General features: G+C 39.2%; 52 protein-coding genes and 2 rRNA genes (2 of these 54 running past the window's edge). 51 read left to right on the forward strand and 3 right to left on the reverse strand.

The window, feature by feature from the left end:
• The 9 genes from VPHSUH08_RS06440 to VPHSUH08_RS06480 all read left to right on the forward strand — a co-directional run.
• A 23S ribosomal RNA gene (locus VPHSUH08_RS06440) occupies positions 1–168 on the forward strand; its annotated part reaches 2,500 nt to the left of the window's first position; the annotation flags it as partial.
• Between the two features lie 79 nt (positions 169–247).
• A 5S ribosomal RNA gene (rrf, locus tag VPHSUH08_RS06445) occupies positions 248–364 on the forward strand.
• Between the two features lie 356 nt (positions 365–720).
• On the forward strand, positions 721–1,581 hold the full coding sequence (locus tag VPHSUH08_RS06450) for a polysaccharide deacetylase family protein (protein ID WP_105087033.1): 861 nt from the start codon (positions 721–723) through the stop codon (positions 1,579–1,581).
• Between the two features lie 8 nt (positions 1,582–1,589).
• On the forward strand, positions 1,590–2,084 hold the full coding sequence (locus VPHSUH08_RS06455; RefSeq protein ID WP_105087034.1) for a molybdenum cofactor biosynthesis protein B: 495 nt from the start codon (positions 1,590–1,592) through the stop codon (positions 2,082–2,084).
• Positions 2,085–2,302: 218 nt separating this feature from the next.
• Complete coding sequence (locus VPHSUH08_RS06460) at positions 2,303–2,734, forward strand: Rrf2 family transcriptional regulator (RefSeq protein ID WP_021147851.1); 432 nt, start codon at positions 2,303–2,305, stop codon at positions 2,732–2,734.
• Between the two features lie 84 nt (positions 2,735–2,818).
• Positions 2,819–4,207, forward strand: a complete 1,389-nt coding sequence (locus VPHSUH08_RS06465) for a cytochrome ubiquinol oxidase subunit I (protein WP_004695363.1) — start codon at positions 2,819–2,821, stop codon at positions 4,205–4,207.
• Positions 4,198–5,217, forward strand: a complete 1,020-nt coding sequence (gene cydB, locus VPHSUH08_RS06470; RefSeq protein WP_004695365.1) for a cytochrome d ubiquinol oxidase subunit II — start codon at positions 4,198–4,200, stop codon at positions 5,215–5,217. Before VPHSUH08_RS06465 ends, cydB begins: the two co-directional genes overlap by 10 nt.
• 200 nt (positions 5,218–5,417) lie before the next feature.
• Entirely contained in the window at positions 5,418–9,005 is a 3,588-nt protein-coding gene (gene cydD, locus VPHSUH08_RS06475; protein ID WP_105087035.1) for a thiol reductant ABC exporter subunit CydD, read from the forward strand.
• A gap of 272 nt (positions 9,006–9,277) precedes the next feature.
• Entirely contained in the window at positions 9,278–10,447 is a 1,170-nt protein-coding gene (locus VPHSUH08_RS06480; protein ID WP_004695368.1) for a hypothetical protein, read from the forward strand.
• 129 nt (positions 10,448–10,576) lie between these two features.
• Here the strand turns inward: VPHSUH08_RS06480 and VPHSUH08_RS06485 are convergent, their stop codons facing one another.
• A complete protein-coding gene (locus tag VPHSUH08_RS06485; RefSeq protein WP_004695370.1) occupies positions 10,577–11,161 on the reverse strand; it encodes a DUF805 domain-containing protein in 585 nt (194 codons plus the stop codon).
• A 21-nt stretch (positions 11,162–11,182) separates the two neighbouring features.
• Positions 11,183–12,016 carry a pyridoxamine kinase gene (locus VPHSUH08_RS06490; protein WP_105087036.1) on the reverse strand — a complete coding sequence of 278 codons (834 nt, stop codon included), beginning with the start codon at positions 12,014–12,016 and terminating at the stop codon, positions 11,183–11,185.
• A 135-nt stretch (positions 12,017–12,151) separates the two neighbouring features.
• On the opposite strand from VPHSUH08_RS06490, the gene VPHSUH08_RS06495 reads away from it, so the two are divergent.
• The 21 genes from VPHSUH08_RS06495 (at position 12,152) to ftsH (ending at position 32,014) form a co-directional block, all read left to right on the forward strand.
• On the forward strand, positions 12,152–13,084 hold the full coding sequence (locus VPHSUH08_RS06495) for an ABC transporter permease (RefSeq protein ID WP_004695374.1): 933 nt from the start codon (positions 12,152–12,154) through the stop codon (positions 13,082–13,084).
• Entirely contained in the window at positions 13,077–13,976 is a 900-nt protein-coding gene (locus VPHSUH08_RS06500; RefSeq protein ID WP_060919840.1) for an ABC transporter permease, read from the forward strand. The genes VPHSUH08_RS06495 and VPHSUH08_RS06500 overlap by 8 nt, the downstream gene beginning before the upstream one ends.
• Entirely contained in the window at positions 13,976–14,956 is a 981-nt protein-coding gene (locus VPHSUH08_RS06505; protein WP_058948494.1) for an ABC transporter ATP-binding protein, read from the forward strand. The genes VPHSUH08_RS06500 and VPHSUH08_RS06505 overlap by 1 nt, the downstream gene beginning before the upstream one ends.
• A complete protein-coding gene (locus VPHSUH08_RS06510; protein ID WP_004695381.1) occupies positions 14,956–15,903 on the forward strand; it encodes an ABC transporter ATP-binding protein in 948 nt (315 codons plus the stop codon). Before VPHSUH08_RS06505 ends, VPHSUH08_RS06510 begins: the two co-directional genes overlap by 1 nt.
• A gap of 12 nt (positions 15,904–15,915) precedes the next feature.
• The gene (locus tag VPHSUH08_RS06515; protein WP_105087037.1) at positions 15,916–16,734 is read left to right on the forward strand and encodes a serine hydrolase; all 819 of its coding nucleotides are present in this window, start codon (positions 15,916–15,918) and stop codon (positions 16,732–16,734) included.
• Positions 16,731–18,332 (forward strand): peptide ABC transporter substrate-binding protein, encoded by a 1,602-nt coding sequence (locus VPHSUH08_RS06520; RefSeq protein WP_004695386.1) that lies wholly within the window; start codon positions 16,731–16,733, stop codon positions 18,330–18,332. The genes VPHSUH08_RS06515 and VPHSUH08_RS06520 overlap by 4 nt, the downstream gene beginning before the upstream one ends.
• An 89-nt stretch (positions 18,333–18,421) precedes the next feature.
• Positions 18,422–19,360, forward strand: a complete 939-nt coding sequence (locus VPHSUH08_RS06525) for an LD-carboxypeptidase (protein ID WP_105087038.1) — start codon at positions 18,422–18,424, stop codon at positions 19,358–19,360.
• 126 nt (positions 19,361–19,486) lie between these two features.
• The gene (locus VPHSUH08_RS06530) at positions 19,487–20,626 is read left to right on the forward strand and encodes an amidohydrolase (protein ID WP_105087039.1); all 1,140 of its coding nucleotides are present in this window, start codon (positions 19,487–19,489) and stop codon (positions 20,624–20,626) included.
• Positions 20,627–20,736: 110 nt separating this feature from the next.
• Positions 20,737–22,293 (forward strand): ABC-F family ATP-binding cassette domain-containing protein, encoded by a 1,557-nt coding sequence (locus VPHSUH08_RS06535; RefSeq protein ID WP_004695392.1) that lies wholly within the window; start codon positions 20,737–20,739, stop codon positions 22,291–22,293.
• An 8-nt stretch (positions 22,294–22,301) separates the two neighbouring features.
• A complete protein-coding gene (gene folE / locus VPHSUH08_RS06540) occupies positions 22,302–22,871 on the forward strand; it encodes a GTP cyclohydrolase I (protein ID WP_060919845.1) in 570 nt (189 codons plus the stop codon).
• The gene (gene folP / locus VPHSUH08_RS06545) at positions 22,864–23,697 is read left to right on the forward strand and encodes a dihydropteroate synthase (protein WP_105087040.1); all 834 of its coding nucleotides are present in this window, start codon (positions 22,864–22,866) and stop codon (positions 23,695–23,697) included. The genes folE and folP overlap by 8 nt, the downstream gene beginning before the upstream one ends.
• Positions 23,697–24,059, forward strand: a complete 363-nt coding sequence (folB, locus tag VPHSUH08_RS06550; RefSeq protein WP_008603485.1) for a dihydroneopterin aldolase — start codon at positions 23,697–23,699, stop codon at positions 24,057–24,059. Before folP ends, folB begins: the two co-directional genes overlap by 1 nt.
• Entirely contained in the window at positions 24,059–24,529 is a 471-nt protein-coding gene (folK, locus tag VPHSUH08_RS06555; protein ID WP_105087041.1) for a 2-amino-4-hydroxy-6-hydroxymethyldihydropteridine diphosphokinase, read from the forward strand. Before folB ends, folK begins: the two co-directional genes overlap by 1 nt.
• Positions 24,530–24,630: 101 nt before the next feature.
• A complete protein-coding gene (locus tag VPHSUH08_RS06560; RefSeq protein WP_105087042.1) occupies positions 24,631–25,446 on the forward strand; it encodes a hypothetical protein in 816 nt (271 codons plus the stop codon).
• Between the two features lie 94 nt (positions 25,447–25,540).
• Positions 25,541–26,488 (forward strand): L-lactate dehydrogenase, encoded by a 948-nt coding sequence (locus tag VPHSUH08_RS06565; RefSeq protein ID WP_105087043.1) that lies wholly within the window; start codon positions 25,541–25,543, stop codon positions 26,486–26,488.
• A gap of 177 nt (positions 26,489–26,665) precedes the next feature.
• Positions 26,666–26,998, forward strand: coding sequence for a septum formation initiator family protein (locus VPHSUH08_RS06570; RefSeq protein WP_004698500.1), 333 nt, complete (start codon positions 26,666–26,668; stop codon positions 26,996–26,998).
• Positions 26,999–27,065: 67 nt separating this feature from the next.
• Positions 27,066–27,467 (forward strand): S1 RNA-binding domain-containing protein, encoded by a 402-nt coding sequence (locus tag VPHSUH08_RS06575; RefSeq protein WP_004695410.1) that lies wholly within the window; start codon positions 27,066–27,068, stop codon positions 27,465–27,467.
• 97 nt (positions 27,468–27,564) lie between these two features.
• Positions 27,565–28,461, forward strand: coding sequence for a phosphatase (locus VPHSUH08_RS06580; protein ID WP_105087044.1), 897 nt, complete (start codon positions 27,565–27,567; stop codon positions 28,459–28,461).
• The gene (gene tilS / locus VPHSUH08_RS06585) at positions 28,430–29,428 is read left to right on the forward strand and encodes a tRNA lysidine(34) synthetase TilS (RefSeq protein WP_105087045.1); all 999 of its coding nucleotides are present in this window, start codon (positions 28,430–28,432) and stop codon (positions 29,426–29,428) included. The genes VPHSUH08_RS06580 and tilS overlap by 32 nt, the downstream gene beginning before the upstream one ends.
• 23 nt (positions 29,429–29,451) lie before the next feature.
• The gene (gene hpt, locus VPHSUH08_RS06590) at positions 29,452–29,997 is read left to right on the forward strand and encodes a hypoxanthine phosphoribosyltransferase (protein WP_004698467.1); all 546 of its coding nucleotides are present in this window, start codon (positions 29,452–29,454) and stop codon (positions 29,995–29,997) included.
• An 88-nt stretch (positions 29,998–30,085) separates the two neighbouring features.
• Positions 30,086–32,014, forward strand: coding sequence for an ATP-dependent zinc metalloprotease FtsH (ftsH, locus tag VPHSUH08_RS06595; RefSeq protein ID WP_004695418.1), 1,929 nt, complete (start codon positions 30,086–30,088; stop codon positions 32,012–32,014).
• 53 nt (positions 32,015–32,067) lie between these two features.
• Here the strand turns inward: ftsH and VPHSUH08_RS06600 are convergent, their stop codons facing one another.
• Positions 32,068–33,411, reverse strand: a complete 1,344-nt coding sequence (locus VPHSUH08_RS06600) for a threonine/serine exporter ThrE family protein (protein WP_004695419.1) — start codon at positions 33,409–33,411, stop codon at positions 32,068–32,070.
• 171 nt (positions 33,412–33,582) lie between these two features.
• On the opposite strand from VPHSUH08_RS06600, the gene VPHSUH08_RS06605 reads away from it, so the two are divergent.
• The 21 genes from VPHSUH08_RS06605 to VPHSUH08_RS06705 all read left to right on the forward strand — a co-directional run.
• Positions 33,583–34,557, forward strand: a complete 975-nt coding sequence (locus VPHSUH08_RS06605) for a biotin--[acetyl-CoA-carboxylase] ligase (RefSeq protein WP_004695422.1) — start codon at positions 33,583–33,585, stop codon at positions 34,555–34,557.
• A 9-nt stretch (positions 34,558–34,566) separates the two neighbouring features.
• Complete coding sequence (locus tag VPHSUH08_RS06610; RefSeq protein ID WP_004695423.1) at positions 34,567–35,334, forward strand: type III pantothenate kinase; 768 nt, start codon at positions 34,567–34,569, stop codon at positions 35,332–35,334.
• A 94-nt stretch (positions 35,335–35,428) separates the two neighbouring features.
• Complete coding sequence (gene dusB, locus VPHSUH08_RS06615) at positions 35,429–36,415, forward strand: tRNA dihydrouridine synthase DusB (RefSeq protein ID WP_021147862.1); 987 nt, start codon at positions 35,429–35,431, stop codon at positions 36,413–36,415.
• A gap of 123 nt (positions 36,416–36,538) precedes the next feature.
• On the forward strand, positions 36,539–37,012 hold the full coding sequence (gene greA, locus VPHSUH08_RS06620) for a transcription elongation factor GreA (RefSeq protein ID WP_004695428.1): 474 nt from the start codon (positions 36,539–36,541) through the stop codon (positions 37,010–37,012).
• 29 nt (positions 37,013–37,041) lie between these two features.
• Positions 37,042–38,559 (forward strand): lysine--tRNA ligase, encoded by a 1,518-nt coding sequence (gene lysS, locus VPHSUH08_RS06625; protein ID WP_105087046.1) that lies wholly within the window; start codon positions 37,042–37,044, stop codon positions 38,557–38,559.
• A gap of 591 nt (positions 38,560–39,150) precedes the next feature.
• The gene (locus VPHSUH08_RS06630; protein WP_105087047.1) at positions 39,151–40,494 is read left to right on the forward strand and encodes an NCS2 family permease; all 1,344 of its coding nucleotides are present in this window, start codon (positions 39,151–39,153) and stop codon (positions 40,492–40,494) included.
• Between the two features lie 101 nt (positions 40,495–40,595).
• Positions 40,596–41,876, forward strand: a complete 1,281-nt coding sequence (gene guaD / locus VPHSUH08_RS06635; RefSeq protein ID WP_105087048.1) for a guanine deaminase — start codon at positions 40,596–40,598, stop codon at positions 41,874–41,876.
• Positions 41,877–42,118: 242 nt separating this feature from the next.
• Positions 42,119–43,072: a cation diffusion facilitator family transporter gene (locus tag VPHSUH08_RS06640; protein ID WP_105087049.1), complete on the forward strand. Its 954-nt coding sequence runs from the start codon at positions 42,119–42,121 to the stop codon at positions 43,070–43,072.
• Positions 43,073–43,197: 125 nt separating this feature from the next.
• Positions 43,198–44,478: a serine--tRNA ligase gene (serS, locus tag VPHSUH08_RS06645; RefSeq protein ID WP_105087050.1), complete on the forward strand. Its 1,281-nt coding sequence runs from the start codon at positions 43,198–43,200 to the stop codon at positions 44,476–44,478.
• A 13-nt stretch (positions 44,479–44,491) separates the two neighbouring features.
• The gene (gene fsa / locus VPHSUH08_RS06650; protein ID WP_008715804.1) at positions 44,492–45,136 is read left to right on the forward strand and encodes a fructose-6-phosphate aldolase; all 645 of its coding nucleotides are present in this window, start codon (positions 44,492–44,494) and stop codon (positions 45,134–45,136) included.
• Between the two features lie 59 nt (positions 45,137–45,195).
• The gene (glpX, locus tag VPHSUH08_RS06655) at positions 45,196–46,158 is read left to right on the forward strand and encodes a class II fructose-bisphosphatase (RefSeq protein WP_004695442.1); all 963 of its coding nucleotides are present in this window, start codon (positions 45,196–45,198) and stop codon (positions 46,156–46,158) included.
• Positions 46,159–46,359: 201 nt separating this feature from the next.
• Positions 46,360–47,625, forward strand: coding sequence for a UDP-N-acetylglucosamine 1-carboxyvinyltransferase (gene murA / locus VPHSUH08_RS06660; protein ID WP_004695444.1), 1,266 nt, complete (start codon positions 46,360–46,362; stop codon positions 47,623–47,625).
• The gene (locus VPHSUH08_RS06665; protein ID WP_038125913.1) at positions 47,606–48,991 is read left to right on the forward strand and encodes a rod shape-determining protein; all 1,386 of its coding nucleotides are present in this window, start codon (positions 47,606–47,608) and stop codon (positions 48,989–48,991) included. The genes murA and VPHSUH08_RS06665 overlap by 20 nt, the downstream gene beginning before the upstream one ends.
• A 228-nt stretch (positions 48,992–49,219) precedes the next feature.
• On the forward strand, positions 49,220–50,560 hold the full coding sequence (locus VPHSUH08_RS06670) for a phosphodiester glycosidase family protein (RefSeq protein ID WP_105087051.1): 1,341 nt from the start codon (positions 49,220–49,222) through the stop codon (positions 50,558–50,560).
• An 88-nt stretch (positions 50,561–50,648) separates the two neighbouring features.
• On the forward strand, positions 50,649–50,933 hold the full coding sequence (locus tag VPHSUH08_RS06675; protein WP_004695449.1) for a biotin/lipoyl-containing protein: 285 nt from the start codon (positions 50,649–50,651) through the stop codon (positions 50,931–50,933).
• A 12-nt stretch (positions 50,934–50,945) separates the two neighbouring features.
• Entirely contained in the window at positions 50,946–52,928 is a 1,983-nt protein-coding gene (locus tag VPHSUH08_RS06680) for a SpoIVB peptidase S55 domain-containing protein (RefSeq protein ID WP_004695451.1), read from the forward strand.
• Between the two features lie 30 nt (positions 52,929–52,958).
• On the forward strand, positions 52,959–53,720 hold the full coding sequence (locus VPHSUH08_RS06685) for an ABC transporter permease (RefSeq protein WP_004695453.1): 762 nt from the start codon (positions 52,959–52,961) through the stop codon (positions 53,718–53,720).
• A gap of 21 nt (positions 53,721–53,741) precedes the next feature.
• Positions 53,742–54,500 carry an ABC transporter ATP-binding protein gene (locus VPHSUH08_RS06690; RefSeq protein ID WP_004695454.1) on the forward strand — a complete coding sequence of 253 codons (759 nt, stop codon included), beginning with the start codon at positions 53,742–53,744 and terminating at the stop codon, positions 54,498–54,500.
• On the forward strand, positions 54,500–55,759 hold the full coding sequence (locus VPHSUH08_RS06695; protein WP_004695456.1) for an MlaD family protein: 1,260 nt from the start codon (positions 54,500–54,502) through the stop codon (positions 55,757–55,759). The genes VPHSUH08_RS06690 and VPHSUH08_RS06695 overlap by 1 nt, the downstream gene beginning before the upstream one ends.
• Before the next feature lie 42 nt (positions 55,760–55,801).
• The gene (locus tag VPHSUH08_RS06700) at positions 55,802–57,262 is read left to right on the forward strand and encodes a TolC family protein (protein WP_105087052.1); all 1,461 of its coding nucleotides are present in this window, start codon (positions 55,802–55,804) and stop codon (positions 57,260–57,262) included.
• 292 nt (positions 57,263–57,554) lie between these two features.
• A protein-coding gene (locus VPHSUH08_RS06705) for a translocation/assembly module TamB domain-containing protein (RefSeq protein WP_105087053.1) crosses the window boundary here: on the forward strand, positions 57,555–57,671 show its beginning. Its footprint extends 4,173 nt past the window's final position; 117 of the gene's 4,290 nt are visible here — the first part of the coding sequence; its start codon is at positions 57,555–57,557; its stop codon lies beyond the right edge, outside the window.

Below are 57,671 nucleotides of genomic sequence, written 5' to 3' on the forward strand. Positions count from 1 at the left end.
GGACGGATAAACGCTGAAAGCATCTAAGCGTGAAACCAGCCCTGAGATGAGGTTTCTCATAGCATAAGCTAGTAAGATCCCATGTAGACGACATGGTAGATAGGCCAGGTGTGGAAGAGCCGTGAGGTTTGGAGCTGACTGGTACTAATCGATCGAGGGCTTTACTTAAGCAGCGAAAAACATTAAGCAGAATGTGCAACAAATATATATACTTCTATGTGGTTTTCAGAGTACAAACTCTGATAGATTCAGTGGCGATGGCTATGAGGATCCACCTGTTCCCATCTCGAACACAGTAGTTAAGCTCATAAACGCCGAAAGTACTTGGCTGGAGACGGCCTGGGAGGATAGGAAGCTGCTGATTGAAGCAAAGGCACACCTGAGGGTGTGTCTTTTTTTGTATAGCTTCCTATCCTCCCAGGGGACCTAGTAAGCAGGACAGTAAAAGTAGGGCAGTAGAAGATGGAGGAGCAACGCGACGACAGATTCACTGCATCACTTTCTTCCAAACGTAAGCTTTACCAAACTGCGAAGCGGTAAAGGGAAATCCACAGTGAGGAAGCAAGTAGGGAAAGTTAAAGGTAATATAAGAATTAAGCGACGATAGATTCATTGCATCAACAGTTTTTATATTAATCTTATGAGGGTTTTTCTTGATAATAATCACTTATATATGGTATTCTCATTATGTATGTAAGTGGATGGGAGTGATTATTTTATATGTATAAATATGGCAAGAGTTGTATTAAAAAGTTGTTATATTGTATGGCAATATGTATTGCAATCTTAGCGGTTTCTATTGGGGTTATGTGGGGCCTGTCTTCAGATTACAAGTTATATGGTGTACCAGTACTTAATTACCATCAAATAAATGATGAGAAACACTCCGCTTTAACATTGCATGTGGATCAGTTTAAGGAGCAGATGGAATACCTCCATAATCATGGCTATAATACGATTACATTGAATCAGTTGTATGATTATTTACAAAATGGTTCGGATTTACCAGAGAAGCCTATAGTAATAACATTTGACGATGGTTATGTAGATAATTATGAACATGCATTGCCTATATTAAAAGAATATAATATGAAAGCTACTTTGTTCATGATTAGTGACGCAGCCAATACGCCTGGTTTTGTAAACACTGCACAAATGCACCAAATGGAGTCTGCTGGTTTTGATATTCAAGGGCATACAAATCATCATAAGATACTAACTCATATGGATCCTACGGAATTGCCTGATGCCATTCTCGGTGGTAAAACATCTATGGAAGGTATCTTAGGAGAACCTATTAGTTACTTGGCGTATCCTGGTGGTTTTAATGATATGCTCGTTCAATATGTTACTAAACAGTCTGGGTATAAAATGGCTTTCACAGTCCAACCAGGGACAGTAAAGCCAGGGGATAATTTATATGCTCTAAATCGACTAGCTGTATTCCAAGGAGATACACCGTATTTATCTTTCTGGTTGCGCCTACATTGTGCACCGCTTATTAAGTATACATGGGCATTGCGTGATACATTACGCGATAATGGATGGACGATATTGGCGTCTATTGTGCCTTTATTTTAGGAGGAATTATGTCTTACGAAGTTGTAGCAAGACCATTACGTGTTGCCGTATTAACTGTATCTGATACTCGTACATTAGAAACTGATAAAGGAGGCAACAAAGTTCAAGAATTTTTGGAAGCAGCAAATCATATTGTAGCAGATCGAAAAATTGTAATTGATGATTGTGAGGCTATAATAAATACTATTACTCCATGGTGTAATGATGAGTCTATTGATGTCATTATATCTACTGGGGGAACTGGTATTGCTATGAGAGATGTTACCATCGAGGCTGTAAATAGCTTATATGAAAAGCATATTCCAGGTTTTGGTGAAATCTTTAGATATTTATCCTATACGGAGGATATTGGAACAAAAGCAATGGCATCTCGTGCAGAAGCTGGTGTTAAGAATAACACTTTGATGTTTTCTATTCCTGGCTCTGTTGGGGCCGTCACCTTAGCGATGAGCAAACTCATCATTCCTGAAATGGGCCATTTGGTGCGAGAAATTACAAAATAATATATATGGAGACTGTTCTTTTGAGAGCAGTCTTTTTATATATGATGACAATCAATATTTGATGGATATAAAAGTAGGTAATTGATCTATAAATATGAGCATGAGAAGTAAGTGAATTAATTTATTCTGTTTAAAACAATACCATTGCAGTATTGTTTTATTTCATTTATACTAGATTTAGTAATACGTTTGTCCGAGTGCATGAGAAAGGAGACTTTATGAAGTTAAATCAGGCCACGGATTATGCATTTCGCATGGTCTTGCATATGGCGCTACTACCTTCGGGCTCGAAGATAACTGGTGCTGTATTGGCTGAGCAAGAGTTGATTCCAGAACGCTTTTTGCTCAAGATTATGCGTAGTCTCATTGCAGCAGGAATTATGAAATCTTTCCGAGGTGTAGATGGCGGGTTTGCTCTGAATCGAAGTCCTCAAGAGATCTCGTTGCTTGATGTAATTAGAGCAGTAGAAGGGGATGCGTATTTACAACGTTGTTTATATGATGTAGGTTCTTGCTCTAAGTCTTGTAAGGGGCATTGCGCTATAAATGAAGCAATGGGCGTGATTCAGCATCAATTGGTCAATCAGTTGGAAGCGGTTAATTTTAAGACCCTTGCCCAACGAGAACAGTTGATTATTGCTGAGGCTTGAGCTTTTTTACAGTCGCAATGATGCAAGGTTTTTTGTAAAAGCTCGTCAAGTGATGTTAGTATTTTATTCTAAGGAGGAAAACACATGTTTGAAGCTGTAGATTTAGCCCGATTGCAATTCGCGCTAACATCTATCTATCACTGGTTATTTGTGCCGTTCACACTAGGCATGACAGTGACTGTTGCTGCTTTAGAGTGGACCTATGTGTCGACTGGTAAAGAAGTATACAAAAAAATGGCTAAGTTCTGGGGTAAATTGTTCCTAATTAACTTTGCCATGGGTGTGGTGACTGGTATTGTTCAGGAATTCCATTTCGGGATGAACTGGGCAGAATATTCTCGTTTTATGGGTGACATTTTCGGTGCCCCATTGGCCCTTGAAGCATTAATGGCATTTTTCTTGGAATCTACATTCATGGGCGTTTGGATTTTCGGTTGGGACCGCTTACATAAATGTGTTCACGCTCTTGTAGCTACATTTGTAGCGTTAGGTACTAACTTATCTGCGTTTTGGATTCTCGTAGCAAACTCCTTTATGCAACATCCTGTAGGCTTTGTATTACGCAATGGCCGTGCAGAAATGGAAAATTTCCTGACCATCGTTCAAAATGGCTATGTACCTGGACAATTTTTCCATATCGTATTGAATGGTTTATTAACAGCTGGTGTAATTATTATGGCAATCAGTGCATGGCACTTATTGCGTAATAATGCGACAGAGTTCTACCGCCGCTCCGCTAAATGGGGCATGGTTATCGCACTTGTATTTGGTACTTTAGGTGCATTAGCTGGTCATCATCAAGGTCAATACATCACAAAAGTACAACCTATGAAAATGGCTGCTATGGAAGCGTTGTGGGAAACACAAGATCCAGCGCCATTCTCTTTGGTAGCTAATATTGATACTAAAGCACAAAAGAATACAGGTGCTCTTGAAATTCCTGGTGGTTTATCCTTCTTGACTCAAAACTCCTTTACGTCTGGTAAGGTAGAAGGTATCAAAGACCTTCAAGCAAAAGCGGAGGCTCAATATGGCCCTGGCAACTATATTCCAGATGTTCCAGCAATCTTCTGGACATTCCGTGTCATGGTAGCATCCGGTTCTCTTATGTTACTTGTTGCCTTTGTAGGTCTTATCCTAAATGCAAAAGACAAGCTTGTTGAAAATCGTACATTCTTAAAAATTATGTTCTGGATGTTGCCATTGCCATTCATCGCTCACTCCACTGGTTGGTTTGTAGCGGAAGCAGGTCGTCAACCATGGCTTGTATATGGTTTGCAATTGACTGCAGATGGTGCGTCTAAATCCGTAACGGCTCCAGAAATTATGACTACAATCATCGGCTTTACACTTGTGTATATCGTGGCTGCTATCGCGGCTATCTACCTTGCTGTAGAACACATTAAAAAAGGTCCAGATGGAAATCCATCTCATGATGTAGTTGAAAAAGAGGAGGCAAGATTATGGAATTAATTTTTAATAACCTTGAAGTGGTATGGTTTATCTTAATTACTGTACTATTCGCTGGCTTCTTCTTATTAGAAGGTTTTGACTATGGTACTGGTATTTTGTTACCATTCATTGGTAAAACTGACGTTGAACGTCGACAAATGATCAATGCCTTAGGTCCTGTGTGGGATGGTAATGAAGTTTGGATGATTACTGCCGGAGGGGCATTATTCGCATCCTTCCCTCACGTGTATGCTACATTATTTAGTGGATTCTACTTGGCTCTATTCTTGATGCTTGCAGCTCTTATTATTCGTGGTGTATCCTTTGAATTCCGTTCTAAGAGCCCTAATTTGTTATGGCGTAAAACATTCGACTACTGCATCTTCTTTGGTTCCTTGATTCCTGCACTATTGTGGGGTGTTACAGTAGGTAACTTGATTCAAGGTACTCCAATTGATGCAAGTATGACATATGTTGGTACTTTTTCTGATTTATTAAGTCCATACACCATACTTTGTGGTATTGCGTTCATTTTGGTATTTACATACCATGGTGGTTTATTTACTTCTATTAAAACAGCTGGTGCTGTTTCTGAGCGCGCTCGTGCGGCATCCTTGGTAGTAGGTGTTCCTACAGCTATCGGTGCATTGGCATTGGTAGGTGCAACTTACGTGTATACAGATTTGTTTAATTCTGTATTAGCTATAGTTTGCTTTGCATTAGCTATCGTATCCTTCCTCATTTCTTGGGGTGCAGCACGCACTCGAAATACAAAATGGGGTTTCTTATTCAGTTGTTTATCTGTTATTTCTGTAACAGCTGCATACTTTGCAGGTTTGTTCCCTCGCATCATGGTTTCTTCTTTGAATCCTGAGTGGAGCTTGACTATTACTAATGCAGCTAACTCTACTTATACGTTGACTTTGATGACTTGTGTAGCCTTCGTATTTGTGCCAATTATTTTGGTTTACCAATCTTGGGTATATTGGACATTCCGTCATCGTGTAACAGAAAAAGATTTACACTATTAATAGTATAGCTTTACAACTTATGTAAGTTGTAAAAATTAGGTCTTAATGTGAGGCGTGCCGTAGCGGCACGCCTCTTTTTTATGGTAAGATGAATATAATATTGATAAATTTAGATTCACTTGGACTCTTGTAGGCTTAGTAATAGGGATTTAAATTTGTTTGAGTTTATATATTTAAATAGATTTACCGTAGAGGATAGTATGATACAGCGTACCGCATTTAAAGCGCTGCTAGAACATAAAGGACAGCTTGTGCTACTCGGCTTAACCTGTTTAGTAGAAAGTCTGTCCATTGTTGGGCAAGCCTGGTTCTTTGGAACCTTAATAAATAATCTTATATTTTTGGAGCATACACTAGCTGACGAAACGAACACCATTATTTATTTGTTTATTGCTATTATTGTGAGATTGGTGGCTCATTATGTTCAAGAGGCGGTAGCAAATCATTTGGGAAGTGCTGTAAAAGCATCCTTTAGAGAACGCTCTTTGGCGCATATGTTTAAGCTCGGTGTACAGCATAAGGAACGTCATGGCGATGTCATCCATATGCTTACCGATGGTTTAGAACAAGTAGATGCTTACATAGCACGTTACATTCCGCAGATTTTATATGCTATTATGATTCCTCTTATTATGGGGATTGCCATTGTAAATACATTGCCAATAATTGGTATTATTTTGATTGTTACGGTGCCTTTAATTCCATTTTTTATGATCTTGATTGGAAAGCAAGCTGATCGATTAAATAAGGAACAATGGGAACGTATGAGCTTCCTATCGGGGCATTTTTTAGATGTACTACAAGGGATTACTACGCTAAAGCTCTTTGGCCGTGCAAAGGATCAAATCAAGGTTATTGGTCGATTATCTCAAGAGTTTAAAGATTCCACTTTACGCGTGTTGCGCGTAGCCTTTTTATCTGCATTAGTACTTGAATTAGTGAGTACAATTAGTACTGCTCTGATTGCGGTATATTTAGGTCTAACCTTATTAGATGGTGAAGTCACATTCTTTTCAGCCTTCTTTATTTTGTTGTTAGCACCAGAGTTCTATACTCCATTTAGACAATTGGGGGCAGCTTTCCACACAGGGATGGCAGGAAAAACATCTATTCTGAAGTATGAAGAATTCATGCAGCGTCCACCTTCTTTACCAGTAGGTGGTGAGTCTAAACTTGATAAGCCTATACAGGGAATTACAATTAAAGATTTAACTTTCACCTATAAAAATAGTGAGAATGGGGTACACCACATTACGCTGCAGGCTGAACGTAATGCACCTATTATGCTCGTTGGTGAAAGCGGAGCTGGTAAATCTACTATGGCCCATATTGTGGGAGGTTTTTTACAGGCTCCGAAAGGAACAGTTACTATCGATGGCATTGATATATGTGATTTAGATATCAACTGGTGGCGTCAGAAAATTATCTATGTATCTCAACATCCACACATTATGAAAGGGTCCTTGCGAGAGGTCTTATCCTTTGGTATGGATGTAAGTGATGCAGAGATTCTTGATGCGTGCAAAGAAGTTCAGCTATTAGATGTTATTAATCGAAAACAAGATGGGCTTGATGCGGTTATCGGTGAAGGCGGTTTAGGTCTTAGTGGCGGCGAGCGGCAACGTATTGCTTTAGCTCGTGCATTCCTCCGGAAGGGTCAAGTATTGATTCTTGATGAAGTGACAGCACATCTAGATGTAAAAACAGAAGCCATTATAAGTACAGCTATTCAGCGTTTGATGGAAAATAAGGTTGTCATCATTATTGGGCATCGATTACAAACTATGCATTGGGCATCTAAGCTATATGTCTTGAAAAATGGATCAATTCTTCAAGAAGGTTCTTATCATGACCTACTTGAAGAAGAGGGGTATTTTAAAGACCTTGTTACATCTGGCTTAGGTCAATTTTCAGCAACTCTTGAAGAACCATTGGATATTGGGAAACAATTTGATTCAGAGAATACATTGGTCATAGATAAACCTATCAATGGCACAGAGCATTTTGTTAAATCTGTTAAATATACTGAGGCCTTTAAAGATAATGCAAAAGGTTCTAATATGAGCTTACAAGGTTGGAAGTTGTTGTTTTCTGTATTGAGTCCCGCTAAGTGGTCATTAGTATTGGCCTTGCTATTTACGTTCTTAACAGTGTTCATGAATGTTGGGCTTTTAACAGTATCCTCTTGGCTATTGGCATCTGCCGCATTACAACCAGGGCTCACTTATTTAAGTCTTGCAATCGTAGGGGTTCGGTTCTTCGGTGTTAGTCGTGCTGTATGTCGTTATTTTGAGCGCTATACATCTCATCGCATGGCATTCCAAGGACTCTATGGCTTGCGCTTGTGGTTTTATGCTCATTTGGAACCGTTGGCACCTGCTATACTCAAACGGTTTGGGGCGGGTGATATGTTGGGACGCATCATGGGGGATATAGAGGTATTACAATTCTTCTACTTGCGCACTTTGATTCCACCCGTAGCAGCCGTTTTCCTGACTATATTGATTGCATATGGAGTTTCTACAATTGACAATAGTTTGATTATACCTATTCTTTTGTCGGCCTTTGTATTAGGTGTAATAGTACCTTTGGTTGTTTATTTGTATAATAAAGAATCTTTACGTACGATTGGGCCCCAACAAGGCGATTATAAAGCGCTTTTAAGTGATACTATGGATAGTCTGGAAGATGTGATTAGTTATGGCAATGAAGACATGGTATATAAGCGTATTCAGCATATGATGCGCAATGTAGATGCTCAAAAAGGTACTATTGAGCGGGGCATGAATATGGGTAATACACTATTCATAGGCGGCGTTCAGTTAACTGTAGTTATTGTAGCTATTATGGCTTCTAATGTGTTAACAGGCGCTTGGGCTAGTGTTATGGTAGCGGTGGCTGCCATTGGTACACAGGCTTGGTTTGAAGCGTTACAACCTATGATTGCTGCTGTTCATCATGGTGCAGAAAGTAAAGTTGCCACAAGTCGTCTCATGGCTCTCAGTAATGAACCGATATCTATTGTAGAACCTATATCACCAAAATCATTTAATCCTAATGATGATATTATTTTTACAGATGTATCCTTTGGTTATGATGAATTTCGCCATATTTATGAGAATCTCAGACTACATATTCAACAAGGGAAATCCATTGCTATCGTAGGTGCTAGTGGGTCTGGAAAGACGACATTGTTTAATATGCTTGAGAGGTTATATGATTATGGTGGATCCATTCGTATAGGCTCGGTGGAGTTGAAGGATATTTCAATTGATACTTGGCGTAATGCATTGGGGACTATAACTCAAGATACGTATATTTTTAATGCTTCCTTTAAGGATAATATACGCCTTGCAAGGCCAGAAGCTTCTATGGAGGATTTAGAGCTAGCCATTAATCGTGCATCATTGCGATCGGTAGTTGAAAAATTACCAGAAGGTATGAGTACGATTGTAGGGAGTGGAGGGCAAGGTTTGAGTGGTGGTGAACGTCAAAGAGTTGCATTAGCTAGATTGTTCTTGCGCAATCCTAAAATCGTTTTATTAGATGAACCTTTAGAGGGCTTAGATCAAGTCACAAGAAAAGCCTTACATCGTGACTTGATGCATTATGTAGAGGGTAGGACATGTTTATATATTACGCATCAATTGGAAGGTTTAGAACAAATGGACCGGATTTTATTTATGGATAAAGGGCAAATTGTTGAAGATGGAACGTATGAAGAGCTAATGGCGCTTAAAGGTCATTTCTATGAATACTGTTATTTATCTATGGCAAGTATTCAATAAAACTAAATATCATTTAAAGTATCTATTATTAATGCTTAATTATAGATTTGGACAATGTTTAATATTACGTTGCAATTTAAGATCTATTATGAATATTAAATTATAATACGACTAATGTTTAACTACATTAATAAGGCCCCTTTTACTATGCAAAAAGGGGCTTTAATTATATTTATATTTAATAGTATATGTAGTATACTTTTATCGATAAATCATGCAATATATGGTATAATTTTTGTGTTAAGAACTATTATTTCACCCTTGGAGGGGTTATGACTAAAATCTTCACCAAATTACGAGCTTTGGTGGATGAAGCATTATCTGATCGAGATGCGGTGGTGGATAAGGCGCCCGTATTAGAAAAAGCACCTTTAGAACAAGATTTGTTTGACCATCGCTTATTATATATAGAAGAAGATATGGTTAATCGCATGTTGCGTGCCGCTCTTCGTAATCATTGGTTCTTTTATGCTGTAACATTTGAATTTGAACCAAACAATCAAATATTCCTATCCATTATTACAAAATGGGGGAATGTGATTAATGTGGAATTCACCTTAGAGGATTTATGGTTCGATGATTATTCATCATCCTTTGCCATTCGTTTAGATACAAATAATATAGATACAGGTGGGTTTATTTTGAACTCTATTTTACACTTGTTGGGAAACTGGTGTCTAAGTCTCTTCGGTATTTTCTTTAACCCTATTGCATTAGGTGAAAAAGGATCTACTGTACGCTTTGAGAAGAAAGGTATCATTCAGTTTGACTTATTACCTAATACACAAGTGAAGAAATTCATACCCATGCCTGAGCGCCATATTGGTAGTAATGGACCTGTTCTCTTGGGTAACCCGCGTACCAGTCAATCTGTGTTACAGTTGGATTACTATGCATTCCATGATCCTGTAGATACTTTTACAGTACCTGATGTGCCAACTCGTACTAGCTGGCTTCGTTCTATCGATATTGCAGCAGTTCTTTTATTGCCAATAGGTGTATGGATTACATTTATTATCTTGCATCACTACTTACCAACAGAAACATTGGAATTTTCATTCTCTACATACTTTTTAATTTCCTTAGGGATTTTTATCATTTCCTTCTTGGTTATGAATATTCCTCGGTATTTGTACATGTATTTTGATTCTCGCAAACAGTGGCAAAGTGCATTTGTACATAACAATATTAAAATTCAAATGCGTAAACTACACCGACGCATCTTCATGCAACAAGCTACATTGACAGCTGATTGTGATGAGTATACTGCTAATGAAAGCCAAGAGCGAATTAAACACCTTTTGTTGCAAATTCGAGATAAACGATTCCTTGCAAATCGACTTAAAATTGCAGATGATGATAGAGCGCGTAAACAAAAGGTTAAGTTTATTATTGCATATATAGGTTGTACTTTGATTGAGTTGATGTTGTTAATGAACTAATGTTGTAAAAACAGAAGACATAATAAAAACGTATCTCTTTGATATGTACTCTTTTTACTGGTTGTCCAGTAAAGAAGGTATATATTACTTATAGAGATACGTTTTTTATTGTAGGGTGTTAATTTTTAATTATCGCTTTTTGCGTCGCTTACGAACTGTTTTTCGACCTTCTTGTTTTTTATTAGATATAGGAGTCTGTATTGGTTCATAAACTGTCCGATTTACAGTCATAAATGGAGGGTTGCCATATTGATTAGGCTCAGGTTGTCCTGGCAATACCCAGAATAGGAAGCCGATGAGCCATATAAAAAGCTCTAGCATGTAATTGAATGGAGATACGGCAGAGTAGGTATTGATGAAAATCATGATTACCGACCAGAGGATTCCTGCCCATGCATTGAAGCCGATGTCGTGAATACGACGGCCAAATAAGACACAAGATAAAGGAAAGAGGGTTGCCAATAAGAGCCAAATAATGACCCTAGTCAACCAATATGCTGGTAGTGATACAACAAAATCCAAGAATATGTTATCGATGTAGTGGACAATATGAAATAAAATCATTAAAGCGATGAAGCATATGATAAATTGTAGTCGATTTAACCGTCCCGTTAAGTTAAAAATTGATAAACCCATGCGACGTCCTTGGAATGCAATGAGCAAACCGATGGTACATATGAGCAGTGTTCGTAATACAACATAAAGTAAATCCATAAGTTCCCCTTTATTTATAGCTTATAGTTGAGTTAATTCTGGCAAAACTAACTCAAATGCGACTCCATGTTTTAGTGATTGTACTGTATCTAACGTTGCTTGAATCGCGTTGGTAGTAAAATTCATTGCCAGTTCTGCCGCATCATAAGGAGAATATCCCTTCATTACCGCACCAGATAATACAGCAGTAAAAATATCTCCTGTACCTGTAGCTTTTACAGGAACCAGAGGTATAGAGTATGTTTTTAAAAAGTTTGTAGGTCCATCATAGACCGCAATAACAGCATGTGTTTTCGATGGGACGCTGGTCATGATAACCATTTCAGGGCCCATGTGATGCAATTGTTTACATCGCTCACGTAATTCATCTTCGCTAATAGGGTCTGTCGAGAATGGAATATCTAATAAGAAGCAAGCCTCAGTATAATTTGGTTTTACGATGTGGGCCTTTGACACGAGTTGGCGCATAGCAACAACCATATCTGGAGTGTAGATAGAATAAAGGCGACCATCGTCAGCCATTGCAGGATCAACGATAACCATTTGGCCATTATTGGCAAATCGATTGATAGCTTCTTCGACGAGGTGAATTTGTTCTGGTGATGCCAAGAATCCACTTACAATAGCGTGAAAGTCAATTTCGTTTTTATCCCAACAGTTCATAAAGTCTCTCATATGAGCAGATAAATCTACGAATTCATAGTGTGGATACTCTAAGTGATTGCTTAGTACCGCTGTTGCTAAAGGAACCGCCTGGCAGCGCATGGCACTGATGATAGGAATCATAACGGTAAGGGCACAGCGTCCGATAGAGCTCATGTCTTGAATTGTTAAAACTCTAGGTACTGCTACCATAGACACCTCCAAATAATCATATATTTTATTGTACGTTATGTGAGCCTTTCTGTAAATGTAATGATGTTAATCATGAAATTAACTTCATAATGTAGTATAATAAAACGAATAGACTTTTTATGGAGGAAAGTGACAATGACGAGGTATGTATTTCGACGCCTAGGTGGCGCAATCATAATCTTATGGGTCATCATTACCGTAACATTTGCATTAATGCATGCGATACCTGGTGGGCCTTTTACAACAGAAAAGAAATTACCGCCTCAGGTGAAAGCGAGTATCGAGGCAAAGTATCATCTCGATGATCCTGTATGGAAACAGTATGGAGATTATTTAGGTGGCGTCATTACAGGTGACTTGGGCCCATCATTTAAATATGAAGGCCGTAGTGTAAACGATATAATTGGTGATGCATTCCCAATTTCCGCACAGCTTGGCTTATTATCTTTAATGGTAGCTATAGTTGGTGGTATTACAGCTGGTGCGATTAGTGCCATGAGACCTAATAGCATTGTAGATTATGCGGTAACTGTATTATCTACAATAGGGATTTCGGTACCAACTTTTATTATCGGTGCTGTTCTTGTGTACATAGTAGGCTTTGAATTGGGATGGTTCCCGGTAGCCTTATGGCGTGGCCCATCTTACATGGTGTTACCTGTGTTGACATTAGCAGCGCAACCGATGGCATTTATTGCTCGCTTAACGCGCAGTGGTTTACTTGACGTGTATCAACAAGAATACATTCGTACAGCTCGCGCAAAAGGTCTAGGTTCTTGGACCATTTTGACACGTCATGCCCTTGGCAATGCAATTTTGCCAGTTATTACGTACTTAGGTCCATTGGCAGCTAGTTTGTTAACAGGCAGCTTTATCGTAGAAACAATTTTTGCGATTCCTGGTCTAGGTCAGTATTTTGTAACATCTATTTATAACCGAGACTATACGGTTATTCTTGGTATTACGATTTTCTATAGTGCGCTTGTAGTATTTCTTAATATTTTGGTGGACATGATTTATCCATTAATCGATCCACGAGTTACAACGGAGGAGGGGACAGATGAATAAGGAAGACTTTTTACCTATTGAACGAGCCCCTCAAGAAGAGATTACTAGCTTTATAAAACGTCCTAGTAAATGGGAACGATTTAAGGTAAATCGTTTAGCTGTAGTTGGTGCAACCATCATTATTGTGATGATGGTGCTTGCTATTCTAGGTCCACTTATTTCACCTTATACCTATGCAGACCAATCCTTAATTGATGCGAACCAAAGTCCAAGCTTTAGCCATTGGTTTGGTACGGATACATTGGGCCGTGATATCTATACGCGTGTTATGTACGGCGCTCGTATTTCCTTAACCATTGGTTTTGTAGCAGCTTTTATTAATCTTGTGATTGGCGTTGCTTATGGCGGCATTGCGGGTTATATAGGTGGCAAGGTAGACCGTATCATGATGGGGATCGTAGATGTTTTGTATGGTATTCCACTTTTACTATACGTAATCTTATTGATGGTTGTACTTGGACCTGGGCTAACCTCTATTTTTGTAGCGTTGGGGATTGCGTATTGGCTTAATATGGCCCGTATCGTACGCAGTCAAATCTTAAAAGTTAAAAACGAAGAATACATCATTGCAGCAGAAGCTATGGGTATTCCTAAGCATCGAATTTTATTGCGTCATATTTTACCAAACTGTGTAGGACCGATTATTATTACTTTAACATTGGCCATTCCTGAGGCTATTTTTACAGAAGCATTTCTTAGTTTTATTGGCTTAGGTGTAAATGCACCTATGGCGAGCTGGGGCGTACTAGCTTCTGAAGGTATTAGTAGCATGCGCTCTTATCCGTTCCAATTGATTTTCCCAGCTGTTGCTATTAGTATTACCATGCTTGGTTTCGCATTTTTTGGCGACGGTTTACGCAATGTATTAGACCCTAAGGAAGGAGATAGATAATGAATAACGCTATTGTTGATGTACGTAATGTATCTATTACTATCAATACCTTCCAAGGTCCGTTGCGAGTTATTCGCAATCAAGATATTTCTTTATACCCTGGTGAGATTTTAGGTATAGTCGGAGAATCTGGGTGTGGTAAATCCGTTTTAGTTAACTCTTTAATGGGCTTATTGCCATATGGTAAAACTAAAATTAAAGCAGATACATTCATGATTGATGGACATGATTGTTTAGGATTTACTGAAGATGATTGGAATGAACTTCGTGGTACGACGGTTGCCATGGTGTTCCAAGATCCTATGACCTCCTTGAATCCTATCATGACCATTGGAGAGCAAATGTATGAGGTTATCCATCGTACAAATGCGTATGGTGAAGATTACGATGAAAGGGCTATTGCCATCGATTTATTGAAGAAGATGGGGCTGTCTACACCAGAACGACGGTTATCTCAATATCCTCATGAGTTGAGTGGCGGAATGCGTCAACGCGTATGTATTGCCATGGCAGTGGCCGGTCGTCCTAAGATTTTGATTTGTGATGAGCCCACAACAGCTCTTGATATTACTACAGAGGCACAAATTTTGCGCCTTATGCAAACATTAGCCGTAGAGGCTGGCATAGGGATTATCTTTATCTCTCATAACCTACGTGTTATTGCTCAAATTTGTGATCGGGTTATGGTTATGTACGCAGGTAAATGTGTTGAGTCTGCTACAGTAGATGGTATCTTTAGCGAGCCTCGTCACCCATATACTTTGGGGCTGTTACTTGCATTGCCTCAAGGTAAATGGCACGGCGAATTGAAGGCCGTTGAAGGTCAACCACCTGATCTATTTGATTTACCTCGTGGATGCGCATTTAATCCTCGTTGTAAATGGGCTATGCGAATCTGCGGTAGTCGGGTTCCGATGGTTACAAATGTTGGTGAAAGTCACCAGTTTACATGTTGGTTAGCTAAGTTGGAGGGACTTTAATGAGTTACGTATGGGAGACTGACAATCTCGTTAAAGAGTTCACCCTGTCAGGTGGCTTATTTAAGCCAAAACAAACGGTACACGCCGTACAAGGCGTGAGTCTATATCAATCACCAGGGGAAACCCTAGGTATCGTAGGTGAATCTGGATGTGGTAAATCTACATTTGGTTACACTTTGATGGGTTTATATCAAGCTACATCTGGTTCTATTTATATGAATGGTCGACATATCAACCCTTATGTGGATAGAGAGTCTGTTCACCCGGTGATGCAAATGGTATTTCAAAATCCTTATGCATCCCTTAATCCGCGGCTTACGGTTAATGCAATTTTAGAGGAGCCTTTAGAACTGGATCCAAAGTATACACCCCGAGATCGCGTGATTCGTGTAAAAGAGGTGCTTGACCAAGTTGGCTTAAATATGTCATTTGGTGAGCGTTATGCTCATGAACTATCTGGTGGGCAACGTCAACGTATCGGCATTGCACGGGCTCTTATTATGGAGCCTCAATGTATCATTTGTGATGAGCCGATTTCTGCATTAGATGTATCTATCCAAGTGCAAATTATGACATTATTAGAACGGTTACAAGAACAACATGGTATTTCGTACCTCTTTATTTCTCATGATTTAAATATGGTGCGCTACATTAGTCATCGCATGGTTGTTATGTATTTAGGTGCCGTCATGGAAGAAGGTCCTGCATTGGACTTATATGAATTCCCTCAGCATCCGTATACCCGTGCATTGACGGCCTTAAATGGTCCAGTTATGCCACATGCACCAATTGGGGCACCGCTTAAAGGGGATCCACCAAATCCACTAGATCCACCAAAAGGGTGTCTGTTTAGTGGTCGATGTCCAGAAGCGGAAGGGCGTTGTTTTACAGAACGTCCGCCACTTAGAGATTGGGCAGATCGCCGCATCGCATGCTGGCACATATAATGGGAGAATAGTATGGAAAAACTAATTGTTGGCAAGTCCTTGGAACATCAACTAGATACAGTCATTAAAGAATTGGCACCAGCAGGGAATATATCTTATGCGGTGCTACAATTTGATGATGAAGAGGAACCAACACTCATCGCAGCTAGAGGTGAAAATACTGTACATTCTAGTGCGAGTTTAATTAAGGTACTTATCATGGAATATGTCTTTCATTTAGCGCGTACTGAGCAATTGGACATTAATGATACAGTTCCTTTATCTAGAACTCCACGCGTTGAAGGTGGCGGCGCACTACAAGAGTTAGTTGGTAAACATAGTTTTACATATCTTGAGTTATGTCGTCTCATGATGGTTCTTAGTGATAATATCGCAACAAATCTACTCATCACAGTGCTCGGCATGGAAAATATCAATGCTCGTGCAGAAAAGCTTGGTGTGGATGAGATGGAGCTTAATCGTATGATGATGGACCTTAACGCCCTAGCTGAAGGTCATGATAATCACATTACAGCTATGTCGTTAGCTCGTTTGTATAAACACATTTTTGAATGTCGTGATAGAGATGCTTATGGCAGAGAAATGTGGAATATCTTAGGTCGCCAACAATTCCGTGATATCTTACCATTTTACTGGGGAGAAGGCATACGCTTTCACCATAAAACAGGATCCCTTGATCGTGTAGAACATGATGGGGGTGTAATAGAAACATTTAGGGGTCATTTTTGTTTTATCCTTTTAATGAGCGATATCGATAATGACCGAGGTAAAGAGTTAGGCGCTCGAGTTGGGCGCATCATGAAAGAATTTGTAGAGGAAGCATTGCCATGATGGATAAACGAAACTTGTTAAAACTCATGGTCCTCGCTCTAGGGGTGAGCGTACTCTTATTCGTATTTGGGTACCCTCGTGGTGTTCAACCAATCGATGAACACACAATCCGCTATGTTATTGAGCAGGAACCATCCACATTGGATCCCGCAAAGTCTACTACCTCTCCGGAGGCTACGGTTCAACTTCAATTATTCGATGGTCTAGTTCGTTTGAATGATGAAAGTGAACCTGAAGCAGCACTTGCTAAAAATTGGGACATCTCCGATGATGGTCGTGAGTATACCTTCCATTTACGACCTAATTTAAAATGGTCCAATGGAGAGCCTTTGACGGCTTATGACTTTGAATACGCTTGGAAGCGCGTATTAGACCCTGAAGTCCATGCGGACAATGCATATATGTTATATGTATTGGAAAATGGTGAAGCTTTTAATACGGGGAAAGCTGCAGCTGAAGATGTTGGGGTTAAAGCTATTGATGAGGATACATTGGTAGTTACCTTAGAAAATCCAACGGCTTATTTCTTGAAATTATTAGCGTCTCATAGCTATTATCCAGTGAGTAAAAAAGCAGTTGAAGCTCACGAAAACTGGGCGGCTAATGCGGAAACAATAGTATCTAATGGTCCATATCGTTTACTTTCTTGGAAGCATAATGGGGAAATGGACTTCATTAAGAATCCAAACTATTGGGATGCAGAATCTGTGAAGACAGAGAAGATGAATTGGCCTATTAGTGAGTCTCAAAGTACACGACTTACCTTAGTTGAAGGTGGCGAAGCTGATATGACGGTTGAGCCTCCTGTAGCGGATCAAAAACGTCTAGAAGAAGCCGGCCTATTACATATTGGCCCTATGCTTGGTAACTACTATTACGTATTCAATGTGAAAGCAGAACCTTTCACAGATCCAGATGTGCGTAAAGCCTTTTCTATGGTTATTAACCGTGCTAATATTGTTAATAATATTGTTAGAGGTGGTAAAGAACCAGCTTATGCATTCGTACCATATGGTATGCTTGAAAGCAATGGTCGTGAAGACTTCCGTGAAGCTGGTAGCTATCTCGTATACGAAGATGTAGAGCAAGCCAAGGAAATCCTGAAAAAGGCTGGCTATGGCAAGAATCGTCCATTGCCGCAAATTACAATTTTGTATAATACAAGTGAATTACACAAAGCTATTGCAGAAGCCATTCAAGATGCTTGGATAAATGCATTTGGCGCAGATGTACGCTTACAAAATCAAGAGACAAAGGTATTCTTGGCAGACCGTGAAGCTGGCAAGTACCAAGTAGCTCGCGCTTCTTGGGTTGCCGATTATAGCGATCCACAAAACTTTTTAGAGGTATTCTCTGCTGAAGATAACGATGGTCAGTATCATAGTGATGAGTATAATGAGTTGATTGCACGTATTCGTACAACTCCAAATGGGGCGGCTCGTGATGCGTTGATGCATGAAGCAGAAAAGATGATTTTTGATGAATCTCTTGTTATGCCGTTGTACTTTACAACACAACCATATGTGACAAATGGAACAATTCAAAATTATTTCTGGACCACATTGGGACTTGTTGACTTTAAAAAAGCATACAAATAAGATACACTTAAGACGTACACTTTGTGTACGTCTTTTGTTGTATGGGAATATTAATATATTATAAGTTAACAGGTATTTTCTGAGGATATATGGACTGGATTGAACCAAAACGTTTGGCACCGGGGATGACCATAGGTATTATGGCACCTGCTAGTGCTAGCGATGAAGATTTACATAGAATAGAAGAAATTTGTAAGGCTAAAGGCTATAAGGTGCTTGTAGGTGAAAGTGCAAGGAGAAAGGGGCTATATGGAGGCACGCCTGAGGAGCAAGCCGTAGAATTTCAATACATGATGACTGCGGCTCCTTGTGATGCGGTTCTTGCCTTGCGCGGTGGTTATGGCACGATGCGCTATTTAGACCTATTAGATTATAAAGCGATTCGCAAGTATCGGAAGGCTTTTATTGGATATAGTGATTGTACAGCACTTCATATGGCTATTAATCGATACAGCCGCCTCATTACGTATCATGGACCTATGGGGATAGATTTTAAATTAGACCGTAAGTCAGATATTGATACACTATTTAATACTTTAGAAGGCAAATTAAAAGTTATAGAACCCTTGCCAGAGCCTCCCCGAGGTGCGATTGGTACAGAACTTGGTGAGGGTATTTTACGAGGTGGTAATATGACGATGTTATCCATGCTATCGGGAACGCCTTATTTTTTAGAGAATGAATCGTGGGAAGATACCTTACTATTTATTGAAGATGTAGGGGAGGCTCCTTATAAGCTGGATCGTATGTTACAACAATTTCGACTCAGCGGTTTGTTGAGCCGTATTAAAGGCTTAGTCATTGGTACCTTTACAGATTGTGAAGGAGATGAAGATGAGCGTGATTACGATTTAGGTTATGAAGCATTGCGCTATATGGAGGAAAATAGAAATCCCAAATTACCAGATCCTTTTGTATGCTATGTGCCAACGGGACATGGGTCGCCACATCAAACATTACCGCTAGGAGCGACGATTAGCTTTAGATATATTTCTAATACCATCATCGTTCATCCTTATACAAAATAGTTAAGAGCTTTTGGATGAACGATATTACTTAATAGACAAATAGATATTAGATAAAAATAGTAGTTACCGTGATATTAGGTAATAAAATAATAGGTAATAAGATATTAGATAATAACAAGGGGAGTTATGACACTACAAGAACGAGAGGCTCGCGCCTGTGCCATCATAGATAGTATGGCACGGGAATTGCGTGCAGTTTCCATATATTTACACGATAATCCTGAATTGGGCTTGAATGAGCATAAAGCAGTAAAGGTAATTCACCAATTCTTAGAAACACATAATTTTATATCTCATGTAAGTCTAACTAATCGGCCAGAGTTACAAACAGCGTTACGGGGCGACTATAACGGTACTGCACGGCATAAAATAGCCTTCTTAGGTGAATATGATGCGTTACCGGAACTAGGCCACGGCTGTGGTCATAACCTTATTGCTATGATGAGCTTAGGTGCTGCTGTTGCTTTTAGTCAAAGTGCACCACAGGATTGGGGTACAACATTCTTTGGGTGCCCTGCAGAGGAAACTATCGGTGGTAAGGTATATATGGCAGAAGCCGGTCTTTTTAAAGGCTATGAGGCAGCACTTATCATTCATCCAGGTGGAGAAAATGAGGTGGGAGGTACATCCTTGGCGACACATCCTCTAGAGGTTACGTTCCATGGACGTTCTTGTCATATTGCATCCTTAACAGATTCAGGAATCAATGCCCTAGATTGTGCGGTAGACTTATATCAAAGGGTAAAAGATTTAAAAAAGACCTTTCCTAAAGGTGCTATTGTAGGTGCCATCTTTACAGAGGCAGGTACGGCACCAAATGTGGTTACACCAAAGGCTACGATTCGTATGACTGTTCGTGGTAGTACAGTGGATGATTTAGAAGGTATTATTTTGCCGGCTATTAAAGAGGCAGCCCAAGAAATCGGTTCATCCTATGGAGCTCAAGTTGAGATGCATCACTATGAGCCACTCTTTAAGGATATGCGTCAAGATAAACAGTTATTAAATCTCTTTAAAGATGTGATGACTGAATTTGGTGAAAGCCCACGTATATTGCCTGATGATGAGGCGGATGGTAGCACTGATGTAGGTAATGTGTCTTACGAAGTACCAACAGCACAGCCTGCCTTGCAGATTGGATTAGGTTTAGAAGCGCATACGCCAGAATTTACTTGTGCTGCTGGATCTGACTATGGGTTAGACCAAGCGATTAAGGGTGCTAAGATTATGGCTGTTGTAGCCTTGCGTTATGCGATGTGTAAGTAAGTTCAATTTTTGACATATAGAGGTCAAAAAGGTACAATAGATATAATATTTAAGTAAGTATGAAATAAGCCGTCTTCAACAAGACGGCTTTTATTCCGGTGGAGATAGATATGAGTGTTTTAACCGTTTCAAATGTAACTCATGGTTTTGGAGCGCGACAAATTTTAGATGATGCATCATTCCGTTTGCTAAAAGGTGAACATGTAGGCCTCATTGGTGCAAATGGTGAAGGTAAATCTACGTTTCTTAATATCATTACAGGTAAATTGCCACCTGATGAGGGGAAAATTGAATGGTCCAATCAGGTAACTGTCGGGTATTTGGATCAACATGCTGTTCTTGAAAAAGGTATGACCATCCGTGATGTATTACAACGTGCTTTTGATGATTTGTTCGTCATGGAGCAAAACATTAACGATGCGTATAATCGTATGGGTGATGTATCCGAAGATGAAATGAATAAGCTACTTGAACAGGTAGGGGAATGGCAAGAAATTCTTGAGCAACGTGGGTTCTATGAAATTGATGCGGTTATTGAGCGTACCGCTGCCGGATTGGGACTTATGGATATCGGCTTAGATAGAGATGTAACAGAGCTCAGCGGTGGTCAACGTACCAAGGTTTTGCTCACAAAACTATTACTAGAGAAACCGACTATTTTGCTCTTAGACGAACCGACAAACTATCTTGATGTGGAGCATATTCAGTGGTTGCAAAACTATTTGCAAAATTATGAAAATGCCTTTATCTTGATTTCTCATGATATGGAGTTTTTAAACTCCGTAGTCAATGTTATTTACCATATCGAACAAGCGGTGCTTACGCGTTATACTGGTGATTATCATCAGTTCCAAGCTGCTTACGAGGTGAAAAAAGCGCAAGCAGCTAAGGCGTATGAACGTCAACAGCAAGAGATTGAGCGTATGGAAGACTTTATTCAGCGCAATAAAGCGCGCGTTGCAACACGTGGTATGGCAAATTCTCGAGCAAAGCGCTTAGAAAAGATGGAAATTCTAGAAAAGCCAAAAGAGTATATCAAGCCTACTTTTGGCTTTAAAGAAGGCCGTACACCAAGTCGCTTTATCGTAGAGGCTTTCGGACTGCAATTAGGTTATGATGAACCATTAACAAGACCAGTAGACTTTCAAATTGAAAGAAACAAAAAAATTGCTATTCGCGGTGTCAATGGTTTAGGTAAAACAACGTTGTTGAAGACTATTTTAGGTCTATTAAAGCCTGTTAGTGGTGAGTTGGTAAAAGGTGAATTCTTACAAGTTGGCTATTTTGCCCAAGAGGATACGCCATCTAATTCCGAAACAGCGTTAGATTATATTTGGAATGAATATCCGGCGATGACAAATGCAGAGGTGCGTGCAGCATTAGCTCGTTGTGGCCTTACAAATGAACATATTACGTCTCAAATGCGCGTACTTTCAGGTGGTGAGAATGCGAAGGTTCGCCTATGTAAGCTCATGCAGAATAAGTACAATGTGTTGGTCCTAGACGAACCGACTAACCATTTAGACATATATGCAAAAGAAGAACTGAGCCGTGCACTACGTGATTTTAAAGGTACAATTATATTGGTAAGTCACGAGCCTGAATTCTATCAAGATTGGGTTACGGATATTTGGAATATTGAAGATTGGACGACAAAGATTGTTTAGGAGGACCGATGAATCAACGTGCAAATGACGGGATAAAGCAATTCTTAGAGGCTTTATCTGTTGATACAGAGGCACCAGAGTTAGAAAAGACACCAAGTCGTGTAACAGAATTATATAGTGAGTTATTTAGTGGCGTAGGAGTCGAAACAAAATCGGTATGGGGTGAAACGTTTAGCACTGATTACAAGGGACTTATAGCCGTTACAGGTATTCCCTTTTATTCTATGTGTGAGCACCACTTATTGCCATTCTTTGGGACTGTAGACATTGTGTATCAACCCAAGGATGGATGTGTGGCAGGGCTCAGTAAGTTTCAAGATGTTGTTAATATACTCAGTCGCAGACCGCAATTACAAGAGCGGTTAGCATCTGAATTAGCAGATGCGATAATGAATGATTTATCTGCTCATGGCGTTTTTGTACGCATTACATCGACTCAGTTGTGTATGCTTATTAAAGGAACTATGCAGCAAGATTCAAAGGTAATTACATTAGAAAGCCGAGGCGTATTAGCTGAAACAGGTACAGTAAGGGATGAAGCGTTGGCAATGTTAGGCGGAGGACAGGTAAATGTTTAAACGTAGAAATTATACATGGAATGATGGCAAAAGCTTATCTTTGTGTGATCGTACCCTTATCATGGGTATATTGAATGGTACACCTGACTCCTTCTCTGATGGGGGGCAATTTAATACACCAGAGACAGCTACTGCTCATGTGAAACAAATGATTGAAGATGGTGCAGATATTATCGATTTAGGCGTTGAGTCTACACGACCAGGTTCTACACCTTTGACTACGGACGAAGAAATAGAACGTCTTTCTTTATTGATAGAACCTGTGTTAAAGGCTTCTACCGTTCCTGTATCTATCGATACATATCATGCAAAAACCGCAGAATATGCATTCTCAAAAGGGGCACATATTCTAAATGATGTATGGGGCTTACATTATGACCCTGACATGGCCGCGGTGGTGGCTAAATATAAGGTACCTGTTATCATCATGCATAATAGTAATGATACAAACTATGGTGATATCATTGAAGATATGAAAGCTTTCTTCTTCTGCGCTATTGATAAAGCGTTAAAAGAGGGTGTAACGCCACAACAAATCTGGCTTGACCCAGGTATTGGCTTTGGTAAAACTGAAGAACAAAATATTGAAGTTATGCAACGCTTGGGTGAGTTAACCGCTTATGAATACCCTGTTTTGCTTGCTCCAAGCCGTAAGCGTTTCATCGGATCTATGTTAGGCGGATTGCCTCCAGAAGATCGCGATGAAGGTACGGTAGCTGCTTGTATTACAGGTGTATTCCAAGGCGTTGATATGGTGCGTGTTCACAATGTGAAAATGCACAAACGCGCCTTAGCTGTAGCAGACGGCTTGTTACGAGGTGAATAATGGATAGAATCGTTTTAAAAAATATGGCATTTTACGGATACCACGGAAATTTGGCATCTGAGCAAGAACAAGGGCAACGATTTTTTGTAGATGTAGAAATAATAACCGATCTTACAAAGGCCGGTCAAAGTGATCAATTAGAGGACTCCATCAATTATGTAGAGGTATATGAAATTGTAGAATCAATTATGACTGGTGAAAAGCATAATTTGTTAGAACGATTAGGGGCGCTTATCGCCGATTCCTTGTACCAACATTATCAAGGTATCGTAGGTCTCTCAGTAACGGTGCGTAAACCATCTGTACCGATTTCAGGTATTTTGGATTATGTTGAGGTTATCACCACAAGAGGACAAATTTGATGTATACCTATTACATCAGTGTAGGCTCGAATATGGGGGATAAGAGAGGCTACATCAGTTCTGCTTTTCGATCCTTACTACATCATGAGGCAATTTCCAGGCTAGTCACTTCTCCTCTGATTGAAACTGAGCCGTGGGGATATACGGAACAAGACACCTTTGTCAATGGCGTATGGTCTTGTGAAAGCAATCTAGAACCACATCAAATGCTCAGCCTTATTCAGCAATTAGAGCAGAAGGCTGGACGAAAACGATTGATTCATTGGGGCCCTCGCACATTAGATTTGGATATTATTTTAGTGTACGATATAGAGGGGAAGATGATTTCTTTGTGTGATGAGAGTCTTGTGATACCGCATCCTCATTTTTGGAATCGTAATTTTGTACTAGAACCGCTATCTCAGCTATTACCAACATTCACATATAAAGGGACTAAGATTGCTGATCGATTAGTTCAATTGGGTGCATAAACTAGAATCGTATATAATCTAATGTTAGATACACTGTAAACACGATACATATTGTACGCATGCTTTTACGTTTTATGATTGGAAAGTCATGGAGAGCGTAGATGAATATAAAACGTATTGGATTATTTGTACTGGCACTTATTATAATGGGGATATCTTACTGGCTTGCTGTAGGAGCAAATTATGATAGTAAAACAGTACGTATTGATCCAGAAGCGCATACACTGGTTAATTCTAGTGATGCCATTATTTCAAAACGAATATTAGCTATGAAGACTAGTGGATCACAAGTGTATTTCTTAGGTTATGAAGGACTAGGGATTTATAATTTATCTGATAATGCACTTCGTTTAATGCCAATAACCTTTAGGGGGCAACATATAGAGCCAACTAAATCGGATGATTACCAACGAGGTTTACGGAATATAACAAAGCTAAAATCTTTATCCGATTTCAGTGCTGAAGAGCAAAAAGAATTTAAAGGCTTGTTGGAGTCTACTGATGGAGGGGCCCATTATTATGGTGACTTTTACCATTCTGGTTATGAGTCGTCCCTCATTGATTTGAAGGACCAGTATTTTATTACGAATACAGTACGTGCATTAAAACGTGTTAATCATACATTATATGTGTATGATGGATCAGGTTTTATTATTATAGATTTAGATAATCGTCGTATCCAAGGGTTCTTTAATAACCGCATTAGTGGTGAAGGCTCTAAGGGTGTACCTGATAGCTTACGTGGGCACTATGGTTCTGACTTTACTATGATATATGCATTATCAAAATTGGATCCTACAGATTTGGATATTTTATGGTCCATGCGTAAACAATATTTAGAAAAATCTCCTCAAGCGATGGAAGAAAAAGATTTGTTCCCACTCAATTTGGATGAGATGAATTTAAATGAGTTATGATTCTATTAAGATAAATCATATACAGATATACGTGATTTAAATAATTGGCATTTGAGGATATGCTATCGTTTTATGCTAAGGTATGGAGGCTCTTATGAAGTTACGTAAGGTAGGTATTATTGGCACTGGCCATGTAGGATCTCATGTGGCATTTTCTTTAGCCTTGCAAGGAGAGGTTGATGAATTATATTTGATGGATATTGACGAGAAAAAAGCTCAGGCGCAAGCTATGGATATTAATGATGCCGTTAGCTATATTCCACATCAAGTAACTGCTACATCAGGTCCTATTGAAGAATGTGGAGATTGTGATATCCTCGTTTTTAGTGCGGGTCCTTTGCCGAATTTGTATCAGGATCGCCTTGAGAGCCTTGGTGAAACAGTGGCTGTACTAAAAGACGTTATTCCACGTATTAAGCAGTCTTCTTTTCAAGGTTTCATCATTTCAATTTCTAATCCTGCTGATGTGGTAGCTACCTATTTATGTAAACATCTTGAGTGGAATCCTAAGCGTATTATTTCAACGGGAACCGCTCTAGATTCAGCTAGATTGCAAAAAGAATTAGCTCATATCTTTACTATTAGTAATCGCTCTATTACGGCCTACTGTTTAGGTGAACATGGAGGTAGTGCCATGGTGCCGTGGTCCCATGTCTGTGTACAAGGTAAACCACTTTTAGAATTATATCGAGAGCTACCCCATAGATTTCCTAAACTTGACCATACAAAAGTACTAGATGATGTTAAAATTGGTGGCTATCATGTACTAGCTGGTAAAGGCTCTACGGAGTTTGGTATTGCGAGTGCTACCACAGAATTGATTCGCGCCGTATTCCATGATGAAAAGAAGGTATTGCCTTGCTCCTGTTATTTAAATGGACAATATGGAGAAGAAGGAATATTTGCATCTACTCCTGCTGTTATTGGTAAAGATGGCATCGAAGATGTTTTTGAACTGCAACTAACTAATGAAGAGCTAGCCTTATTTAAAGCTTCTTGTGCTGTCATTCGTGAACATGTTGCAAAGGCTGAGGCTATGTAAGTGGATGTTTACTTGTGGGGATAGAAAGTTTACATTGCATATGGAGTTTTAAATTTATACGGATTTATGTTGCCATTCTTAATGAGAAATATCTGTAATTTTCTTTAGTCCCAAGCTCTGTTATGTGGTATAATCTAGAAATGACAGTATACAGATGATGAATATTTGGGGGACATTATGACTCAGGACACTATGGATGTACAACGCCCAAAAAGGCCACGCAAACGGGTTCGTCCTAATCGCAAAGCACAGGATCAGCGTATTATCCTCATGTGGATCAAGCGAATTGGCATAGGGATTATGGTGCTGTTACTGTTAGGGCAGGCTTATCGCTTGGTGGCTGTATATCAAGAAAAACAACATATAGAGCAACAATTGCAAGAGTTACAGCAGCGAAATGAAGAGTTAGAACAGGAAAAGGCTAGGTTACAAGATCCAAAGACCATAGAAGGGGTTGCTCGTGAGGAGTTAGGATTGGTAAAACCTGGTGAAGTACCATATGTAAAATAGATTTTATTCTTTTATTTTTTTCGCATTAGTTTGTAGTTTAAGGTTTCCGCATTAATTAGGAGGTTGCATGGCAATCGAAGTTGGTAACATTATTGATGGTACCGTATCAGGTATTACAAAATTCGGCGTATTTGTTGATTTAGGAGAAAAGCAAACAGGGTTAGTTCATATTTCTGAAGTAGCTCATGGATATATTGAAGATATTAATACCCTTTTAAAGGTTGAGGATCCAGTAAAGGTTAAGGTTTTATCTATTGATGGTAATAAAATAGGACTTTCCATTCGTCAAACACAACCTAAAGAGGGGATGGACGAAGAAAAACGTCCTCATCGTGTTCAATCGAAACAAAGCATAGAGTCTTTCGAAGCGAAGATGAAATCATTCTTGCGCGATAGCAATGAACGATTACACGATTTAAAACGCAATACCGAAGGAAAACGCGGAGGCCGAGGTGGTCGTCGAGATTAATAGTGAGAGATGGCATCTAGCCATCTCTTTACTTATGTATAGAGTATTAACGCTATAATAGTATTAGGAAAAATCTATTTATATGTAAGGAGCAATTATGAAGTTAGCAATTATCGATATTGGCTCTAATTCGGTGCGCTTATTATTGGCTACCTATGAGAATAACGAGTGGCGTTATGAGCCTAAGCAGTTGTGGACTACTCGTTTAGGTCAACGAAATACAGATGGTACCTTGCGAGATGAATCCATGGAAGCATCCTATCAAGCCTTTACGGATATACAAAAAATAGCAAATGAATACGGTGCTGACTATTGCTTTGGTTTTGCGACGAGCGCTGTTCGTGAAGCGGCTAATGGACTTGCATTTATGGAACGTATTAATACATACTGTCCTATGGAGTGGCGAATTTTATCTGGTGCTGAAGAGGCCATGTATGGCTTTTATGGCGCTTTAGGAAATCAATTAGAGGATGGACGTCATTATACGACCATTGATATTGGTGGAGGTAGTACAGAACTTGCATTAGGTAACAAGGATGGAGTGTACTGGAGCCGTTCTTATCCTGGGGGAGCGGTACGCCTTCAATCTATATCTGACGAAGGGCCTCAACGAGTGTGGGAGGAAACCCGTTTTCTTTGGGATCCGATGATGATTGAAGGTGAATTTGGTGAATTTATCGGTATTGGAGGAACCCTAACAACCTTGGCTGCTATTGATTTAGGTTTAGACCATTATGATGGCACAAAGGTACAAGGTCATAAATTGAGCCGTGAAACGGTGGAAGGCATTATTATGAAATTGCGGTATATGAGTCGTGATGAGAGACTACAAGTAAAAGGTTTACCCGCTGGGCGTGCCGACATTATTGTTGCTGGGGCAGAGATTTTAACGTCCTTTATGGATTCCTATGAGGTCCCTCATGTATTTGTGAGCGACCAAGATGGTATGGAGGCGATGGCCCGTGAATGTGAAAGCACTCATTCGAACCGTTAATCACACTTTAAAATTACATGATATATTTCCTGAGAATTGTCGTATCTTGGTAGCTTGTTCTGGTGGTCCTGATTCGATGGCTTTATTGCATTTATTGCAAGATATTGCTACACATCGCCATACAGTATATGAGCTTGGAGTTGCTATAGTAGATCATTGTATTCGTCCTGAAAGTAAGGATGAGGTCCTATGGTTACGAAATCAAGCGGACGTACTAGGACTGCCATTTTATACGGCTGTCTTTGACGTGCCTAAATTGAGTCAAGCTCAAAAGCTATCAGAGGAAACTATAGGCCGCCAAGTTCGGTATCAATGGCTAACCGGTATAGCACAGTCTGAGGGGTATGACTATATTGCAGTAGCTCATCATAAAGATGACCAAGCAGAATCAATTTTAGCACATCTTATTAGAGGGACTGGACTTAATGGTTTGACAGGCATGGCCGTTGTTAGTAATGATTATACTGTTCCAGTAGTAAGACCTCTGTTAGATGTCACAAAAGAAGAATTACTTCTATATTTAAAAGAGAAAGATATTTCTTACTGTATAGATAGTACAAATGAGGATGTACGATATCAAAGAAATAGAATTCGTCATCGCATTATACCTGAGTTAAAAGCCATTAATCCTATCGTTAGCGATGCCATAGTAAGGCTAGGGGCTTCTGTACGCGAAGACATTTCTCTTATTTCTAATTTAACGGATATGGCGTTTGATGAGTTAGTAACTATCTCTGATGAGGGCGCGTTTATATCTCGTAGGGGGTTACGTAAGAAGCCGTTGTCTATCCAACGTCGATTGTGGCAAAGACTGGTGAGCATCTTTGATCCTGAAATCAAGCTTACCACTGCTCATCAAGAGCAATTACTCGATATTGTTAACACTGGGGAAGGGAAAACTTTCAATATTAAAAGTATAAAAGTAAGTGCTCAATGTGATACAATAAAGGTATATTGCAAACATTAATATGAATCGCGGAGGTCATATAGATGCATCAAGATGCAAAAGATATTTTATATACAGAGGAACAATTAAAGGCTCGTGTGGCTGAATTAGGTCGTCAAATCAGTGCTGACTATAAAGGGGAATCCGTAGTTCTCGTAGGTGTATTGAAAGGTGCTATCGTTTTCTTTACAGATTTAGCTCGCTCTATCGATGAGAATGTGGATGTAAGCTTCGATTTTATTTCTTGCTCTAGCTATGGCAGCGGTACAACAAGTACAGGGGTAGTTCGAATTTTAAAAGATTTGGATCGATCTGTAGAAGGAAAGCATGTACTCGTTGTAGAAGATATTGTAGATACGGGCACAACATTACATTACTTGCTAGAAAATTTACATGCTCGTGGAGCTAAAAGTGTACGCCTAGCAGCGTTATTAAATAAGCCTGAACGCCGTAAAATGGATGTAGAAGTAGACTATGTAGGCTTTGTCATTCCCGATTACTTTGTTATCGGCTATGGTTTAGACTATGCAGAAAAATATCGTCACTTACCTTATATAGGTATTTTAAAGGAAGAAATGTATCAAGATTAAAAATATGATATAATATATGAGTGCATCTCTCAACGAGATGTACTCAATTCGTTTATGCCACTAAACTATTATTGAAAGGGGTAATATTTTGGGTCGATTTACTAAAAATATCGTCCTTTATTTACTTATCATTGCCGCTTTCGTTATCGCCATTGACGCTTTCTCTGGTCAAAGTGCGAATAAATCTGAACTCAGTTATACAGGATTTATTCAACAAGTACAACAGAAAAAGGTTGAGTCCGTAACGATTACCAATGATCATGGTATTAAAGGTAAACTAAAAAATGGAACAGAATTCAATTCTTATGCGCCAACTGATGAAACATTAATCAAAACTTTACAAGATAATGGTGTAGAAATTACTGCAGCTCCACCTGAGCAACCTGCTTGGTGGATGAGCTTGTTAGGTTCTGCTATTCCGATTATCATCTTGGTAGTATTATTCTTCTTCATCATGCAACAAACGCAAGGTGGCGGTGGCCGAGTGATGAACTTTGGTAAAAGCCGTGCTAAATTGATGGGTGAAGGCAATGTAAAGGTTAGCTTCAAAGATGTAGCTGGCGCTGAAGAAGCAAAACAAGAATTAGAAGAAGTAGTAGAGTTCTTAAAGGATCCAGGCAAATTTACAACTATCGGTGCTAAAATTCCGAAAGGTGTATTATTGGCAGGACCTCCAGGTACAGGCAAAACATTACTTGCTAAAGCTGTTGCTGGTGAAGCAGGGGTACCATTCTTTACGATTTCTGGTTCTGACTTTGTAGAGATGTTCGTTGGTGTTGGTGCTTCTCGTGTGCGTGATCTTTTCACACAAGCGAAAAAGAACGCCCCATGTATCATCTTTATAGACGAAATTGATGCGGTTGGTCGCCAACGTGGTGCCGGCCTTGGTGGTGGTCACGATGAACGTGAACAAACATTAAACCAATTGCTCGTTGAAATGGATGGCTTTGGTGCCAACGAAGGTATTATTACTATCGCTGCAACAAACCGCCCAGATATTCTAGATCCTGCACTTTTACGTCCAGGTCGTTTTGACCGTCAAGTTATTGTAGGTCGTCCAGACCTACGCGGCCGTGAAGCAATTTTGAAAGTTCATGCTCGTAATAAGCCTTTGGCTGATGATGTAGACTTGAAAATAATTGCGAAGAAAACTCCAGGCTTTACTGGTGCAGACTTGAGCAATTTGTTAAATGAAGCAGCTCTTTTGGCGGCTCGTCTTAACAAAAAAGTAATTACTATGGCTGAAGTTGAAGAAGCCAGTGAAAAAGTTAGTATGGGACCTGAACGCCGCAGTCATATTGTGAGCGATAAGGATCGTAAATTGACAGCATACCATGAATCTGGTCATGCTATCGTGGCACATCTATTGCCTCATGCAGATCCTGTTCATAAAGTAACGATTATTCCTCGTGGTGCAGCTGGTGGCTACACTATGATGCTTCCTACTGAGGAACAAAACTACAAAACAAAATCTCAATTATTAGCAGATATTCGAGTTGCTCTTGGTGGTCGAATTGCAGAAGCCTTGATTTTAGATGAAATCAGTACAGGCGCTTCTGGGGACCTTCAAAGTGTAACTAATACTGCTCGCGCTATGGTAACGCGTTGGGGGATGAGCGATGAGCTTGGTCCTATCGTGTTTGGTGAACAACAAGAACAAATCTTCTTAGGAAAAAACCTAGGCCATGAGCGCAACTATAGTGAAGAAATCGCTGCGAAAATCGACTCTGAAATTCATCGTATCGTAGAAGAAGCTTATAAAGATGTAACAAAACTTCTTAGCGATAATGAAAAATTCTTACATGACATGGCAAATGCTTTGTTAGAAGAGGAAACAATCGATGCGAAAGCGGTAGATAATCTTTACAAATATGGTACAACAAAAGAACCTGAAGCTGAGGAGCCTAAAGTAGCTTCTGAAGTAGAAGGTAGCGTAGTACCAGAGAGTGTTGATGCTAAAGAAATAACTAGTACTGTAGCAGATCCTAGTGAAGCATCATCTAATGAAATTAAATAATGGATTTTGTCCAAATGAAAAAGAGCTAGCCTTTTTAGAAGGCTAGCTCTTTTTTACTGTCCATCGTTTATATGACGTGTGGCAAGAAGTTCTGTCATGCGTTGTTCTTTTAGTTTTTGCAAATATTTTTGTGCTAAAACATTTGGTATAGCTACACCGATTGCTATAGCTATAGTTGTAAATGTGCCAGTTACACCATTTTGTATCATAAGGATTAGACTAGCATCATTTAATGCATTGATGTGTAACATGTCGAAGAGAAATCGGTAGTACAGTATACCGGGCATTAATGCGATGGCAGACGGCACGATAATGATAGTGCTAGATGTTTTTAACCAAGTAGAAACTTTTACAAAAATAATACTCATAATGGCAGCACCAATAAAGGTAGCACCTGGTGTAGAAAATCCTAATTCTACGGATAGTATATTGCGAATACATACACATAGTACGCCACCAATACCAATGGATACTAATAGTCTGACAGGAGCATTAAAAAGTACCGCAAAAGCAGCTGCAGCTGTAAAAGAACCGATAACTTGCTCAATGGAAATAACATGAGGTTTAATATCAACAAAATTAAATGCTGGTGCAGGGCTAAAGTAGAGTGCCATGGCCATACCTAAAGTCATGCTACCCACGATGAGTAATGTTCTAATAGCGCGTGTCATACCCGATAAAATATGATTATTAATGATATCGATGACACAATTGATTAATGGTACCCCAGGAATCATGAACAAGGTACAGCAAACGAGTACATATAGTAAGGATTCATTATTTACATGACTATAAAAAGCGTAAGCCGATATCATGGCACCAAATCCGCCTAATGCGATTCCTACATATTCATTAAGCCCTAATCTGCCTGATAGGGTGCGCGTAAAATAACCAATACTAGAACATATGATGGTAACGATGAATGCGATAATATCGCCACTGTAAAGGTATGCAAGACCTGCCGAACCTAGTGCACAAGCTAGTCCTTTTATCCAGTTTGGATACGTTGGTATAGTTGTATCCAGTTTGGCAATTAGTCGTTCATAGGTCGTTAGTGAGTAATGTCGCTCAAAGGCGCGCCATGTGAGCTTTGATACGGCATTGATCATAGCCATATTCGGAATATGAACCGGTGTTTTTCTGAAGACTGTTATGGATCGTTCTTTGTGTAATAGATTGACCATAATAGTGGTATATGAAATATGGATATTTAAGTAATCATGAGGAATTCCCATAAATGTTGCGGCTTTTAGCATTTCCTCAATGATTCGATTTGTATTTGCCCCACATTCCATTAGTAACTTCCCTATATTGAGTAGTACATCCAGTTTTCGGTGAATATGGATAAAAGGGTTCTCTAAAACTTGATTTTTCTCTTCTAATGTAAACTGTTTCATATATCTCTCCGAAGGATAATAGATAGCATTATTGTTATCTATTTTTTTATGTATACCTTTATACTATATACATTATAACATTAATTATTTTAAATAATCCTTGCATTTTACAAGGTACACTTGTACAATCGAATTGTAAACCTAGGTTGACAAAGAAAGGGGCTCTAAACTATGCGTGATGAAGTGCTAGAATTCTTGAGACAAAACCAAGGTAGTTTCGTATCGGGACAAGATATGTCCGAAGCCTGCCATGTTTCGCGCACAGCTATTTGGAAACATATCAAGGCGTTACGTCAAAAAGGCTACAAAATTGAATCTTATACCAAGAGAGGGTATCGATTATTGGAAGAACCTGATTTGTTGAGCCCCTTGGCAATGAAACAAATCTTAAAAACAGATGTATTTGGTAAACGATATGTTTATATGGATACCACGGAGTCTACGAACTTAGAAGCTCGTCGTTTAGCTCAACAAGGTGCAGAAGAAGGTACGGTTGTGGTTACTGAGGAACAGGCTGCTGGTCGTGGGCGTTTATCTCGCGGTTGGTATTCTCCATTTGGCAAAGGCTTGTGGTTTAGCTTGATTTTACGGCCTGATTTTCCACCTGTAGAGGCTCCAAAGTGTACTTTGATGGCTGCTGTAGCTTTGACAAAGGCATTTCATAAGATGGGGCTCACCGATGCGGGGATAAAGTGGCCTAATGATATTCTTGTGAATGGTCGTAAGCTAGTAGGTATTTTGACAGAAATGTCTGGTTCTATGGAAGAAATTTCTCATATTGTAATGGGCATTGGGGTCAACGTAAAAACAAAACAAGAAGAATTACCAGAAGAGTTGAAATTAATTGCTACATCCCTTGCGATGGAAGATATTGATATTGAGCGCACAGAAGCATTTAGACTTATATTAGAAGAATTAGAACATCAATATTATGAAGTGCTCGATAGCGGCTTTGAAGAAACCCTTAATGAATGGCGGCAATTATCTGTTACGCTCGGTGAAGAAATTGAAGTGCGTGCTCCTGGCAATACCTATGAAGGGGTAGCTACAGATATTGATGAAGATGGTAATTTATTAGTAAGAATCTCAGATGGGACAATTAAACGTATTGTGGCAGGGGACGTATCAATTCGTCCGCGTAAATAGGAGGCATTAATGTTATTAGTAATTGATGTGGGAAACACCAATATTGTTCTCGGTGTATACGACAAGACAGAACTTGTGGGTCACTGGCGTATTTCCACAGATCGGGTCCGTACCACCGATGAATATGGCATGCTGATGATGAACTTATTCTTTCACGACCGTAAGGTTGATGTAAAAGATATTAATGCTATCATTATTTCCTCGGTTGTACCACCATTAATGCCTACATTAGAGCGCGTGTGTTTGCGCTACTTTAATGTAAATCCTCTTATTGTAGGTCCAGGTACTAAAACTGGCATCGCTATTAAGTATGATAATCCTCGTGAAGTAGGGGCTGACCGTATTGTAAATGCTGTAGCAGCACATGAGCTTTATAAGGGCGATTTAATTATCATCGATTTTGGTACGGCTACAACTTATTGTGCGGTACAAGGTAATGGCGATTATATGGGTGGGGTTATTACTCCAGGGGTAACAATTTCTGCAGAGGCTTTATTCCAACGGGCGGCCAAACTACCTCGTATCGATGTGAGAGACCCGGGGCAAGTCATTTGTCGAAATACGGTGTCCTCTATGCAATCTGGTATGTTCTACGGTTATGTAGGTCAAGTAGAAGGCCTCGTGTCTCGTATGAAAGCGGAAATGGGGAATCATGTAACTGTAGTGGCTACAGGTGGTTTGGCACAGCTTATTAGCAGTGCTACAGACTGCATTGACCATGTAGAACCTATGCTTACATTAGAAGGCTTACGCCTTATTTACGAAAGAAATAAATAATGCTACTATAATATAGTTACGTATAGGTAACGAAGTAGTGTACATTCGGGTACAGCTTATGCTGTACCTTTTTTATTAAGGGAAATAGAATTATATGAATAATAAACAGTGGCAAATTGGGGCTGTCAAAATTGATGGTCAAGCCATATTAGCGCCTATGGCAGGGGTTAGCGATATTGCGTATCGACTACTGGCCAAAGAACAAGGTGCAGCCTTGGTATGTACCGAAATGGTCAGTGCTATGGGTATTAAATATAAGAATGAACGTACTCATGAATTATTGCGCATTGAAGAGGCAGAACGTCCTGTATCCATGCAAATTTTTGGCTCTAATCCAGAAGCAATCGCTTTGGGGGCTAAGGTTGTGGCCGATGCGGGGGCCGATATTGTAGATATAAACATGGGCTGTCCTGTAAAAAAGGTAGTTACCTCTGGCGATGGTTCGGCACTTATGAAAAATCCTGATCTAGCGGCGCGTGTTGCAGAAGCCGCTGTTGAGGCTGTTGATGTACCTGTTACTGTAAAAATGCGTATCGGTTGGGATAGTGACTCTATTAATGTTGTGGATTTTGCAAAACGCATTGAGTCTACAGGTGTGGCTGCTATAGCCGTACATGGGCGTACAAAGGAGCAAATGTATAGTGGACATGCGGACTGGTTTTATATTAAGGCTGTGAAAGAAGCGGTATCTGTACCCGTACTTGGCAATGGTGATATTGTGAATCCTGAAGATGCTAAGCAAATGCTTGATGAAACCGGTTGTGATGCTGTAATGGTAGGCCGTGGTGCACAGGGGAATCCTTGGATCTTTGGTCGTATTCATCATTATTTAGCCACTGGTGAAGTATTGCCGGCTCCGACCGATATAGAGCGTCTAGATATGTTATTAAAGCATTTTGACTTGTTATGCCAATACAAAGGTGAAAGTATGGCCGTTAAGGAGATACGCACTCATGCGGGCTGGTATATGAAGGGACTTCCGGAATCTGCATATTGGCGCAATCGAGTGAATACAATTCATACTGTAACGAGCTTTCACAATGAGCTAGAATCATATCGCAAAATACTGTCCGAAGGGTAGTCAGATTGACAAATAAATAGTATTTTTATATAATGATTGAGATAATTTAGAAACAAGAGATAAGGTGTCATCTTATTATGACACTTTTTCTTATTATTTATATGTAGAAAGAGTGGGGTACCCATGGCAGACGTAAAAGAAACATTACTCACCGCCGAAGGTTTAAAGAAGTTAGAAGAAGAATTAGCGTACTATAAATCTGTACGCCGTATTGAAGTATCTGAACGTATTAAAACTGCTATTGAATATGGCGATATCAGTGAAAACTCTGAATATGATGATGCAAAAAATGAACAAGCTTTTATTGAAGGTCATATTGTAGAGTTAGAGAATAAGATTAACACTGCGAAGATCATCGATGAATCTGTAAAAGGTGACGTTGTATCTGTAGGTAGTAAAGTTACTGTACTTGACACTATGTACAACGATGAATTGGAATATGTTATCGTTGGTTCCTCTGAAGCGGATCCATTTAACAATCGTATCTCTAATGAATCTCCTGTAGGTAAAGCTATTTTGGGAAAACGTAAGGGCGATGAAGTAGAGGTTTCCACACCAGATGGTCCTGTAACATTCAAAGTGTTAGCAATCCAATAATTTACAATTACCGACAAAGAGGCGATAACATGAGTGAAGAAATTAAAAATATACAAGAAGAGCTGAATGAGCAAATGCAAATTCGCCGCGATAAATTAGCCGAATATGAAGCTGATGGTATTTACCCATTTGGCCAACGTTTTGTCGTAAAAGATTACGCAAAAGATATTAAAGAAGACTTCTTCTTGAAATATGATGGCCAGCCTGTAGTTATTGCAGGTCGTTTGATGACAATTCGTTCCCATGGTAAAACGGCATTTGCGAATATTCGTGATAAATCTGGTGATATTCAAGTATACTTCCGTAAAGATGTATTGGGCGAAGATGCTTATAAATACGTTAAAATGCTTGATATCGGCGATATCATCGGCGTAGAAGGTCACGTATTTAAAACGCATACCGGTGAAGTTACCATTAAAGTTAACAAATTAACATTGTTATCTAAGTCTTTACGTCCACTACCAGAAAAATGGCATGGATTAAAGGATACAGAACTTCGTTACCGTCAACGTTATGTTGATTTGATTGTAAATCCTGAAGTGCGTGATACATTTGTAAAACGCTCTCAAATCGTTGCTAAGATTCGCGAATACATGATGCGTGATGGCTTCATGGAAGTGGAAACACCGATGATGCATGCTATCCCTGGTGGGGCTGCTGCACGTCCATTTATCACTCACCATAATGCTCTTGATATCGATATTTACATGCGTATTGCACCAGAATTGTATCTCAAACGTTTAATCGTTGGTGGTATGGACCGGGTGTTCGAAATGAACCGTTGCTTCCGTAACGAAGGTATCGATAATCGTCATAATCCAGAATTTACTACTATCGAATCCTACCAAGCCTATGGTGATGTAGAGGATGCGATTCGCTTAACAGAAAATCTTGTGTCCTACTGTGCTCAAGAAGTACTTGGTACACAAGAAATTATATACCAAGGTACAGAAATTAATTTGACTCCTCCTTGGAATCGTATCACAATGGCTGAAGGTGTAAAAAAATACACTGGTGAAGATTTTGATGCAGTCACAACTATAGAAGAAGCTCGTGCTATTGCTGATCGCTTAAATGTAGAATACACAGAAAATGATGGTATTGGTAAAATCTTAAATCTTTGCTTTGAAGATTATGTAGAAGAAAACTTGATTCAGCCAACTATCGTATATGGTCATCCTAAAGAGATTTCTCCACTTGCTAAAGCAAGTCGTGAAAATCCATTGGCTACAGAACGTTTTGAAGCTTTCATCTATGGTCGTGAATTGGCAAATGGCTTCTCCGAGTTAAATGATCCAATCGACCAAAAACAACGTTTCTTGGATCAATTAAAAGAACGTGAAGCGGGCGATGATGAAGCTCACCGCATGGATGAAGACTTCGTTACAGCTCTTGAATACGGTTTACCTCCAACAGCAGGTTTAGGTGTTGGTATCGACCGTCTTGTTATGTTCTTAACAGACTCTGCATCCATTCGAGATGTATTATTGTTCCCGTTGATGAAACCAGAAGCTCCTAAGCATTTTGAAGCTGAAGAAGCAGAATAATAATCGACACTATTAAGGCTCCCTATTCTTTGAGTAGGGAGCTTTTTATATATTTATGAAATAGTTAGTATCATATAAATATCATTTTAAACCTGTTACTACGATACTGCCTTTAAATATGTATTGAAACATGAATACTATCTGTAATTTTATACGGTAGATTGATGGAATGGTTAATATGTTGAGGTCGTATTCCAGTACATAAGTATATAACGAAATTAACGATATAAAGTTTATAGAAAATAATTTCTAGGATAATAAAATAGTTTATGATTATTCATCAATTGTTATTGACAGTGTATAAAAATAATTTTATACTAAGTGTGAAATGTGGTATTTACATAATATATATGATAAAAAATCATGCATATAAAGCTTTTTCTTATTTATCTTCGCTTTATCGAATTTGAATGTGATGATATAGATTAACAGTATAGAACTACTACATGCCTTGTATAACCTTGACGGGATGGGTCAAGTCTCTCTAGCGTGAACCGAGATTTACGGCTACAAGAGCTTATTTATGATGCTCTTGTAGCCGTTTTTTATTTAACTAAATTTATATTTCTAAAAGTTTAGGAGGTAAGTGCGATGAGTTCAATGGATTATGAAAGAGGTAATCAAGCCAATGGTTGTCTTGATCGGTTTTTCAAGTTGACCAAACATGGAACATCAGTAAAGACTGAGATTTTTGCGGGTATTACAATGTTTATTGCATCAGTATACATTCTGGCAGTAATACCCAATCTATTATCTGTATCAGGAATGCCTCATGGTAGTGCTGTAGCGGCTGTAATTTTAACAACTGCCTTTGCGACAATGCTAATAGGTTTTGTTGCTAATGTTCCGGTTATCGTAGCACCTGGACTTGGCCTAAGTGCATTTTTCTCGTATACCATTTGTGGTGCTATGGGCCTTAGTTGGCAAACTGCATTAGGTGCCGTTTTTATTTCCGGTACAGTTTTTGTTATTTTAACAGTTACTAAAGTTCTTAATAAAATAGTAGATGGTATTCCACAAGTGCTGAAAACCTCTATTGGCGTAGGTATTGGTTTATTCGTTGCCTTCATTGGCTTTAAAAATGCTCATATAATTATTTCTGATAATGCTACATTTGTAACCCTTGGGAACATGAAAGATCCTGCAGTACTATTAACATTGTTAGGCTTGTTTATTACAAGTATTTTATTAGCTAAGCAGGTTAAGGGTGGATTGTTAATTGGTATGGCTTTCACTACGATTTTAGCTATGGTGTTAGGTTTGACTAAGGTTCCTATATCTAGTTCGGATATCTTTAACTTGGTACCACCATTTCCAGTAGACACATTTGGTCAACTTGATGTAATGAGTGCTATTGGGTATGGCTTTTTCTCCATTATCTTCTCCATTACTATTGTGGATATGTTCGATAATATCGGTACATTGATTGGTGTAACGAGAAAAGCAAACTTAGTAAATGAAGAAGGGAAATTTGAAGGTTTAAATCGTGCCTTGCTATGTACGTCTATTGGTGCCGCAGTAGGTGCCGTTGTAGGTACCTCTACAGTTACTTCTTATATTGAAAGTGCGGCAGCCGTTGCTGATGGTGGTCGCACAGGTCTTACGGCAGTAGTAACTGGCCTTTTATACTTGGTATCTTTATTCTTTGCACCATTGTTCTTATTGGTACCGGTACAAGCGACTGCACCTGTACTGATTACTATTGGCGTATTTATGATGAGTGAGGTAACGCATATTGATTTTACTGATTTCACGGAAGCATTGCCTGCGTTCTTAACAATTCTTCTTATGCCATTAACATTTAGTATTGCTCAAGGTTTATCCTTTGGTTTTATTTCTTATACATTAATTAAATTGGCCACAGGTCGTCATCATGAAATTCATCCTATTATGTACATCATGACTGTGGCGTTCATCATTCACTTTGCTATTTAAATAGCATATACTATGAATCATATAGCATAGTCTATTAAACGAAAATCTAGCGTAGTATATGGGCGCAGTACTTTAGGGCTCTAATCACGCGAGGAGGTTATATGAATTCAACGATTATTTTAAAAGGAAATATATTATATACACCGAATCCATCAGCACTTGTATCTATTCAACAGGGTTATGTTATTGCTGTAGATGGGGTGGTTGTTCATTGTGGTGAAAGTATTCCTACAGTTTATACAGAGTATGATGTTGTTGATTACGGTGATAATCTCATTATTCCTGGTTTTGTGGATACCCATGCGCATGCACCACAATATTGTAATCGTGGACTTGGTATGGATAAGGAACTGTTACCATGGCTTGAAACTTATACATTTCCTGAAGAGGCAAAATTTAGTGATCTAGACTATGCTCGTCTAGTATATGGTGCCTTTGTTCACGATTTATGGCGCAATGGTACGACGAGAAGTATTTTGTTTGGCACAATCCATAAAGACAGCACATTGGTGTTGATGGAGCTTTTACAAAAAGCAAGATTGTCAGCTTATGTGGGCAAGGTAAACATGGACCGTAATAGTCCGGAATTTTTGATTGAAGAAACGAATCAATCATTAGCTGATACTAAAGTATGGTTAGATGCATCAGCTCAATTTGGACCTTTAGTTAAACCTATTATTACACCGCGCTTTGTACCATCTTGTACGAGTGCACTCATGACAGGACTTGCTAAATTAGCGAAAGAATACGATGTTCCTGTTCAATCTCATTTGTCGGAAAATCACGGCGAAATTGATTGGGTCGCATCATTACATCCTGAGTCGTCAAACTATACAGATGTGTACTATGAACATCATTTGATGGGTACCGTGCCAACTGTAATGGCCCATTGCATTCATTTGAATGACGTAGAAATGGATCGCATGGCTGAAACGCAGACCATGGTATCTCATTGTCCATATTCGAATGTAAATCTTTCTAGCGGAATTGCACCGATTCGTAAGCTGATTGAGCGGAATATACCAATTGGTTTAGGCTCCGATATTTCTGGTGGACATATTGTATCGATGGCAAAGGTCCTTACTGAAGCTATTGGTTTATCGAAAATGAAATGGGCTGAAGTAGACCCAAACTATGCACCGCTCACGCTAAGTGAAGCCTTCTATATGGCTACCAAGGGTGGTGGACAATTTTTTGGACACGTTGGAAGCTTTGAAAAAGGCTATGAATTAGATGCCCTTATTATCGATGATACGTCCCTATTCGACCCAAATGAACGTTCTTTGGAAGAGCGTTTAGAGCGCTGGCTATATGTAGGGGATGATCGCCATATTATTGAACGCTATGTGGCTGGTCGCGTAGTTCCGAGTCCAAAAGGGTAAAGTTTATATCTTACAGAAAAAAATACTGATATATTTAAAGCAGCTAGTTTGTATACCCTTCAAACTAGCTGCTTTTCGGTGCTTCTTTTAGAAACTGACCGAGGTGTTAGATAAACTTTTGATTATGATTTATGGTAGGTTTTATAGCTTTCCTGTTTATATTACTGAACAGGGCGATTTTGCTCATCAATTCACTTGGTGTATAATAAAAAAATGTACAAATTAAGAAAGTGGGGGTCTTAATGGATATATTAGGAGCAAGACGCTCTATTGAACAAAAGCTATTAATGCAATCTGTTGCTTTGATGGCGCTAGTTGCGGTGAGCGGCACTGTGATGGGGATTGTAACGGGATCTAGTGCAGTGTTGTTAGATGGGGTATTTTCCTTCGTTGATGTTGTTATTAAGATTATGATGCTTATGACAGCTAAGTTAGTTGCTAGAGAAACGAGTAAGCGATTCCAATTCGGTTTTTGGCAATTTGAACCTCTGGTGCTCGCCGTGGAGGGCTTTTTTATTCTTCTCATAGTAATTTATGCCTTATCTAGTGGGATTACAGATCTTTTGTCTGGTGGACGTCACGTAGACTTCGGACCAGCTATTTTCTATGCTATATTCTTTACTGTTACAGATACTGCTTACTATCTTTATGTACGTCGTATTAATAAAAGTTTACAGTCTAACTTGATTAAATTTGATAATGTAAGCTGGTATGTCGATGCTTTGTTAGAAGCGGCTATCTTGATTAGTTTCGTTGTAGCTACTATGCTAGAAAGTACTGAATATGCTAGATGGGCTACTTATATTGACCCTATTGTATTAATTATTTTAGCGGTACAGATGATACCCTCTGCATTTCGTATCATTGTGCCATCCATGAAACAAATATTGGGATGGGCACCGACTTCATTGCATAATGAAGTGCAAGAAATTATGGATTGCTTTATGGAAAAGTATAATTTTAAAGATTATGTGACGAGCGTGCAAGTATACGGCAATACTCGAATCATTGAAATTGATATTTTAGTTCCTAAAAGTTTTCCATATCAAACCATTGCTGAAATTGATGCTATTCGCAATGAAATTGACCAAGAAATCGGCGGTAACCCAACGGAAAAATGGGTGACCATTTCTTTTACAGGCACGCGTAAATGGATGGCAAAAGATTATTTGCTAGATGAAGAAGAGGATGAATAATATAAAATATTGATGAGAAGTCTAGTATATAGCACATAATTTAATGATAAATACACCAATATATGGTATACTTAAATGTATTGAATATATTGTGCGTAACATAGTTGGAAAATGAGGTTTATAGTATGTTAGATTTAAAATTTGTCCGTGAAAATATTGATTTAGTACAACAAAATTTAGATAATCGTCATACAAAAGGCGATCTGAAAACCTTTGTATCCGCTTATGATGAACGTCGTCAATTGATCGGCCAAGTAGAAGAATTAAAAGCGCTTCGCAATTCTGTAACAGAAGAAATTAGCAAATTAAAACGCAACAAAGAAAATGCTGATGAAAAAATCAAAGAAATGAAAAAAGTAGGCGATGAGATTGCTGAACTTGATAACCGTATTCGCGAAGTGGAAACAAAATTGCGCGATGCGGCATTGATGTTGCCAAATATGTGTGATGCATCTGTTCCTGTAGGTGCCGATGAAGATGAAAATGTGGAGCAACGCAAATGGGGCGAACCACGTCAATTTAATTTTGATGTACAGGCTCATTGGGATTTAGGTGAAAGCCTCGATATCCTTGATTTCAACCGTGCAGGCAAAATGAGTGGAGCTCGCTTTACTGTGTATAAGGGGTTAGGGGCTCGTTTGGAACGCGCTCTTATCAACTTCATGGTGGATCTTCATGTAGACAAACATGGCTATACTGAAATGATGACTCCATATATGGTAACTCGTGAAACTTTGACGGGCACCGGACAATTGCCTAAATTTGCTGAAGATATGTACCATGTAGAAGGAACGGAATATTTCTTGATTCCAACTGCTGAGGTTACATTGACTAATTATCACGGTGGCGAAATTTTGAGCGAAGAGGAATTGCCTAAATACTATACTGCATTCACCGCATGTTTCCGTGCTGAAGCGGGTTCCGCGGGGCGTGATACTCGTGGCCTTATTCGACAACATCAATTTAACAAAGTTGAAATGGTTAAATTAGCTAAACCAGAAGATTCTTTCAAAGAATTAGAAACATTAACAGATAATGCAGAAGAAGTATTGCGCTTATTAGAATTACCGTTCCGTGTTATCACTCTGTGCACAGGTGATATGGGCTTTGGTTCTGCTAAAACCTATGATGTAGAGGTGTGGATGCCTGCACAAGGCAAGTATAGAGAAATTTCCTCTTGCTCTAATATGACTGATTTCCAAGCTCGTCGTGCTAATATTAAATTCCGTCGTGGACCTAAGGGTAAGCCGGAATTCGTTCATACATTAAATGGATCTGGCCTTGCAGTAGGGCGTACAGTAGCTGCTATCTTGGAAAACTATCAACAAGCCGATGGGTCCGTTGTAATTCCAAAAGTTCTCGTGCCATACATGGGTGGCGTTGAAGTGATTTCACCGGCTAAATAAGAGGGGGCATTTTATGAGATTCTTTATTGATACAGCAGAATTTGATGAGATTAAAGAGGCCTATGACTTTGGTTTTATTGATGGCGTAACTACAAACCCATCGCTTATCGTGAAAGCTAAACGCGATTTGAAACAAGTTATTTCTGAAATTGCAAACCTTGTTGATGGACCTGTTAGCGCAGAGGTTATTTCCTCTGATGCTGAAGGCATGGTGGCGGAAGCACATGACCTTGTGAAATTAGGCTCTAATGTGGTTATTAAAGTTCCTATGACTCCAGAAGGTCTTAAAGCCGTTGCTATTTTGAGCAAAGAAGGCATTAAAACGAATGTGACTTTGATTTTTTCTGCAAACCAAGCCTTATTAGCTGCTCGTGCAGGTGCAAGTTATGTGAGTCCATTTGTGGGTCGTATTGATGATATCAGCATGGATGGTCTTACATTGATTCAAGATATTACAGATATTTTCGCTATTCATGAAATTGAAACTGAAATTATTGCTGCAAGTGTGAGAACTCCGCTGCATATTATTCAATGTGCTAAAGCAGGTGCTCATATTGCAACTGTTCCATTTAAAGTACTCATGCAAGCTATGAAACATCCGTTGACTGATGCAGGACTTGCAAAATTTATGGAAGATTGGAAACAAGCTAATCAATAAGTTAGAGACTCTAGGTAAGAGTCATATCAATACATAGAGGACTTATAAGGAGGCCCATTATGGATCGTACATTATCTTTGGAATTTGCTCGTGTCGTTGAAGCCGCAGCTTTGCGTAGCGGTCGTTTGCTTGGCCGTGGGCAAAAGGATGCAGCCGATGGTCTTGCTGTAGATGCTATGCGTCAAGCGTTTGATTCTGTTCGCATTTCTGGTACTGTGGTTATCGGAGAAGGCGAAATTGATGAAGCTCCTATGCTTTATATCGGAGAACACGTAGGTGCTGGCGGACCAGAAGTAGATATCGCTGTTGATCCTATTGAAGGGACAAACTTGATTGCTAAAGGTCAAAATGGTGCTATTGCAGTTATGGCGATTGCAGAAAAAGGTGGCTTGTTACATGCACCGGATATGTACATGGAGAAACTTTGTGTTGGTCCTCGAGGTGCAGGTGCTATCGATATTACGAAATCTTTGACCGAAAATATCAAAAATGTAGCGGCTAAAATGGAACGTAATGTAGATGAAATCACGTTGGTTATGCTTGATCGTGAGCGTCATCAAGGCTTGATGAAAGAGGCTCGTGAAGTAGGGGCTCGTATTATGCTCATTTCTGATGGTGATGTTAATCCAGCTATGGAATGTTGTATCGAAGGTTCTGGGGTGCACATGGTTGTAGGTACTGGTGGTGCACCTGAAGGTGTATTAGCGGCTGCAGCCTTAAAATGTGTAGGCGGCGATATGCAAGCTCGCTTAAAACCAGAAACGGAAGAAGAAATTCGTCGTTGCCATGAAATGGGCATTGCCGATGTAAACCAAGTGCTCACATTAAATGATTTAGTTCGTACTGATGATGTTATTTTTGCGGCTACTGCCATTACACGTGGTAACTTATTAAATCCAATTCAATATTTCCCAGGTGGTGCGCGTACACATACTATTGTGATGCGGTCTAAAACTGGTACGGTTCGTTTCCTTGATACAGTGCATATGGATCATAAACTTAAAACATTAAAAGCTAAATAAGAATAAAGCCCTGAAATATACTCAAAAATTTGGCACAAATTTTTGAGATATATTCAGGGCTTTTTTTTCTTTGTATTTTCTCTCATTCTCTTGATGAGATATATCGAAAAATAGTATAATAACATTTAGTATATGACGTTATAAATACAAGGTCTTGTAGCTTATACAAGATGAACGATATAAAGTGTAGGAGGAATTCTGTTGGAAAAGTTAATCATTCAAGGTGGCAATCGATTGGAAGGACGTGTACGTGTTAGTAGTGCTAAAAATGCAGTACTCCCTATTATTGCCGGTACTTTGCTAGCATCAACGCCTAGTAAATTGCTTGAAATTCCAAATTTAGAAGATGTAGGCACGATTTGCCAAGTTATCGAGTCTTTGGGGGTTAAAATCACTCGTAATAATGCAGATGGTGAAATTGTTTTCGATGCTTCTACATTGACTGCTACGGAAGCTCCTTATGAACTTGTGCGTAAAATGCGTGCATCCTTTCTTGTCATGGGTCCACTTTTGGCTCGTAAAGGGGAGGCTAAAATCTCAATGCCTGGTGGATGTGCTATCGGTGCACGTCCCATTGATCTTCATTTAAAAGCATTTGAAGCATTAGGTGCAAAAATTGAAATTACTGAAGATTATGTATATGCTCATGCTCCGGAAGGACTTAAAGGGACTCAAATTTATTTGGATTTCCCAAGTGTGGGGGCTACAGAGAATGTAATTATGGCTGCTTCTATGGCGGAAGGTAAAACCGTTATCGAAAATGCTGCAGAAGAGCCTGAAATTGTTGATTTAGCTACATTCTTAAATGCTATGGGGGCTAATATTCGCGGAGCTGGTACAAATGTGATTCGTATTGAAGGTGTACCTCAATTACACGGTGCTATTCATACAGTTATTCCTGATCGCATTGAAGCTGGTACATATTTAATCGCTGCTGCTATGGCAGGTGGTGATGTATTCGTAGAAAATGCATTGCCAGAACATCTAAAACCAGTAGTGGCTAAATTAAAGGAAGCTGGTGTAACAGTAGAGGAAGAAATCGACGGCATTCGCGTTATCAGTAGTGGTAAAGGCATTAAAGCTGTCGATATTAAAACCTTGCCATACCCTGGATTCCCAACAGATATGCAAGCTCAATTCATGGCTCTTACCACGATTGCGGAAGGCACTAGTACAGTAACAGAAACTGTATTTGAAAATCGTTTTATGCATGTTGCTGAACTTCGTAAAATGGGGGCGCATATTGACATCGATAATCGTCAAGCTATTGTCGAAGGTATGCCAAGCTTACACGGGGCTATAGTGAATGCTACTGACCTGCGTGCTGGAGCGGCGCTGGTATGCGCTGCATTGACTGCGGAAGGTAGAACAGAAGTCGGTCGTTTACATCATATTGACCGAGGTTATGATGATTTTGTAGGTAAATTGCAAAGGTTAGGTGCTGATATTGTTCGGGTTGACGAATAAGAGTACACAGCCAAAACAAAATAAAAAGAAAAGAAGCCGGCGCTCTAAAGGGCCGGCTTTATACAACGAGCAACAGAACTTAGGTGCTGCAAAGGTTGAGAATTCGAAAGCGAGTACTACACGTAAACCATTGAGAAGGACAAAACGTAAGTCTACTAAGCTTTCAAATGGCGTGGCAAAGCAAGCTAATCATTTGGCCTCCAATATGCGCGAGACCATGATTAAAGTTACAAAAATGCGCCGTGCTGAACGACGTAGTCGTGAGACTGTAGCGATTGCTAAAACAACGCCAGCCATGACATTAAAACGTTTAGTTCGACCTGAGCAAGTTGGAGATTTTATGAGTCGTTTGAATCGATCCTTAAACTTCGATTTGGGAATTGATTTAGGGACTGCAAATATCCTCATTTTTGCGAAGGGTAAAGGCTTGGTATTAGATGAACCTGCGTATATTGCACGGGATGATAAAACCGGTGATATTCTTGCTTTAGGTGAGGCTGCACGTTCTATGGTAGGCCGTACTCCAAAAGGGATTTCCGTCATCCGTCCAGTTCAAGCGGGCGTTATTGCAGATTATGATATGACAGAATTCATGTTGAAGTACTTTATTCGCTCCGTTGTACCTGCTTCTAGATTGATGAAGACGCGTATTATCGTATGTGTGCCATCAGGCATTACACCTGTAGAGAAACGCGCCATTTTAGAGGCCTTACTCAGAACCGGTGCAAAAAAGACAGTCCTTATTGAAGAGCCATTGGCTGCTGCTATGGGGACTGGTCTCAATGATGCTAAGCACGTAGGGGCGATGGTTGTCGATGTTGGCGGTGGCACTACGGATATTGCCGTTCTTTGTGATACGGGTGTGGTTGTAAGTGAATCACTTCGCATCGGTGGAGATTCTTTTAACGAATCTATTATCCGTTATATCCGCCGTAAGAAGCGCCTCGTTATTGGTCCGCTAACGGCAGAGAAAATTAAAATTTCTGTAGGGACTGTGGATCGTCGTGCAAAGGAGCGTACGATTGAGGTACGAGGACGAGATGCAAGTTCTGGATTACCAAAGATGGTTGCGGTGAATTCTTTAGAGATTCAACGTGCTCTAGAAGCACAAGTGATGAATGTTTTGGAAGGCGTTAAGTCCATTCTAGAAAAAACTCCACCAGAACTTGTGGCCGCTATCAATGATCATGGTATCATTCTTACTGGTGGTGGCGCGCTCATCGATGGATTAGACCGTGTTATCACACGTTCTATTGGAATCGCGGCATACCTTGTAGAATCTCCAAGATATGCAGTAATTAAAGGTGTTGCAAAGGCTTTAGATGAAATGTCACAGCTTCGTGATACATTAGATGAGTTACAATAATATAGTTACAATAATATACCATGATGATGTAAGCTTAAATTGACGAGGTTATGGTCTACAGTTATTCTATTTTATGTATGGAGTATCTTTAGACTGTAACCTCGTTTTTCGTTTATTTTTTTGAATTTTTCATCTTTATGCTGTATACTATAGTAAAAGTATATTGCGTAAAATTGATGTAATGATATAAGGCCATTATTATGGTTTGTAGCTATAGAGGAATTAAAGATGAAACGATATCTGTATATGACTTTTGCTGTTTTAGGTCTACTGGGTAGTACCGTTCCTCATGCTGAGGCCGGTAATTTAACAGGGGTGCGCGTATCTAATCATGAAGGTACAAGCCGAATTGTTTTAGATGTATCTGAAATGCCTGTATCTTGGACTCAATCCTATAATGAAGAAACACATGCTCTTACATTGAACTTAGGGGGTACTACAAATGGTTTAACTGGCCCCATATCACAAAATGATAAAAAAACGGGAGTTCTTAAAGGCATTGGCTTACAACCGGTTAATGGGGCCTTACGAGTAACATTAACAGCGAATAAGGATGTACAACATCATGAGTTTGCATTAGAAAAGCCTTCGCGTATAGTAGTGGATTTATTTTCTGGCTATGCGCAACAGACTACAAAAGATGTAAATAAATCTGTAACGTATAGCAAAATTAATAACACCGTAGCTGAAGGGAAAATTCAAGCCTTTGCATTGACCGTAGATAATGATTCACCTATGGTGGTGGCGCATGTTCCAGAAGGTAAACCATTATCTTCTGTTACTCAAGCTCATACAGCTATCATTGGAGCAAAGGTAAAAGGGGGCAGTTTTGAACGACCTTACTCAGTGGCAAGTGATGGAGCCATTGATTTAGAGCGTATTTCTAATCGTGGTACGTTACGATATACGCCTAATAGAGGATACTTTATAGAAGAGAAAAAACCTTTACTTCAAGCTAAAACGAAGAATGAGAGTTTTGTAATCACCTCCGTTGATACGGTTCGTAAAGAGAATGCCTTGACCCTTTATACGTCAACTTATGGTCCTTCTACAAAGACCAATGAATATGGTTATGAAGTGACTGTAGCTAATGGCAAGGTTATTAGTAAACAAAAGGGAAATTCTAAAATTGGGGAAAACCAATATGTATTGTCTGGTCATGGCGAATCTGGAAATGCTTTACGTAAAATAAAAGTTGGAACACCTATTACGATTCAAAATAGAGAAGAACTTGCTCAAGTTAGTACTACCGGTGGGGCTAGTTTAGAAGTGGGCACTATGGTGATGAAAGGCGGTCGCTATGTAGGAGCTGATGAATCTAATAACAAAGGTCGTAGTTTCATTGGAACCACAAAGGAACATGATTTAGTTGTGCTAACAGTTGATAAATCCGAACTTCAATCTGTAGGTGTGACTCAAAAAGAAGGAGCTCAGTTATTGTCTAAATTAGGTGTTGTTGATGGCGCTGAATTATCAAATCAAGGTAGCATTGATATAGTTATCAATGATGATTATGTACACAAATCTTCTGCACCTATGAGTTATGAGGATATAGTAATCATAAAATAGATTCGTTGCATACAATTTTGTTTGAAATATTACTAATAATTTAGTATACTATAAATACATAACTAATTTTGTAAAAGGAGGGATCGTTATGAAAAGAGTAGTGTTAGCTTTAGCTGCATTAGGTATTTTAAGTGTTAGCTCTGTAATGGCGGCCCCTGTATCATACCAAAGTGTATTAACAGGTAAAGTTGCTTCTACAGTTTCTGTTGGTACTTCTGTAACAGAAGGCCAAACATTGGTGACTGTAGAGACATTGGCTGGTCCTATGGCTGCTGCTAAATCTACTGTAACTGGTACTGTAACGGCGGTTAATGTTACAGTGGGTTCAGACGTTTCTCGTGATCAAATCGTTGTCACTGTAGAAAGTAAATAAAGGAGAGAAGGAATGAAGTTTTCTCATTCTTGGCGTCGGTATAGAAAAGCGATACTGGCGCTTTTCTTCTGTACTTCACTTACAACTGCACAGGCTATTGATTTTATGCCTGTCAATGATGTAACAACAGGTATGGAAGGTATTGCAAAAACTGTAATCGTAGGGGATACTATTTCCACCTTTGATGTAAAGGTACTGGGTGTCATGAAGGATAAGGGACCATCTGGTCATCTTATTTTAGCCAAGTTTTCCGGCCCCGTTATGGATCAAACTGGTGGCATTGCGCATGGTATGAGTGGTAGCCCTGTATATATAAATGGTAAACTCGTTGGGGCTGTTGCTTATGGCTGGGGGTTTGCGGATGGTACGATAGGTATGATTACTCCTATTGAGGATATGGTCAAACTATGGAATATACCATATGAGAAAAACTTATCTAAACCTTGGGATGATACACAATTGATTCCTTTAGGTACTCCACTTATGGCATATGGCTTCGATGCGGCATCAATGGAATACTTTAAATCGAAGTTACCACAATATAAATATGAAACATATGACACCGCAAGTGCTAGTGGTGATGAAATTGCAAAACCTTTAGAAGCTGGTGGCTCAGTAGCGGCTTTGCTAGTTGATGGTGACCTTAAATTGGGCGCTATTGGTACTGTTACTCATGTAGATGGTGAAAAGGTTGTTGCCTTTGGTCATCCATTCTTAAAACATGGTTCTTCTAACTATTTTATGCACAATGCAAGTATCTTTACCGTTGTAAAAAGCTATAATGCTGCCTTTAAGCTTGGCTCTATGGGTAAAGAGATTGGCTCTGTTACCGAAGATAGAGGTGCCGGTATTGCAGGTGTATCAGGCGTGATTTCGCCAGGTATTCCATTGCGATTCCATTTAAAGGATATTGATATGGGCCGTGATAGAACTAGTTCCGTCAAGGTTATTGAAGATGGTGAAATGACACCAACTTTAGCAGCTACAGCCTTATACAATATGTTGAATAAAACATTGGATCGCAGTGGCTCTGGTACGGCTACAATTTCTTATACTATTACGCCAAAAGGGAAAGAACATAAGCCATTAACGCGGACAAATATGTTCTACAGCTCTGATTCTATTAGTGAAAAAGCAGTTGATGAATTTTATAATGTCATTGATGTTCTTATGAACAATCGATTCATCAACTATGAAATTTCGGATATTTCGGTTGAAACAAACGTAACGCAAGATAAGAAAACAGCAAAGCTTATCGATGCTTCTGCTTCGTCTACTGTAGTTTCTCCTGGGGATACTATCGTAGTAGATGTAACATTAGAGCCGTTCCGCGGTGAAAAGGTTATTAAACAAATTTTCTTTAAGGTACCTGAAGATCAAGCTATTGGTAAGTATACCTTAGAGGTGCGTGGCGGTGGCGAGATTCCATTACCATACGTATTGGAAAAACAGAAATATAATTTAACAGATGAAATTTTACGCCGTTTGAAAGTTCATAAAGATTTTGATGAGCTTTATGATGAAATTCAAAAGACAGATACAAATAATCAAATCGTTGTAGAATTTTTGGAAGATGGTATCAGCTTAGTTGATGAAGATGGCTCTCAATCTGTTAAAAAGGCTAAGCTTAAAGATGTGGAATCAAAACCTATGCCAGGGGATGTAAAGAAAAAAACAGGTCAAGAAGATTTGAGTTCTAGTAAGGATGATGAAAAGAAACCTGAAAAGACTGCTGTTGATACTGAGTACATTGTGCAAGGTGATGGTCAATTTACGATTCATGTAATGAAGCCTGCTGATCGGGATAAAGAATTAGCAAAACGTGTCAAAGAAGCGAAACATCAGATTAAGATGGAACGCAAGTTAGAATTGGAAGATCAATCTAAAAAAGATAAAACGGATAAAGCTGAGTCTAAAAAGGATTCTAAAAAAGAGTCGAAAGAAACCAATAAAAAAGATGAGGCTAATGCTGGTGGAACAAATACAGCTGAATAAGTTGAAACTGTAAGGGAAAGGGATAGACTGTTGAGTTGGCTAGAATCGATAGGTCGAGTCGTCATAAACGGCTTATCGCAGATGGGTAGTGCTACATTATTAGTGTGGCAAACAATAAAACAATTAAAAATGATTAATCTGTGGCATGTATTTCAACAGATGGCTCACTTAGGGGTAGACTCCTTGCCTATTATTAGCTTAACTCTACTCTTTGCTGGTGCCGTTATGACCTTACAGATTACAGATGTACTAATTACCTATGGTGCTCAAAGTACAGTAGGTGGCCTTATGGCTGTAGCTATGGGCCGTGAATTGGGTCCTATCTTAGTTGGTGTAGTATTAGCCGGCCGTGTTGGCGCAGCTATCACGGCTGAAATTGGTACAATGAAGGTAACAGAACAAATTGATGCCCTACGTGTTATGGCTGTTGATCCTGTTGGTTACCTCGTGGTACCACGTGTAGTAGCGTGTATGATTATGGTGCCAATTTTGGCATTTTATGGTGTTGTTATCGGTATTGCCGGTGGTTACTTTGTAGCCACTGTTATCAAGGGTTTGGCGCCTAGTACATATTTAGACTCTATTCAAATGTTTTCTACCATTTCAGATTTCACCTTAGGACTTATAAAGTCTAGTGTGTTTGGTGCTGTCATTGCATTGGTAGGTGCTTATAAGGGCATGGAAACTAAAATGGGCGCAGAAGCTGTTGGTTTTTCCACTACTAGTTCTGTAGTAACTAGTATTATTCTAGTATTTGTATTAAATTACTTTTTATCTACATTGTTATTTTAGTGGATATTTTTAGAGGGATTTATGATTGAACTACGCAATGTTGTAGTTGCCTACGAGTCACGTGTGATTTTAGACTCTGTTAATCTCACTATTAATGATGGGGAGACGTTAGTTATATTAGGCGGCAGTGGTAGTGGTAAAAGTACATTACTTCGCTTATTAATAGGTTTACAACGTCCTACATCAGGGCAGATTATCGTAGATGGCACAGATATAACTACATTATCTGAAGATGAATTTAATACGGTACGAAGAAAAATGGGGATGGTATTCCAATATTCAGCTTTGTTTGATTCTATGTCGGTAGGTGAGAACGTAGCTTTTGGTTTGCGTCAACATACGAAGTTAAAGGATGACGAAATCAAACGCATTGTGGCAGAAAGACTTGATTGGGTTGGTTTAAAGGGATATGAGTCCTATATGCCTAATGAGTTGTCTGGTGGTATGAAAAAGCGGGTTAGCTTAGCTCGTGCTATAGCACTAGATCCGAGTTTAATTCTTTATGATGAACCTTCATCAGGGTTAGATCCTATTACATCAGGTACGATTAGTATGCTAATTAAGGGGATGCAGAATCGGCTTGGTTGTACTTCTATCGTGGTAACACATGATATGCAGTCAGCATTTTATGTTGCTGACCGCATAGCTTTACTCGATCAGGGGCATTTTGTAGAAATTTCTGATACAATAGAATTTAAGAATTCTACAAATAAGAAGGTACAACAATTTATTCATGGTGAAGCAGAGCCGATTAACGAATCTGCGATGGGAGATATATAATGAAGTGGACGACGGAGGCCAAGGTAGGGGCTTTTACAATAATAGGTATAGTTCTATTTATTGCAGGCATACTATTTGTAGGCCGTATCGATATTTGGGCTAAACCGCAAATGACAATTACAGGTGATTTCACTCAAGTAAATGGCCTAAAAAATGGGAATCAGGTTAAATTTTCCGGCGTGGCCATCGGGACTGTTTCTGATATTGAAATTACACCGCGTGGCGTTGTGGTTAAGATGAAACTTGATGAAAAAACGCAGATTCCAAGTGACTCAATCTTTTCCTTGGGGTCAGATGGTTTTTTAGGTGATAAATTTATTCAAATTTCACCAGGACAGTCTAAAGTATATTTACAAGATGGTGACTCCGTTAAAGGTGAAGGCGTTGATGCTGTGGATAAGGCCATGCAGAGTGCACAAAAATTAATGGATGGTACTGAGAAGATGCTACAGTCTATTAATAGTATTATTGGTGATCCTGCAACTCAAAGTGCACTTAAATATTCTTTGCAATCTACAGCTGTGATGGCTGATAATGCGGTAGCTATTACACAAAATATGGCGGATGTAACGGCTCAGCTAAATCAAGCAGCACAACAGTTTAATGCTGATGGTAATGCAGGCAATGATATGCGTGCTATTTTAACTAATTTAAAACAAACTACTGATCGTGTAGATAATATGGCTCGTACCATGGAATCAACTGTAACAGATCCTAAAGCACAAGAAAATATTAAGGAGACTTTACATAATACGGCACAGATTTCAGCTCGCATCAATAAACTGATGGGCGGAAAGGCGTACCAAACGGATGTAAATGGAAATAGTGTAGAGGTTGGTATGACTGAAAAAAAGTCATCTACCAAGATTGAACCATCTGTAGATTTGTTGTATAACACAACGGATAATGAATTCCGTGTCAATGGTAGAGTACGTGCCTTTAACAATAAAGGAATGGCTGAAATTGGCCTTTCTAATATGGGTGATGATACTACTTTTGATCTGAATGCAGGTCGATTTATTAGTTCTAAATGGTTAGTGCGTGGTGGTATTTTTGAAAGTGAATTGGGTCTTGGGGTGGATTATAACTTCCGTGGTCCTGTGTCCTTATCAGCCGCGCTATATGACCTTAATCATCGTAAATATCGTATTCGTAGTGATATACGTTTGCATAAAGATACCTATGGCGTTATTCAAATGACCAGACCGTTCAGTTCTACGAATGGAGGTACCTATTTCGGTATTAAACAAGTATTCTAATGACTAACACATTTACTCTATATGAGTATGGAGGTACATATTATGAATAAAAAGGTTCTTTCCTTAGGTGTAATGCTTTCTTTAGTTACTACTGGTGCATTCGCCGCTGATGTAGTAACTACATCCGTTAACAACGGAGACCAATTAAGCAAATATCAAAAAGAAGCTATTCAATTAACACAAAAGCAATTAGCAGAAAAATCTGTTTTAGACAGTAAAACCTATGAACGTACATTAGCTTTAAACGAAGCCCGTACGGTTGATTTAGCATTAGCTAATAATCGTACAGCTAAGCAAACTAAATGGGGTTATGAAGCTGCTAAATCTGCAGTAAGCCAAGTAGCAGCTGGTAAGAATCCAAGTGTTAGTTATGGTTGGAGTGTTCAAAAAACGGGCGGTGACACAGGTAGTGGCAAATCTGGTAGTCATAACTTCTCCATTAGTGCGCCTGTATTCAATCCACAACTCGATGCAAGCATTGATTCTGCACGTTATACTCGTGAAGGTACTGGTGCTAGCTATGAAGAGGCTTTACAACAAGCAAAATATGATGCTCTTAACGGTTATTATACATTGATTATGAGCCGTAATATGGTAGATGTAGCACAACAAGCTGTTAAAGATTATCAAGGTCATGTAACTAATGTAGAGGCACAGTATAATGTTGGTTTAGTGGCGAGCTCCGATGTATTGGCAGCTAAAACAAATCTTGATGATTCTCAAACATCTCTTGTAAAAGCGCAAAATGCTGCAAATTTAGCAGAGGCGAACTTAAATCAAGTTATTGCATACCCTGCACAAACAGCTATTACTACAGCAGAGCATGATTTACAATATAAACCATATAATGTAACCTTGGAGCAAGCGAAAGCATATGCTATGCTTCATCGTTCCGCTCTTGTTAAATCAGCTCTTGATGTAAAATCTGCGGAAGAAGCTGTAAAATCTGCTAAGGCGGGTTATTTGCCTACGGTTGCTGTAAAAGCTGGTCGTGGCTATGGTGATCCAGATGGTTACTTTGGTACAAGTACAAAGTCCTGGAGTGTTGGTGCTAGTGCTACTTGGAACTTATGGGATGGTGGTGCAACACAAAATGCTATTAAAAAAGCAAATGCACAACTTGAACAAGCAAAAGAAGCTAACTTGGCCACTGTTGATGCTGTATTGTTAGCTGTACAAAAAGCATACTTGAATTTACGAGCTGCTGAACAAACAATCCAAAGTACACAAACTGCAGTCGCACAAGGTCAAGAAAGTTTCCGTATTGCTACGCTTCGTTACCGTGCAGGTGTTGGTACGAACCTTGATGTACTTGATGCAGAAACTAAGTTGACAACAGCTCGTAATAACTATGTAGAAGCTCTTTACAATTACAATATTAGCATTGCGGCTCTTGAACAATTAACAGGCGTTCCATTGTCTACACCTGTAGGTCAAGGGGCTGAAGTTATCGCTAATAGTGGCGCTGTTGAACAATTGGCAAAACTAGGCGGCAATCAATAATATGATCCTTAAAAAGACGACTTCGGTCGTCTTTTTTCTTGTAGTGGACAGTATAGACAATGAGTGCTCTTGATAGGGTTATATTTTATATGTATATTTCATGTAGTGTCGCAAAGTTTATGTTTATGTAGTGGTTAATAAAATTAAATATGTATTTATTCTAGAAACTGATTTCTGAGAAAATATATTAGTTTTATAAAATTTACCCTGAAAATACTATAGTTATTACTGTGTCTGTGGTAAGATTAGTATATATATTTATATTATTCATAATGTGTATGGGAGTATCATTATGACCCGTAAAAAGTGGCTCCTTATCGGTGCAGCGATTTTAGGTTTGTCTGGTATTGTTGGTGCCAGCATCAATCCTATGGCTCAAATTTACATTGCACCTATGGTTAAAGAACAA

The organism is Veillonella sp. S13054-11, from assembly GCF_002959795.1.
GTDB classification, from domain to species: domain Bacteria; phylum Bacillota; class Negativicutes; order Veillonellales; family Veillonellaceae; genus Veillonella; species Veillonella parvula_E.

Excerpts from the sequence above, each read along its gene's own strand:
- VPHSUH08_RS06610 (WP_004695423.1), top strand. The coding sequence starts at position 34,567 with ATGTTATTAGTAATTGATGTGGGAAACACCAATATTGTTCTCGGTGTA.
- VPHSUH08_RS06525 (WP_105087038.1), top strand. The coding sequence starts at position 18,422 with ATGGACTGGATTGAACCAAAACGTTTGGCACCGGGGATGACCATAGGT.
- VPHSUH08_RS06690 (WP_004695454.1), top strand. The coding sequence starts at position 53,742 with ATGATTGAACTACGCAATGTTGTAGTTGCCTACGAGTCACGTGTGATT.
- folE (WP_060919845.1), top strand. The coding sequence starts at position 22,302 with ATGAATCAACGTGCAAATGACGGGATAAAGCAATTCTTAGAGGCTTTA.
- VPHSUH08_RS06510 (WP_004695381.1), top strand. The coding sequence starts at position 14,956 with ATGAGTTACGTATGGGAGACTGACAATCTCGTTAAAGAGTTCACCCTG.
- VPHSUH08_RS06605 (WP_004695422.1), top strand. The coding sequence starts at position 33,583 with ATGCGTGATGAAGTGCTAGAATTCTTGAGACAAAACCAAGGTAGTTTC.
- VPHSUH08_RS06695 (WP_004695456.1), top strand. The coding sequence starts at position 54,500 with ATGAAGTGGACGACGGAGGCCAAGGTAGGGGCTTTTACAATAATAGGT.
- VPHSUH08_RS06600 (WP_004695419.1), bottom strand. The coding sequence starts at position 33,411 with ATGAAACAGTTTACATTAGAAGAGAAAAATCAAGTTTTAGAGAACCCT.
- VPHSUH08_RS06455 (WP_105087034.1), top strand. The coding sequence starts at position 1,590 with ATGTCTTACGAAGTTGTAGCAAGACCATTACGTGTTGCCGTATTAACT.
- VPHSUH08_RS06560 (WP_105087042.1), top strand. The coding sequence starts at position 24,631 with ATGAATATAAAACGTATTGGATTATTTGTACTGGCACTTATTATAATG.
- VPHSUH08_RS06520 (WP_004695386.1), top strand. The coding sequence starts at position 16,731 with ATGATGGATAAACGAAACTTGTTAAAACTCATGGTCCTCGCTCTAGGG.
- cydB (WP_004695365.1), top strand. The coding sequence starts at position 4,198 with ATGGAATTAATTTTTAATAACCTTGAAGTGGTATGGTTTATCTTAATT.
- VPHSUH08_RS06460 (WP_021147851.1), top strand. The coding sequence starts at position 2,303 with ATGAAGTTAAATCAGGCCACGGATTATGCATTTCGCATGGTCTTGCAT.
- glpX (WP_004695442.1), top strand. The coding sequence starts at position 45,196 with ATGGATCGTACATTATCTTTGGAATTTGCTCGTGTCGTTGAAGCCGCA.
- VPHSUH08_RS06505 (WP_058948494.1), top strand. The coding sequence starts at position 13,976 with ATGAATAACGCTATTGTTGATGTACGTAATGTATCTATTACTATCAAT.
- VPHSUH08_RS06480 (WP_004695368.1), top strand. The coding sequence starts at position 9,278 with ATGACTAAAATCTTCACCAAATTACGAGCTTTGGTGGATGAAGCATTA.
- greA (WP_004695428.1), top strand. The coding sequence starts at position 36,539 with ATGGCAGACGTAAAAGAAACATTACTCACCGCCGAAGGTTTAAAGAAG.
- VPHSUH08_RS06535 (WP_004695392.1), top strand. The coding sequence starts at position 20,737 with ATGAGTGTTTTAACCGTTTCAAATGTAACTCATGGTTTTGGAGCGCGA.
- VPHSUH08_RS06485 (WP_004695370.1), bottom strand. The coding sequence starts at position 11,161 with ATGGATTTACTTTATGTTGTATTACGAACACTGCTCATATGTACCATC.
- dusB (WP_021147862.1), top strand. The coding sequence starts at position 35,429 with ATGAATAATAAACAGTGGCAAATTGGGGCTGTCAAAATTGATGGTCAA.
- hpt (WP_004698467.1), top strand. The coding sequence starts at position 29,452 with ATGCATCAAGATGCAAAAGATATTTTATATACAGAGGAACAATTAAAG.
- VPHSUH08_RS06580 (WP_105087044.1), top strand. The coding sequence starts at position 27,565 with ATGAAGTTAGCAATTATCGATATTGGCTCTAATTCGGTGCGCTTATTA.
- VPHSUH08_RS06675 (WP_004695449.1), top strand. The coding sequence starts at position 50,649 with ATGAAAAGAGTAGTGTTAGCTTTAGCTGCATTAGGTATTTTAAGTGTT.
- lysS (WP_105087046.1), top strand. The coding sequence starts at position 37,042 with ATGAGTGAAGAAATTAAAAATATACAAGAAGAGCTGAATGAGCAAATG.
- VPHSUH08_RS06530 (WP_105087039.1), top strand. The coding sequence starts at position 19,487 with ATGACACTACAAGAACGAGAGGCTCGCGCCTGTGCCATCATAGATAGT.
- folB (WP_008603485.1), top strand. The coding sequence starts at position 23,697 with ATGGATAGAATCGTTTTAAAAAATATGGCATTTTACGGATACCACGGA.
- VPHSUH08_RS06495 (WP_004695374.1), top strand. The coding sequence starts at position 12,152 with ATGACGAGGTATGTATTTCGACGCCTAGGTGGCGCAATCATAATCTTA.
- VPHSUH08_RS06640 (WP_105087049.1), top strand. The coding sequence starts at position 42,119 with ATGGATATATTAGGAGCAAGACGCTCTATTGAACAAAAGCTATTAATG.
- guaD (WP_105087048.1), top strand. The coding sequence starts at position 40,596 with ATGAATTCAACGATTATTTTAAAAGGAAATATATTATATACACCGAAT.
- serS (WP_105087050.1), top strand. The coding sequence starts at position 43,198 with ATGTTAGATTTAAAATTTGTCCGTGAAAATATTGATTTAGTACAACAA.
- VPHSUH08_RS06680 (WP_004695451.1), top strand. The coding sequence starts at position 50,946 with ATGAAGTTTTCTCATTCTTGGCGTCGGTATAGAAAAGCGATACTGGCG.
- VPHSUH08_RS06490 (WP_105087036.1), bottom strand. The coding sequence starts at position 12,016 with ATGGTAGCAGTACCTAGAGTTTTAACAATTCAAGACATGAGCTCTATC.
- fsa (WP_008715804.1), top strand. The coding sequence starts at position 44,492 with ATGAGATTCTTTATTGATACAGCAGAATTTGATGAGATTAAAGAGGCC.
- VPHSUH08_RS06515 (WP_105087037.1), top strand. The coding sequence starts at position 15,916 with ATGGAAAAACTAATTGTTGGCAAGTCCTTGGAACATCAACTAGATACA.
- VPHSUH08_RS06565 (WP_105087043.1), top strand. The coding sequence starts at position 25,541 with ATGAAGTTACGTAAGGTAGGTATTATTGGCACTGGCCATGTAGGATCT.
- cydD (WP_105087035.1), top strand. The coding sequence starts at position 5,418 with ATGATACAGCGTACCGCATTTAAAGCGCTGCTAGAACATAAAGGACAG.
- VPHSUH08_RS06700 (WP_105087052.1), top strand. The coding sequence starts at position 55,802 with ATGAATAAAAAGGTTCTTTCCTTAGGTGTAATGCTTTCTTTAGTTACT.
- VPHSUH08_RS06450 (WP_105087033.1), top strand. The coding sequence starts at position 721 with ATGTATAAATATGGCAAGAGTTGTATTAAAAAGTTGTTATATTGTATG.
- VPHSUH08_RS06575 (WP_004695410.1), top strand. The coding sequence starts at position 27,066 with ATGGCAATCGAAGTTGGTAACATTATTGATGGTACCGTATCAGGTATT.
- folP (WP_105087040.1), top strand. The coding sequence starts at position 22,864 with ATGTTTAAACGTAGAAATTATACATGGAATGATGGCAAAAGCTTATCT.
- folK (WP_105087041.1), top strand. The coding sequence starts at position 24,059 with ATGTATACCTATTACATCAGTGTAGGCTCGAATATGGGGGATAAGAGA.
- VPHSUH08_RS06670 (WP_105087051.1), top strand. The coding sequence starts at position 49,220 with ATGAAACGATATCTGTATATGACTTTTGCTGTTTTAGGTCTACTGGGT.
- VPHSUH08_RS06500 (WP_060919840.1), top strand. The coding sequence starts at position 13,077 with ATGAATAAGGAAGACTTTTTACCTATTGAACGAGCCCCTCAAGAAGAG.
- VPHSUH08_RS06630 (WP_105087047.1), top strand. The coding sequence starts at position 39,151 with ATGAGTTCAATGGATTATGAAAGAGGTAATCAAGCCAATGGTTGTCTT.
- VPHSUH08_RS06465 (WP_004695363.1), top strand. The coding sequence starts at position 2,819 with ATGTTTGAAGCTGTAGATTTAGCCCGATTGCAATTCGCGCTAACATCT.
- VPHSUH08_RS06570 (WP_004698500.1), top strand. The coding sequence starts at position 26,666 with ATGACTCAGGACACTATGGATGTACAACGCCCAAAAAGGCCACGCAAA.